The organism is bacterium, assembly GCA_016703265.1.
GTDB lineage: Bacteria > Krumholzibacteriota > Krumholzibacteriia > LZORAL124-64-63 > LZORAL124-64-63 > CAINDZ01.
This window is the reverse complement of the sequence record JADJCK010000006.1, coordinates 402,997-459,487: the sequence shown is the minus strand read 5'-3', so window position 1 is coordinate 459,487 and position 56,491 is coordinate 402,997. Positions and strand designations below refer to the sequence as shown.

At 68.7% G+C, this 56,491-nt stretch carries 55 protein-coding genes and 1 pseudogene (2 of these 56 running past the window's edge); 41 read left to right on the top strand and 15 right to left on the bottom strand.

All coding sequences use genetic code 11. The annotated features are described in order from the left end of the window. The 20 genes from rpsH to IPG61_13670 form a co-directional block, all read left to right on the top strand. Positions 1–64: the 3' portion of a 30S ribosomal protein S8 gene (gene rpsH, locus IPG61_13765; GenBank protein ID MBK6735124.1), read on the top strand. 344 nt of this gene lie to the left of the window's left edge; only the last 64 of its 408 coding nucleotides appear in the window; the start codon falls outside the window, past its left edge; it ends in the stop codon at positions 62–64. A 54-nt stretch (positions 65–118) separates the two neighbouring features. Next, the gene (gene rplF / locus IPG61_13760; GenBank protein ID MBK6735123.1) at positions 119–658 is read left to right on the top strand and encodes a 50S ribosomal protein L6; all 540 of its coding nucleotides are present in this window, start codon (positions 119–121) and stop codon (positions 656–658) included. 114 nt (positions 659–772) lie between these two features. Then, positions 773–1,150: a 50S ribosomal protein L18 gene (locus IPG61_13755; protein ID MBK6735122.1), complete on the top strand. Its 378-nt coding sequence runs from the start codon at positions 773–775 to the stop codon at positions 1,148–1,150. 42 nt (positions 1,151–1,192) lie between these two features. Further along, entirely contained in the window at positions 1,193–1,996 is an 804-nt protein-coding gene (gene rpsE, locus IPG61_13750) for a 30S ribosomal protein S5 (protein MBK6735121.1), read from the top strand. 3 nt (positions 1,997–1,999) lie between these two features. Continuing rightward, positions 2,000–2,188 (top strand): 50S ribosomal protein L30, encoded by a 189-nt coding sequence (gene rpmD, locus IPG61_13745; GenBank protein ID MBK6735120.1) that lies wholly within the window; start codon positions 2,000–2,002, stop codon positions 2,186–2,188. A gap of 2 nt (positions 2,189–2,190) precedes the next feature. Continuing rightward, positions 2,191–2,640 carry a 50S ribosomal protein L15 gene (gene rplO, locus IPG61_13740; protein MBK6735119.1) on the top strand — a complete coding sequence of 150 codons (450 nt, stop codon included), beginning with the start codon at positions 2,191–2,193 and terminating at the stop codon, positions 2,638–2,640. An 81-nt stretch (positions 2,641–2,721) separates the two neighbouring features. Then, positions 2,722–3,993: a preprotein translocase subunit SecY gene (gene secY / locus IPG61_13735; protein ID MBK6735118.1), complete on the top strand. Its 1,272-nt coding sequence runs from the start codon at positions 2,722–2,724 to the stop codon at positions 3,991–3,993. 4 nt (positions 3,994–3,997) lie between these two features. After that, positions 3,998–4,669 carry an adenylate kinase gene (locus IPG61_13730; protein ID MBK6735117.1) on the top strand — a complete coding sequence of 224 codons (672 nt, stop codon included), beginning with the start codon at positions 3,998–4,000 and terminating at the stop codon, positions 4,667–4,669. 4 nt (positions 4,670–4,673) lie between these two features. Continuing rightward, complete coding sequence (gene map / locus IPG61_13725; protein MBK6735116.1) at positions 4,674–5,462, top strand: type I methionyl aminopeptidase; 789 nt, start codon at positions 4,674–4,676, stop codon at positions 5,460–5,462. Positions 5,463–5,474: 12 nt separating this feature from the next. After that, on the top strand, positions 5,475–5,693 hold the full coding sequence (gene infA, locus IPG61_13720; GenBank protein MBK6735115.1) for a translation initiation factor IF-1: 219 nt from the start codon (positions 5,475–5,477) through the stop codon (positions 5,691–5,693). Between the two features lie 81 nt (positions 5,694–5,774). Then, positions 5,775–5,888, top strand: coding sequence for a 50S ribosomal protein L36 (rpmJ, locus tag IPG61_13715; GenBank protein ID MBK6735114.1), 114 nt, complete (start codon positions 5,775–5,777; stop codon positions 5,886–5,888). An 89-nt stretch (positions 5,889–5,977) separates the two neighbouring features. Further along, a complete protein-coding gene (gene rpsM, locus IPG61_13710) occupies positions 5,978–6,346 on the top strand; it encodes a 30S ribosomal protein S13 (GenBank protein MBK6735113.1) in 369 nt (122 codons plus the stop codon). A gap of 8 nt (positions 6,347–6,354) precedes the next feature. Then, positions 6,355–6,756, top strand: a complete 402-nt coding sequence (gene rpsK / locus IPG61_13705) for a 30S ribosomal protein S11 (protein ID MBK6735112.1) — start codon at positions 6,355–6,357, stop codon at positions 6,754–6,756. A 55-nt stretch (positions 6,757–6,811) separates the two neighbouring features. Continuing rightward, positions 6,812–7,441 carry a 30S ribosomal protein S4 gene (gene rpsD, locus IPG61_13700; GenBank protein ID MBK6735111.1) on the top strand — a complete coding sequence of 210 codons (630 nt, stop codon included), beginning with the start codon at positions 6,812–6,814 and terminating at the stop codon, positions 7,439–7,441. Positions 7,442–7,475: 34 nt separating this feature from the next. After that, positions 7,476–8,474, top strand: coding sequence for a DNA-directed RNA polymerase subunit alpha (locus IPG61_13695; GenBank protein MBK6735110.1), 999 nt, complete (start codon positions 7,476–7,478; stop codon positions 8,472–8,474). A gap of 78 nt (positions 8,475–8,552) precedes the next feature. Further along, complete coding sequence (gene rplQ / locus IPG61_13690) at positions 8,553–9,068, top strand: 50S ribosomal protein L17 (protein ID MBK6735109.1); 516 nt, start codon at positions 8,553–8,555, stop codon at positions 9,066–9,068. 323 nt (positions 9,069–9,391) lie between these two features. Next, a complete protein-coding gene (locus tag IPG61_13685; GenBank protein MBK6735108.1) occupies positions 9,392–10,414 on the top strand; it encodes a ketoacyl-ACP synthase III in 1,023 nt (340 codons plus the stop codon). An 11-nt stretch (positions 10,415–10,425) separates the two neighbouring features. After that, the gene (locus IPG61_13680; protein ID MBK6735107.1) at positions 10,426–11,436 is read left to right on the top strand and encodes an ABC transporter ATP-binding protein; all 1,011 of its coding nucleotides are present in this window, start codon (positions 10,426–10,428) and stop codon (positions 11,434–11,436) included. Next, positions 11,388–13,367, top strand: coding sequence for a Gldg family protein (locus IPG61_13675; protein MBK6735106.1), 1,980 nt, complete (start codon positions 11,388–11,390; stop codon positions 13,365–13,367). Before IPG61_13680 ends, IPG61_13675 begins: the two co-directional genes overlap by 49 nt. Continuing rightward, on the top strand, positions 13,364–14,908 hold the full coding sequence (locus IPG61_13670; protein MBK6735105.1) for a DUF4340 domain-containing protein: 1,545 nt from the start codon (positions 13,364–13,366) through the stop codon (positions 14,906–14,908). Before IPG61_13675 ends, IPG61_13670 begins: the two co-directional genes overlap by 4 nt. 43 nt (positions 14,909–14,951) lie before the next feature. On the opposite strand, the gene IPG61_13665 is transcribed toward IPG61_13670, so the two are convergent. Beyond that, a complete protein-coding gene (locus IPG61_13665) occupies positions 14,952–16,385 on the bottom strand; it encodes a peptidoglycan DD-metalloendopeptidase family protein (GenBank protein MBK6735104.1) in 1,434 nt (477 codons plus the stop codon). Between the two features lie 471 nt (positions 16,386–16,856). Between IPG61_13665 and IPG61_13660 the strand changes: the two genes are divergently transcribed. Beyond that, a complete protein-coding gene (locus IPG61_13660) occupies positions 16,857–18,782 on the top strand; it encodes an FG-GAP repeat protein (protein MBK6735103.1) in 1,926 nt (641 codons plus the stop codon). Further along, on the top strand, positions 18,779–19,789 hold the full coding sequence (gene add / locus IPG61_13655) for an adenosine deaminase (protein MBK6735102.1): 1,011 nt from the start codon (positions 18,779–18,781) through the stop codon (positions 19,787–19,789). The genes IPG61_13660 and add overlap by 4 nt, the downstream gene beginning before the upstream one ends. Positions 19,790–19,914: 125 nt before the next feature. On the opposite strand, the gene dcp is transcribed toward add, so the two are convergent. The 3 genes from dcp to IPG61_13640 all read right to left on the bottom strand — a co-directional run bounded on the left by dcp (position 19,915) and on the right by IPG61_13640 (position 25,555). Next, positions 19,915–22,035 carry a peptidyl-dipeptidase Dcp gene (gene dcp / locus IPG61_13650; GenBank protein ID MBK6735101.1) on the bottom strand — a complete coding sequence of 707 codons (2,121 nt, stop codon included), beginning with the start codon at positions 22,033–22,035 and terminating at the stop codon, positions 19,915–19,917. A gap of 54 nt (positions 22,036–22,089) precedes the next feature. After that, positions 22,090–23,802 (bottom strand): methionine--tRNA ligase, encoded by a 1,713-nt coding sequence (metG, locus tag IPG61_13645; protein ID MBK6735100.1) that lies wholly within the window; start codon positions 23,800–23,802, stop codon positions 22,090–22,092. A gap of 121 nt (positions 23,803–23,923) precedes the next feature. Further along, positions 23,924–25,555: a hypothetical protein gene (locus IPG61_13640; protein ID MBK6735099.1), complete on the bottom strand. Its 1,632-nt coding sequence runs from the start codon at positions 25,553–25,555 to the stop codon at positions 23,924–23,926. Positions 25,556–25,814: 259 nt separating this feature from the next. Between IPG61_13640 and IPG61_13635 the strand changes: the two genes are divergently transcribed. From IPG61_13635 to IPG61_13625, 3 genes are all read left to right on the top strand, one after another. Further along, positions 25,815–26,627: an SDR family oxidoreductase gene (locus tag IPG61_13635; GenBank protein ID MBK6735098.1), complete on the top strand. Its 813-nt coding sequence runs from the start codon at positions 25,815–25,817 to the stop codon at positions 26,625–26,627. A gap of 356 nt (positions 26,628–26,983) precedes the next feature. Beyond that, the gene (locus IPG61_13630) at positions 26,984–27,190 is read left to right on the top strand and encodes a zinc ribbon domain-containing protein (protein MBK6735097.1); all 207 of its coding nucleotides are present in this window, start codon (positions 26,984–26,986) and stop codon (positions 27,188–27,190) included. Positions 27,191–27,410: 220 nt separating this feature from the next. Beyond that, positions 27,411–27,983, top strand: coding sequence for a hypothetical protein (locus IPG61_13625; GenBank protein ID MBK6735096.1), 573 nt, complete (start codon positions 27,411–27,413; stop codon positions 27,981–27,983). A gap of 61 nt (positions 27,984–28,044) precedes the next feature. Here IPG61_13625 and IPG61_13620 read toward each other — a convergent pair whose 3' ends face one another. From IPG61_13620 to amrB, 6 genes are all read right to left on the bottom strand, one after another. Then, complete coding sequence (locus IPG61_13620) at positions 28,045–29,016, bottom strand: phosphatase PAP2 family protein (protein ID MBK6735095.1); 972 nt, start codon at positions 29,014–29,016, stop codon at positions 28,045–28,047. Then, a complete protein-coding gene (locus IPG61_13615) occupies positions 29,007–30,005 on the bottom strand; it encodes an NAD-dependent epimerase/dehydratase family protein (protein MBK6735094.1) in 999 nt (332 codons plus the stop codon). The genes IPG61_13620 and IPG61_13615 overlap by 10 nt, the downstream gene beginning before the upstream one ends. Then, positions 30,002–31,126 (bottom strand): GNAT family N-acetyltransferase, encoded by a 1,125-nt coding sequence (locus tag IPG61_13610; GenBank protein MBK6735093.1) that lies wholly within the window; start codon positions 31,124–31,126, stop codon positions 30,002–30,004. The genes IPG61_13615 and IPG61_13610 overlap by 4 nt, the downstream gene beginning before the upstream one ends. Positions 31,127–31,157: 31 nt before the next feature. Beyond that, entirely contained in the window at positions 31,158–32,345 is a 1,188-nt protein-coding gene (locus IPG61_13605) for an aminotransferase class I/II-fold pyridoxal phosphate-dependent enzyme (GenBank protein ID MBK6735092.1), read from the bottom strand. Positions 32,346–32,477: 132 nt separating this feature from the next. Further along, complete coding sequence (amrA, locus tag IPG61_13600; protein MBK6735091.1) at positions 32,478–33,074, bottom strand: AmmeMemoRadiSam system protein A; 597 nt, start codon at positions 33,072–33,074, stop codon at positions 32,478–32,480. Then, positions 33,071–33,784 (bottom strand): AmmeMemoRadiSam system protein B, encoded by a 714-nt coding sequence (gene amrB, locus IPG61_13595; protein MBK6735090.1) that lies wholly within the window; start codon positions 33,782–33,784, stop codon positions 33,071–33,073. Before amrB ends, amrA begins: the two co-directional genes overlap by 4 nt. Before the next feature lie 290 nt (positions 33,785–34,074). On the opposite strand from amrB, the gene IPG61_13590 reads away from it, so the two are divergent. Together IPG61_13590 and IPG61_13585 are read left to right on the top strand one after the other, a co-directional pair. Next, complete coding sequence (locus tag IPG61_13590) at positions 34,075–34,416, top strand: STAS domain-containing protein (protein ID MBK6735089.1); 342 nt, start codon at positions 34,075–34,077, stop codon at positions 34,414–34,416. Between the two features lie 140 nt (positions 34,417–34,556). Next, complete coding sequence (locus IPG61_13585; protein MBK6735088.1) at positions 34,557–35,636, top strand: Mrp/NBP35 family ATP-binding protein; 1,080 nt, start codon at positions 34,557–34,559, stop codon at positions 35,634–35,636. A 5-nt stretch (positions 35,637–35,641) separates the two neighbouring features. Here IPG61_13585 and IPG61_13580 read toward each other — a convergent pair whose 3' ends face one another. Both IPG61_13580 and IPG61_13575 read right to left on the bottom strand, forming a co-directional pair. Then, positions 35,642–35,965 (bottom strand): hypothetical protein, encoded by a 324-nt coding sequence (locus tag IPG61_13580; GenBank protein MBK6735087.1) that lies wholly within the window; start codon positions 35,963–35,965, stop codon positions 35,642–35,644. 109 nt (positions 35,966–36,074) lie between these two features. Continuing rightward, a pseudogene (locus IPG61_13575) lies at positions 36,075–37,196 on the bottom strand (sulfatase). 16 nt (positions 37,197–37,212) lie between these two features. Here IPG61_13575 and IPG61_13570 point away from each other — a divergent pair. From IPG61_13570 to IPG61_13520, 11 genes are all read left to right on the top strand, one after another. After that, on the top strand, positions 37,213–37,707 hold the full coding sequence (locus IPG61_13570) for a PTS sugar transporter subunit IIA (GenBank protein ID MBK6735086.1): 495 nt from the start codon (positions 37,213–37,215) through the stop codon (positions 37,705–37,707). A gap of 225 nt (positions 37,708–37,932) precedes the next feature. After that, complete coding sequence (locus IPG61_13565; GenBank protein MBK6735085.1) at positions 37,933–40,584, top strand: lamin tail domain-containing protein; 2,652 nt, start codon at positions 37,933–37,935, stop codon at positions 40,582–40,584. Between the two features lie 12 nt (positions 40,585–40,596). Further along, entirely contained in the window at positions 40,597–41,484 is an 888-nt protein-coding gene (locus tag IPG61_13560; protein MBK6735084.1) for a hypothetical protein, read from the top strand. 2 nt (positions 41,485–41,486) lie between these two features. Further along, positions 41,487–43,163, top strand: a complete 1,677-nt coding sequence (locus IPG61_13555; protein MBK6735083.1) for a helix-hairpin-helix domain-containing protein — start codon at positions 41,487–41,489, stop codon at positions 43,161–43,163. Positions 43,164–43,891: 728 nt separating this feature from the next. Continuing rightward, positions 43,892–44,911 (top strand): hypothetical protein, encoded by a 1,020-nt coding sequence (locus IPG61_13550; protein MBK6735082.1) that lies wholly within the window; start codon positions 43,892–43,894, stop codon positions 44,909–44,911. After that, on the top strand, positions 44,853–45,245 hold the full coding sequence (locus tag IPG61_13545; protein ID MBK6735081.1) for a hypothetical protein: 393 nt from the start codon (positions 44,853–44,855) through the stop codon (positions 45,243–45,245). The genes IPG61_13550 and IPG61_13545 overlap by 59 nt, the downstream gene beginning before the upstream one ends. Beyond that, on the top strand, positions 45,245–46,987 hold the full coding sequence (locus IPG61_13540) for a bifunctional metallophosphatase/5'-nucleotidase (protein MBK6735080.1): 1,743 nt from the start codon (positions 45,245–45,247) through the stop codon (positions 46,985–46,987). Before IPG61_13545 ends, IPG61_13540 begins: the two co-directional genes overlap by 1 nt. A gap of 211 nt (positions 46,988–47,198) precedes the next feature. Continuing rightward, positions 47,199–48,440 (top strand): ATP-dependent Clp protease ATP-binding subunit, encoded by a 1,242-nt coding sequence (locus IPG61_13535; GenBank protein ID MBK6735079.1) that lies wholly within the window; start codon positions 47,199–47,201, stop codon positions 48,438–48,440. Between the two features lie 280 nt (positions 48,441–48,720). Further along, complete coding sequence (locus tag IPG61_13530; protein MBK6735078.1) at positions 48,721–49,698, top strand: hypothetical protein; 978 nt, start codon at positions 48,721–48,723, stop codon at positions 49,696–49,698. A gap of 12 nt (positions 49,699–49,710) precedes the next feature. Further along, complete coding sequence (locus IPG61_13525) at positions 49,711–51,303, top strand: hypothetical protein (GenBank protein ID MBK6735077.1); 1,593 nt, start codon at positions 49,711–49,713, stop codon at positions 51,301–51,303. A gap of 37 nt (positions 51,304–51,340) precedes the next feature. After that, entirely contained in the window at positions 51,341–52,360 is a 1,020-nt protein-coding gene (locus IPG61_13520) for a hypothetical protein (protein MBK6735076.1), read from the top strand. Between the two features lie 134 nt (positions 52,361–52,494). On the opposite strand, the gene IPG61_13515 is transcribed toward IPG61_13520, so the two are convergent. Together IPG61_13515 and IPG61_13510 are read right to left on the bottom strand one after the other, a co-directional pair. Next, positions 52,495–52,833, bottom strand: a complete 339-nt coding sequence (locus IPG61_13515; protein ID MBK6735075.1) for a hypothetical protein — start codon at positions 52,831–52,833, stop codon at positions 52,495–52,497. A gap of 2 nt (positions 52,834–52,835) precedes the next feature. Further along, positions 52,836–53,282 (bottom strand): PTS sugar transporter subunit IIA, encoded by a 447-nt coding sequence (locus tag IPG61_13510; protein MBK6735074.1) that lies wholly within the window; start codon positions 53,280–53,282, stop codon positions 52,836–52,838. 147 nt (positions 53,283–53,429) lie between these two features. Between IPG61_13510 and rsgA the strand changes: the two genes are divergently transcribed. Next, positions 53,430–54,419 (top strand): ribosome small subunit-dependent GTPase A, encoded by a 990-nt coding sequence (gene rsgA / locus IPG61_13505; protein ID MBK6735073.1) that lies wholly within the window; start codon positions 53,430–53,432, stop codon positions 54,417–54,419. On the opposite strand, the gene IPG61_13500 is transcribed toward rsgA, so the two are convergent. After that, positions 54,407–54,679 (bottom strand): hypothetical protein, encoded by a 273-nt coding sequence (locus IPG61_13500; GenBank protein ID MBK6735072.1) that lies wholly within the window; start codon positions 54,677–54,679, stop codon positions 54,407–54,409. The two genes, rsgA and IPG61_13500, sit on opposite strands and share 13 nt — an antisense overlap. A 169-nt stretch (positions 54,680–54,848) precedes the next feature. Here IPG61_13500 and IPG61_13495 point away from each other — a divergent pair, with 169 nt between their 5' ends. Both IPG61_13495 and IPG61_13490 read left to right on the top strand, forming a co-directional pair. Continuing rightward, positions 54,849–56,069 carry a glycosyltransferase family 9 protein gene (locus IPG61_13495; GenBank protein ID MBK6735071.1) on the top strand — a complete coding sequence of 407 codons (1,221 nt, stop codon included), beginning with the start codon at positions 54,849–54,851 and terminating at the stop codon, positions 56,067–56,069. After that, positions 55,988–56,491, top strand: the 5' portion of a protein-coding gene (locus IPG61_13490) for a site-2 protease family protein (GenBank protein MBK6735070.1). Its footprint extends 177 nt past the window's final position; only the first 504 of its 681 coding nucleotides appear in the window; its start codon is at positions 55,988–55,990; its stop codon lies off the right edge, out of view. Before IPG61_13495 ends, IPG61_13490 begins: the two co-directional genes overlap by 82 nt.

The following is a 56,491-nucleotide window of genomic DNA, read 5'->3' as shown; positions in this document are numbered from 1 at the left end:
CCTGACGGGGCACCAGTGCCGGATGCGTGGCATCGGCGGCGAAGTGCTCTGCGAGATCTGGTAGCAACGGCATCGCTTCAGCCGGCTTGGCTGCAGCAGTTTGCGGAGGAAGTGGAACATGTCGCGCATTGGCAAGAACCCGATCACGCTGCCGGCGGGTGTGACGGTGAGCATCGAGGGCACGACCTCGGTGGTCAAGGGACCGAAGGGCGAGCATCGGCAGCACATTCCTGCCGGCCTCGGCTTCGAGCATAAGGACGGCAAGCTGATCATCACGCGGCCGGACGACTCGAAGACCATGCGGGCCCGCCACGGCCTGGTGCGCGCCCTGATCGCGAACCAGGTGACGGGTGTCACCGACGGCTTCAAGAAGTCGCTCGAGATCGTGGGTGTCGGCTATCGCGCCGCGGTCAAGGGGCAGGCGCTGGATCTGCAGTTGCAGTTCAGCCACCCGTTGGAGTACCCGATTCCGGCCGACATCAAGATCACCTGCCCTGACCAGACGCACATCGAAGTGTCGGGCATGGACAAGCAGAGGGTCGGCCAGGTTGCCTCCGAGATCCGCGCGTTCCGTAAGCCTGAGCCCTACAAGGGCAAGGGTATCCGGTACGCCGGCGAGGACATCATCCGCAAGGCCGGCAAGGCTGCGGGCAAGTAGCAGCGCGAAGAATAGCTGCGGGCAAGGTGCTGCAGGCAATCGGCTGCAGGCATGAAGCGGCAAAGCCAGGAAGCGGCCCCGGACATCACGAACCGGGCGCAGAGGTGAAGGACGATGAGCAGCACGAGCAAGAAGCGGCGTGACATCCGGGCGAAGCGGAAGATCAGTATCCGCAAGAAGCTGTCCGGCAGCGCCGAGCGGCCGCGGGTGTCGATCCTCCGCAGCCACAAGAACATCTATGCCCAGGTGATCGACGACACGGTCGGCCACACGCTGGTGGCTTGCGACGGCAAGAAGGCCGCCGTGGCGACCGTGCCCGAGGACGTCAAGGGTAACAAGTGCGCGATTGCGTACAGCGTGGGCCGCGCGCTGGCCGAGATGGCCAAGGCCAAGGGCATCGACCGCGTGGTCTTCGACCGCAGCGGATATCTGTACCACGGTCGGGTGGCCGCCCTGGCCCGCGGGCTCAGGGACGGCGGCCTCGAGGTCTAGGCCTTGTCGGCTGCGGCCGACGAGCATGACAGGAGCAGTCAGATGGCGGGATTCGACAATCAGAGCAGCGGTGAGGCCCCGCGCAGCGGACGCGGTGGTCCGAGCGGACCCGGTGGCGGCGGTCGTGGTGGCCCCGGTGGCCCCGGTGGTCCCGGTCGTGGTGGCCCCGGCGGCGGTGGCCGTGGCGGCTTCGGCGGTCCTGGCGGCCCCGGCGGTCGTGGTGGCCCCGGTGGTCCCGGTGGCCCCGGCGGTCGCGGTCGTGACGGCGGTCCGGGTGACGGCCGCGGGCCGCGCCCGGGCGGCGGTCGCGAAGGCGACTCCGGTTCGGACATGCATGAGAACGTGATCAGCATCAACCGCGTGGCCAAGGTGGTCAAGGGCGGCCGTCGGTTCAGCTTTGCCGCGATCGTCGCCGTGGGCGACGGCAAGGGCAAGGTCGGCGTCGCCATGGGCAAGGCCAACGAAATCGCCGACGCCATCCGCAAGGGTGGCGAGGGTGCCCGCGCCAACCAGATCACGGTGTCGATCCAGAAGGAGACGATCGCCTACGAGGTGATCGGTCGCTTCGGCGCCAGCCGCGTGCTCCTGAAGCCCGCCTCGCCGGGTACCGGCGTCATCGCCGCCGGCGGCGTGCGCGCCATCCTGGAAGCCGCGGGCGTCAAGAACATCCTGACGAAGCAGCTCGGATCGCGGAATCCGAACAACGTGGTCAAGGCCACGATGGACGGCCTCAAGCAGCTGCGCACGGTCGAGGAATTCGCCGCCAAGCGCGGGCTGACCGTGCCCGAGGTGCTCGGCTTCGAGCGCCGGACCGCAGCGTCCGGCAACGGCCCGAAGGAGGGCTAAGCCATGACCCAGGCCAGGATCAAGATTACCCAGGTGCGCAGCATCATCGGGCGCCCCGAGAAGCACCGGCGGATCATCGAGGCGCTCGGCATCAGGCGCAACCAGTCGTCGGTGGTCCATAACGATACTCCGCAGATCCGGGGCATGGCGTTCAAGGTGCGCCACCTCGTGACCGTGGAAGAGGTGAAGTAGCGATGCTCAAGCTGAACACCCTCGGCGCGCCGAAAGGTGCGAACCGCGACCGGAAGCGGCGCGGGCGCGGCCCCGGCTCCGGCCAGGGCAAGACCGGCGGGCGCGGCCACAAGGGCCAGAAGGCCCGTTCGGGCGGCGGACACGCGGCCTGGTTCGAAGGCGGCCAGATGCCCCTGAACCGTCGGCTGCCGAAGCGCGGTTTCACGAATATTTTCAAGAAGAGCTTCCAGCTCGTGAACCTGGACGACTTGAACGAGCTCTTCGAGTCGGGTGCGAAGATCGACGCCGAGGCCCTGGCCCTGGCGGGATTGGTCAAGTACGTCGATCGCCCGATCAAGCTGCTCGCGCGCGGCAAGGTCGAGAAGTCGCTGCAGATCGAGGTCTCGAAGGCCAGCGAAGCCGCGGTAGCGGCTGTGCAGGCCGCCGGCGGCTCGGTCACCGTGAAGGCGTAAGTTCGCGGGCTGGCCTGCGGGCGCGGTAACGTCCAAACCGAAGGAAGCGTTCTCTTGAACATCAGCGGCAGTTACCAGAGCATGTTCAGGATCCCGGAGCTGAAGCGCCGGATCCTGTTCACGGCCATGATTCTGCTCGTGTACCGGCTGGGCGGTCACGTCCCGACGCCGGGCATCAATCGTGCGACCCTCAAGCAGTTCTTCGCCGACCAGGCCGGCCTGCTGGGTCTCTATGACATGTTCTCGGGCGGCGGCCTCAGCAACGCGACGATCTTCGCCCTGGGCATCATGCCCTACATCAGCGCCTCGATCATTTTCCAGCTTCTCCAGGCGGTCGTACCGTACTTCGAGAAGCTGGCCAAGGAAGGCGAACAGGGCCGCAAGAAGATCAATGAGATGACCCGCTATGCCACGGTCGTGCTGGCGTTGATCCAGTCGTTCGGCATGGCGGCCGGCCTCGAGCAGATGTCCGGCGTCGTGACCAACCCGGGCTTCGCCTTCAAGATCATGACGGCGATCACGCTGACTGCAGGTACCGTCTTCGTGATGTGGCTCGGCGAGCAGATCACCGAGCGCGGCATCGGCAACGGCATCTCGCTGATCATCTTCATCGGCATCGTGGCTCGCTACCCGACCGACCTGCTGAACACGTTCCAGCAGTTGCGCAGCGGCGAGATGCACATCATCAAGGGGCTGTTCGTCGCGATCTTCATGCTCTTCGTGATCGCCGGCATCATCGCGATCACCCAGGGACAACGAAAGATCCCGGTGCAGTACGCCAAGAAGATCGTCGGACGCCGGGTCTACGGCGGGGCCAACACCCACATCCCGCTGAAGGTCAACACCGCCGGCGTGATCCCGATCATCTTCGCCCAGTCGATCATCATGTTCCCCGCCACGCTGGGCAACATGTTCCCGAACAGCGAGTTCCTGATGGGGTTGAGCCGGGCTTTCAGCCCGCCGCACCCGATCTACGTGGTCGTCTATTCGGCCCTGATCATCCTGTTCGCCTACTTCTACACCGCTGTGATCCTCAACCCCGTCGACCTCGCGGACAACATGAAGAAGAACAGCGGCTTCATCCCCGGCGTGCGACCGGGTAAGAAGACTGCCGAGTACATCGACCGTGTCCTGACCCGCGTGACGCTGCCGGGCGCCGTGTTCCTGGCGCTCATCGCGGTACTGCCCGACCTGATGATCAAGCTGCTGAACGTGCCGTTCTACTTCGGCGGCACCGGCCTTTTGATCGTGGTCGGCGTGGCCCTGGACACGTTGCAGCAGATCGAGTCGCATCTGGTCATGCGCCACTACGACGGCTTCATGACGAAGGGCCGCCTGCGGGCGCGGAGGTAGCGGCGTGAACGTCGTCATCATGGGGCCGCCGGGAGTCGGCAAGGGCACACAGTCGCACGCGATCGTGATCAGCAAGGGAACCGTCCACATCTCGACGGGCGACATCCTGCGCATGGCCATCCGCAGCGGCAGCGAACTCGGTCTCAAGGTGCACGCGATCATGAACGCCGGAGACCTGGTTTCCGACGAGTTGATGATGGAACTGGTGCGCGAACGCCTGTCCCAGCCGGACGCCGCCAAGGGCTGGCTGCTGGACGGCTTCCCGCGCACGGCGATCCAGGCGATCGGGTTCATGGACCAGCTGGACAGCCTTGGCCAGAAGGTCGACGCGGTCCTGGTCCTGAACGCTCCGGCAGAGGAGATCGTCCGCCGGCTCGAGGGACGGGTCACGTGCCGGGCCTGCAACGAGGTCATGAACCTCAAGGGCTTCGGGCCGGTGGTGCCGCGGTTCTGTCCGTTCTGCGGACAGGCCGAGGACCCCCAGCGGCCCGGCAAGGCGGCCCTGTACCAGAGGGCCGACGACAAGGAAGAGACGATCCGGCACCGACTTGAGGTTTTCCGCAAGAAGACCCTGCCGGCCGCCTGGGCGCTCGAGGAGCGATACCCGCTCCACGAGATCGACGGCCTGGGCACCCCGGAACAGGTCAGCGAGCGCATCGCGGCCGCTCTGGGCTAAGCCGATGTCGCGGGGTGCGTTGCGCATGGAGTTGAAGTCAGCCGATCAGGTTGACAAGATGCAGGCCAGCGCCGAGATTTTGGCTTCTGTCTTTCTCGGGATCCGCCAGCTGGTGACGCCGGGTGTCACCACCGCAGAACTCGACGAGGCCATCGAAGCCAGGATCCGGGAAGCCGGCTGTATCCCGAGTTTCAAGGGATACCACGGGTTCCCTGCCTCTGCCTGCATCTCGGTAAACGAGGAAGTGGTGCACGGCATCCCTTCGTCGCGGGCCCTGGTCGAAGGCGACATCGTCGGCATCGACATCGGGTTGATCCACGACGGCTGGCACGCCGACTCCGCCGAGACGATCCCGGTCGGCCGGGTGAGTGACGAGGCGGCACGGCTGATCGACGTGACCCGTGAGTGCCTGGCGCGCGGCATCGCCGCGATCGCCCCGGGCCGACGGATCTCGGCGATCGGCATCGAAGTCGAGAAACATGCCCGCGCCAACGGCTTCTCCGTCGTGGAGTCGCTGGTCGGGCACGGAATCGGGAAGAACCTGCACGAAGACCCGCAGGTGCCCAACTTCCGGTGCTTTACGATGCCCGACCCGGTGATGGAGGTCGGGCTGGTCCTGGCGATCGAGCCGATGATCAACGCCGGGACCAAGCGGGTCGTTACGGCCCGCGACGAGTGGACCATCGTGACAGCGGACCGCCGTCTGTCGGCCCACTTCGAGCACACGGTGGCCGTCACGGCGGACGGCCCGCGGATACTGACGCGGCGGGGCGATGGCCCGGCAGCGTTCTGAAGGCGAGGACGGATGGCCAAGGAAGAAGGCATCAGCGTCGAGGGGACGGTCGTCGAGGCCCTGCCCAACGCCATGTTCCGCGTCGAGCTGGAGAACCAGCACGTGGTCCTGGCCCATGTCTCGGGCAAGATGCGGATGCACTTCATCCGTATCCTGCCGGGCGACAAGGTGACGGTGGAGTTGTCGCCTTACGATCTGACACGTGGCCGCATCACGTATCGGTACAAGTAGGCAACGGGAATTGGTCCCCGGGCCCAGCGGGACCGGAGCCAAGCGGGATCCGCACGCGGATCCGTTCGAAAGGCAAGAGCCATGAAGGTGCGCAGTTCGGTCAAGAAGATCTGCCCGAAGTGCAAGGTGATCCGGCGCAAGGGCGTCGTGCGCGTGATCTGCATCACGCGCCGGCACAACCAGCGCCAGGGTTAAGACCGGTTTTTTGATTCGATTGGCTTCGTGGTCCGGAGCGTCGAGGGCGCCTCGGAGACAGAAGCCTGGACAGAGCGAAAGGAGCCGTGGTGGCACGCATCGCCGGTGTTGATATTCCTGCGAACAAGAGGATCCGGACGTCGCTGACGTACATCTACGGTGTCGGTGACCACCGCGCCGTGGAGATCTGTCAGAAGGCGAAGATCGACCCTGAGGTCAAGACGCGTGATCTGACGGAAGAACAGACCCGTTCGATCATCGGTATCCTGGACAAGGAATATCAGGTGGAAGGTACCCTGCGTACCGAGCACGCGATGAACATCCAGCGTCTGATGGACATCGGCAGCTATCGTGGTCTGCGGCACCGGCGCAAGCTGCCTTGCCGGGGCCAGAACACGAAGAACAATGCCCGGACCCGCAAGGGACCCAAGTCCCGTCCCGGCGCCAAGAAGAAGTGAGGTAACCCGTGTCGACTGCCAAGGACAAGCGGGGCAAGGCGCGCAAGGCCAAGAAGAAGCTGGACTCCGTCGGCGTGGCCCACGTGAAGTCTAGCTTCAACAACACCATCATCACCATGACCGACCTGCAGGGCAACGTCATTACGTGGTCCAGCGGCGGGCACCAGGGCCGGTACAAGGGAAGTCGCAAGTCGACCGCCTTTGCCGCCCAGCTGGCCGCGCGCTTCTGCGCCCAGGAGGTCATCGGCCAGGGCATGCGCAAGGTCGAGGTGTGGGTGAAGGGACCGGGTTCCGGCCGCGAGGCCGCGGTCCGCAGCCTGAAGGCCGAAGGCCTCGAAGTGACCCGGATCAAGGACTGCACCGCGATCCCGCATAACGGCTGCCGGCCCAAGAAGCGCCGTCGGCTGTAGGTTTGAACGAGGGCGGCCCGCCTGAGAAACGCGGTCGTCCAGGAGGTTTCAAGGAATGGCCAGGTATACCGACGCAAAGTGCAAACTTTGCCGCCGTGAGGGGATGAAGCTCTTTCTCAAAGGCGAGCGCTGTTTCAGCGCCTCGTGCGCCATCGAGCGCCGGCCGTATGCGCCGGGCGAGCATGGCCGTCGCCGTGGGCGTAAACCCTCGGACTACAAGCTTCAGCTCCGTGAGAAGCAGAAGGTCCGTTCGATTTATGGCGTCCTGGAACGGCAGTTCCGCCTGTACTTCGCGGAAGCGAACCGGCGGCAAGGCGCGACGGGTGAGAACCTGTTCAATCTCCTCGAGAAGCGCCTCGACAGTGTCGTTTACCGGATGGGCTTCGCGCCCAGCCGTGGGGCCGCGCGCCAGTTGATCCGGCACAAGCACGTGCTGGTCGGCGGCGCCGTTTGCGACATCCCCAGCCGCCAGGTGCGGGTGGGCGAGACGATCGCGATCCGCCCCAAGAGCCAGAACATCCCGCAGATCGTCGACTCCATCAAGGACAACGCCAAGCGTGACCGGCTGCCCTTCGTCGAGGCGGACGTGAAGAAGCTGGAGGGTCGGCTGCTGTCCGAGCCCCAGCTCAGCGACCTGCCCATCCCGATCCAGGAGAACCTGATCGTGGAGCTCTACTCGAAGTAAGCCCCGGCCTGAGCCGTAGGCATGGAGGAGACACATGAAGTGGGTCAACATGATGATGCCTGAGGGTGTGCGCGTGAACAAGGCGACCCAGTCGCACGCGTTCGCCGAGGTCGAGATCGCGCCCCTCGAGCGCGGATTCGGCCACACCCTGGGCAACGCCCTGCGGAGAACCCTGTTGTCGTCGATGCACGGCCACGGGATCACCGCGGTGCATCTCGATGGCGTCAAGCACGAGTTGAGCACCATGCCGGGCGTGCTGGAGGATGTCACGGACATCGTCCTGAACCTGAAGAACGTGGTTTTCGGCCTGTCGGATGCGCCCTCGCACTGGGCGCACATCGAGGTCATGGGCCCCGGGCCGGTCACCGCCGGCGCCATCACCGGTAACCCCGACCTGGTGATCGACAACCCGGACTACGTGATCTGCACGCTGACCGAGGCGGAGAAGTTCTCGGCGCGGATGTTCATCGACATCGGCCGCGGCTACGTCGATCGCGAACAGCACAACGTGCCCGACGAGCGTATCGGCGTGATCCGCATGGACACGAACTACTCGCCGGTGCGCAAGGTCAGCTTCCGCGTCGAGGATACGCGCGTGGGACAGCGGACCGACTATGACAAGCTGATCCTGGGCATCACCACCAATGGTGCGGTGCGCCCCGAGGATGCCGTCGCCTTCGCGGCGAAGCTCCTGAAGGACCAGTTGCAGCTGTTCATCAACTTCGACGAGGCACCGATCGACGCCCAGGAGACCGAGGTCAACGAGGAGCAGGAGCGCCTGGTGGAGCTGCTGTCCCGCAATGTGGAAGAGCTGGAGCTGTCGGTCCGTTCGGCCAACTGCCTCAAGTCCGGCCACATCAAGACCCTGTTCGACCTGGTGACGAAGCCTGAGCAGGAGATGCTCAAGTTCCGCAACTTCGGACGCAAGAGCCTGAACGAGATCGGCGAGATCCTCGAAGGCATGGAACTCGGCTTCGGCATGACGTTCCCGCCCGAGATCAACGACCGTGTGCGCGAGATTTCCGGCTCCTAGCCGGTAACGCCGACAGCCTACGACCCCTGCGCGGCCAGCGGGCCGCCGGTTCGTTCGACAGAAGGATGGATTCGAGTCATGCGTCACAATCGCACCCTGCGGAAGTTGGGCCGGACCCAGGCGCACCGCAACATGATGTACCGGAATCTGGTGACCTCGCTGTTCAAGCACGAGCGCATCCAGACGACGGCACCGAAAGCCAAGGAGGCCCGCGCGGTAGCCGAGCGGCTGATCACCTTCGCCAAGAAGGGTGATCTGCACTCGCGGCGCATCGCAGCGCGCAAGGTGAACGAGCCGGTGGTGCTCGCGAAGCTGTTCGCCGAGATCGGCCCGCGGTATGCCGAGCGCGCCGGCGGCTACACGCGCATCATGCGCATCGGGCCCCGGCACGGCGACAACGCCGAACTGGTGATCCTCGAGCTGGTCGACGGCACCGCCCGTCCCAAGGTCAAGGACACGCGCAAGCGCGCCCGCGCCCGCAAGGTGCTGGCCGCCGAGCAGAAGAAGGAAGCGATCGCGTCATTCACCGAGCAGGCGCAGGATGCCGCCTACAAGGAGAAGGACGAGCGCGATGCGGACGAGGATAAGAAGTAGGACCCGCGTCCCGCTTCGCCGCCGGTCGCCTCCGGGGTGGCTGCGCTCACGCGCGGGCGCCCGACCGAAACCGACCTCGGCTCTCGTCCACTCATCGGGCCCCCGCTGCCGTCAGGCAGCGGGGGCTCTGCTTTGCTTCGCGGCCTTGCTGCAGGCCACAATCCCGGTTGCCCGCCTGCGGGAAATGGCCTAACTTCACCCGATCGGAGCGCCATCGCCGCGCCGCCAGCTTTCTGTGCCGGCCTTCAGCGCCGGCCATCGCCGCTTCCCGCCGCACGCGTGCGGCGCTGCTTTCGAGCCACGGGTCACCCAGGGAGGAACGCATGACCCCCAGACTTCCGCGCGACCGGACGCTGCACACCGCCGGCATCACCGGCGTCGGCATGAGCTTTCCCGAGCGCCGCCTGACCAACGCCGACCTCGAGAAGATGGTCGAGACCGATGACGCCTGGATCGTCGAACGCACCGGCATCCGCGAGCGCCGCCTGGCCCCGCGCGGCACCGGGGCCTCGTTCCACGGCGCGCTGGCTGCCCGCCAGGCCATGGAGCACGCCGGCATCACGGCCGCCGAGGTCGATCAGATCATCGTCCCCACCGTGACGCCCGACATGGTCTTCCCGGCCACCGCCTGCCTCATCGCGCACGAACTGGGGGCGGTCAACGCCTGGGGCTACGACCTGGAGGGCGCCTGCAGCGGCTTCATCTTCGCGCTGCAGAACGCGCGCGCGCAGATCGAGGCCGGCCACGCCCGCCGCGTCCTGGTCGTCGGCACCGAGATCATGTCGTCGATCACCAACTACCAGGACCGCAACAGCTGCATCCTCTTCGGCGACGGCGCCGGCGCCGTGGTCGTCGAGCGCGTGGAGCCCGATCGCCTGGGCATCATCGACGCGATCCATCATGTCGACGGCGTGGGCATCCGCTTCCTGCACCAGAAGGCCGGCGGCAGCGCCATGCCGGCCTCGGCGGCGACCGTGGCGGGCAAGCTGCACACCGTCTACCAGGAGGGCCGCGACGTCTACAAGTTCGCGGTCAAGGGCATGGCCGGCGTCACCGCCGAAGTGGTCGAGCGCAACGGGCTGACCGGAGCCGATGTCGACCTGTTCGTGCCGCACCAGGCCAACATCCGCATCATCGAGGCCGCGCAGCAGCGGCTGGGCCTGCCCGACAGCAAGGTGATGATCACGATCGACCGGTTCGGCAACACGACCTCGGCCAGCATCCCTTCGGCGCTGCGCGTGGCTTGTGACGAGGGTCGCCTGCACGAAGGGCACACGGTGGTGCTCTGCGCCTTCGGCGCCGGCTTCACGTGGGGCGCCTGCCTGCTGCGCTGGACAGCCCGCTAGAAAGCGCGCGCATGATCGAAGTGACCGGCCTGACGCGAATGTACGGCAAACTGCCTGCCCTGGCCGGTGTCTCGTTCCGCGTGGAAACGGGGCAGATAGCCGGCCTGCTGGGCCCCAACGGCGCCGGCAAGTCCACGGTGATGAAGATCCTCACCGGTTCGCTGGCGCCTTCGGGCGGCACGGCGGCGGTGGCCGGGCGCGACCTGGCCCGCGAGCCGCTGGCAGCGCGACGCGCCGTCGGCTTCATGCCCGAGCACGTGGCCCTGCCCGGCGACCAGTCCGTCTGGTCGACGCTCGAATTCGTGGCCGACATCAAGGGCGTGCCCCGCGCCGGACGCACCGCCCACCTGGGCACGCTGCTGGAGCAGACCGGCCTGCAGGAGGTGCGACACCGCCTCAGCGGCCGGCTCTCGCACGGCTACCGCAAGCGGCTGGGCCTGGCGCAGGCGCTGGTCGGCGACCCGCCCGTGATCGTGCTCGACGAGCCCACCAGCGGCCTGGATCCCAACCAGATCGTCGGCATCCGCGAACTCATCCGCAGCTTCCGCGGCACGCGTACCGTGCTCATGAGCAGCCACATCCTCAGCGAGGTGGCGGCGCTCTGCGAGCGCGTCGTCATCCTCGACCACGGCCGCGTCGTGGCCGAGCAGTCCGGCGAGGGCCTGGCCGCCGCCGACCCGCTGGCCGCCGGACTGGCTGCGCGCACGATCGTTCTTTCCTGGGACGGCGACCGGGACCGCGTGGCGGCGGCGCTCGCGCGCGTCGCCGGCGTCGACGATGTCACGATCACCGCCACGGGCGCCGAGGTGAACATCGCCGGCAACGCGGTGGAGATCCGCCCGCGCCTGGTCGAGTCCGTGCTGCAGGCGGGGGGCCTGCTGCAGAACATCCACGACAAGGGCCCGAGCCTCGAGGACCTGTTCATGCGCCTGACCGGGGCGGACGGCGGTGCCACCAGCCACTGGTCTCGAACGTGGTCTTCTTCCTGCTGTTCCTGCTGCCCGCCCTCTCGATGCGGCTGATGGCGCCGGACCTGCGCCCGGGGCGCCGCGAACTGGTGGCCAGCTGGCCCGTCAGCGACGGCACCTGGATCCTCGGCAAGTGGCTGGGCGGTTCGCTCGCGGCCATCGCCATGATCGGCGCCGGCGCCGCCTACATGCTGGCGGTGTGGACGTTCGGCCGGCCCGAGGCCGGCCCGGCGGTGACGGCGTTCCTGGGCCAGGTGCTGCTCGCCTCGTGTCTCGTGGCGTGGGGGCTGATGGCGTCGTGCCTCGTCTCGCACCAGGTCGTCGCGTACTTCCTGGCTTTCATGACCTCGCTGCTGCTGTTCATCATCGGCGTCTTCGAGCGCTTCGTGCCCGGTCCGGCCGGCACCCTGGCGCGCGAGTTGTCCATCCTGACGCACTTCGAGCGGTTCAGCCGCGGCGTCATCGACACGCTGGACCTTGTCTATTTCGCGGGCATGACGGCGATCGCCCTGGCCTTCGCCTGGGCCGTGCACGCGGGCCGGCGCCTGCCGCCGGGCCGGCGGCTGGGGCCGTGGGTGCCGGCGCTGTTGACGCTGGTGGTGGCCGTGCTGCTCTACCTGGTGGCAGGGCAGTTCCGGCAGAGCTGGGACCTGACGGGCAACCAGCGCTACAGCCTGGCCCCGCAAAGCGTACAGCTGCTCGAGAGGCTGGGCGACCTTCTCGACGGCAAGGACCCGGACGCGGCCAACGGCGACGGTGCCCTCAGCGAGGGCGCCGCGAAGGCCGAGTTCGTGCAGGTCTATGCGTTCTACCAGAAGCTGGACCCGGCCCGCGAGGTGACCGAAGCGCTGCTCAGCAGCTGCAGCCAGCGCACGCGCCGCTTCCGCTACTCGATCGTGGACCCGGAAGTCGACCTGGACCTGTTCCGCAAGTTCGAACTCGGTTCGAGCCGCAGCGTGGTCATCACCGTGGGCGACCGCCACACCACGCTGATGCAACCGGAGGAGAGCGCGCTGTTGAGTGCGGTCTACCGCCTGGCCTCGGGCCGTCTCAGTCGCGTGATGTTCCTGACCGGGCACGGGGAGCACATGCTCGACAGCAGCGAGCGCCCCGGCTATCTCAGTTCCTCCGTCGCGCTGTCCGACCAGGGCTACGACGTCAGGCCACTGACGCTGAGCGGCGGCGCACGCGTGCCCGAAAGCTGCGACGTGCTGGTCATCGCCGGCCCGCGCCTGGATCCCGAGCCGTCGGAAGTCGCCGCCATCGACGCGTTCCTGGCGCGCGGCGGCGCTGTGCTGGCGCTGACCGACCCGCCGACGCCGGCCGGGTGGGCCGCCTGGTTGCGCGGCTGGCGCCTGGTGCCCACAGGCGAGGTGCTGATCGACGCGGAACGGCTGGCCGTTGCGCAGGGGCTGGGGCCGCGCACGGTGGCCATCATCGACACCTACAGCCACCACGAGATCGTGCACAGCCTGCACGGCCTGGTGACGACGTTCCCGCTCTCGCAGCCCGTCATGCGCACCGAGGGCACCGACTCGACGCTCTTCGGCGGGCCGCTGCTCAGCACCGGCGATCGCACCTGGGGCGAGACCGACCCGGGCACGATGTTCACCGGCCGGCCCGAGTTCGACCCGGCCACCGATTCCCGTGGTCCCCTGCCGTTCGGCTGGGTGCTCGAGGCTCGGCGCGGACAGGAGCGACCCGGTCGCCTCGTCGTCATCGGCAATTCCGAGTTCCTCAACAACGCAACCGTGAACCAGGGCGCCAATCGCGACCTGCTGCTCAACATCATGGGCTGGCTGGCCCGTGAGCAGGCGTTGATCCAGGTCCGCGGCCGCGATCCGCTCAGCCAACCTGTCGTCCTCAGCGCCGCCCAGAAGGAAGTCTACGGCTGGGGCGCCATTCTCGGCTGGCCGCTGCTGGTGGGCAGCCTGGCGCTCGGCATCATGCTGCGCAGCCGCCGCGAGCCGAGGAAGCGTCCATGAAGAAGCGGGTGTCGGGACCACAGTTGGCGACCATGACACTGCTGGCGGTGGCTGTCGCTGCGAGCGCCTTCCTGTGGTCGACGCGCGTGGCCCCCCGCGCGGCCAACCACAGCCTCGGCGGGCCCTTGTTGACCCCGTCCGAAGCGGCCATCGATGCGCTGCTGCTGAACGTCCGCGGCGCCTCGTACCGCTTCGACCGGCTGGCGGCCGGGGGCTGGACGCTGGGCGGCGCCATGTCCGACGACCTCGACCCGCGCGCGATGGCGGCCCTCGTCGACTCCCTCGAATCGGCCGTGGCCGGGCCGCTGCTGCCGGGCACGGAGCCGGGCGACCGCCGCTACGAGTTCAACGGCCCCGAGGGCGTGCAGCTGACCGTGCACCGCACTGACGGCAGCCGCGAGGACATCGCGTTCGGTGTGGTCAATCCCGTGGCCGGGACACGCTACGCCACGGGCGCAGGCCGCCGCTTCTGTTTCACCGTGCCCTTGGCACTGCGCGATCGGGTGGCCGCACTTCCGGACGGGGTGCGGGCGCGCCAGCTGTTGCCCGGCGTCGCGCCGGCGGGCATCGAGCGCATCACGATCGAGGGCGATGGTGCCACCCGCATCGTCGAGCGCCGGGACGGACGCTGGTGGCTCGACGCCCCGGCAGGCGTCGCGGCCTTCGGTCCCCTGGCAGGGCAATACAACGCTCTCTATGACGATCGGCGGCTGAAGGACGACCATGGCATCTGGCTGGAGGCCTCGCCGGTGGCCATCCGACGCCTGGTCTACGAGGTCAGCGAACTGAACGTGCGCGAGTTCGCGCCACCCGAGCGCACGGACGAACTGGCCGCCGCCTGGGGACTGGCCCCGCCATGGCGTCGCGTGACGCTGACAGGGCCGGGCGTACGGCCGGCGCTGACCGGTGCCGGCGGGGAAGCCGGGACCGCGCCCGTGCTGGCGTTCGGCCCGCCGCTCGATGAACGGTTCGCGCCGGTGCTGCGCCGCGGCCATGTGATGGTGACCGATCGCGAGGCGATCAACACCTTGTCCATGCCGCTGGAGGCGCTGCTTGAGTTCAACGCCTTGCCCGTGCAGGCCATCGAGGCCGACGTCATCGAGGTGACCTACACCGGGCGGCCTCTGCTGCGCGGCTCGCGCCGTGGCACGCCCGACGACACCGACGGCCGCCAGGCCTGGCTGACCGACGTGCCCGCCGCTGCTGAGTGGAACAATGACGAGGCGAGCCGCCACGGCCTGGTGCGCGACCTCGTGGTCAACCTGAGCCGGCAGCCGATCCTCGCGGCCCTGCCGCCGCGCACCACCCCCGAACCGCTGCTGGACGACGGGCGCGTCGGCCTGGCACTCACGTTCGGCTCCGGGAACTCCGCCCGTGTGCTGCGTTGGGAACTGGGTTGGCTGCGCGGGCCCGTGGCCGGGCAGGCAGCCGCGCGGACCGCCGCCCTCTGGACGCCCGACACCGGCCGGCTCGTGGCCATTCCCGACGCGCTGCTGGTGAACATGAGAAACGCCGCGGAGCTGGTGGCTGCGCGGCGTTGATCCCACGGTGCGGCATACGGTGCCGCAGGCCTTCGGACGGACTTCAGTTCACCGCACGTACTACCGTCGGCAGGTCAGCCGCAGCATAGGTAGCGCCCAGCCATCCCGGCGGCGTACCCGCATACAGCGTCGGCACGAGCGTTGACTCCTGGGGCGGCAGGGCGGCGATCGTCGCTGCCAGCTGCTCGGCGTGGTCGCGGTAGCGGGCCTGCCGCACACCGCTCAGCGGCTCGGCAGCCGGCGCCTTGATCGTGCGCGGGTTGACGAACTTGCCGTTCATCTTGATGCGGTAGTCCAGGTGCGGGCCTGTCGCGTAGCCCGTGGCGCCCACATAGCCGATGACCTGGCCCTGCTGCACGCGCGCGCCCGACTTGATGCCCTTGCCGAACTTCGACAGGTGCAGGTAGTACGTCTCGAGATTCTTGTTCGCGTGGCGAATGTGGACGTAACGCCCGTTGCCGCCCTTCGATGCCGCGGCCAGCACCACGCCGTCACCGGCCGCCTTGACCGGCGTGCCCAGCGGCGCCGCGTAGTCGATGCCCAGATGGGGCATCATCTTGCCCAGCACCGGGTGGAAGCGGCGGTACGAGAAGTCGCTGCTGATGCGCGAGTACTGCAGCGGCGCCCGCATCAGCGACTTCTGCATGCTGCCGCCGGTCAGGTCGAAATAGCCCGGGTCACCGGTGCCGTCATCGAACAGGAACGCGTGCCGCGTCTTGCCGCGACTGGTGAACTCCACGGCCTGTATCGCGCCGGAGCGCACCAGCCGGTCGTCGCGCCAGACCTCTTCGTAGAGGATGCGGAACGTGTCGCCTTCGCGCAGGTCACGGCGGAAATCGATGTCCCAGCCGAGGATGTCCGCCAGCTTGGGCGCCAGCGCCGCCGGTGCATCGAGCCGATCGAGGCTCGCGATCAGCGAACCCTTGATGGAGCCGTTGAGCCCGCGGTAACGACGCTGCACGGGGTAGGTGCCGTCCTCGCGCACGTACGATTCGCCTTCGCGGACGAACGTGACGAAGCTCTCCTCGTCGAGGTCGAAGCCGAGCGACTGCAACCGGCCGCCGGCGCCGATCTGCACGCGGAACAGCTCGCCGGCGCTCACGGCGCGCAGGTTGCGGAACGGCTTGCAGACGCGGACCAGTTCGAGGATGTCGTCGTGGTCGGCGCCGTGCGCCGCCAGGGCATCGTAGAAGCTCTGGCCACGCGCAATGCGCAATTCGCCCTCGCCGCCACCGGCGTCAGCCGGTGCGGGCTCCGTAGCGCCTGCCTTGGTTTCGTACGACGCGTGGCGCACATAGGAGCCGGCCAGGTCGGCCGCTTCCGGGTGGCTGAGCTTCAGGTTGAGTTCCGGCAGGAGGGGGGGGATGTCGAGCGTGGATTCGACGGCCCGCGAGATATCATAGCCGGCCGTGACCACATCCTGGTGCGGCGCCTGCCCGCTGAGGGCCCAGACGGCTGCCGCCGCGCCACCGAGCACCGAGGAAGCCAGGAGGGGTTTCAGCCGCCGCCTCGGGGCCCCGGGGAGCCGTGGTATTTGAATACGTACTTTCAGGTTCCATCCTCCGCGCTGCCGGTCGGGCGTGACCGTGTCCAAGGTTGAAATCTGCATGCCCACCGGGGGGCCGGGCAAGGGGTTTCTCCCCTCAGGGACCGGTTTTTCCCCACTCATGAGCCTGTCACCCCACCCCGCACCCGTGTTATCATAGTGCCCGACTCGCGCCTGTGGCCGTCAAAACGCCAGCCGTACCGTCGGTTGGGCTGTCGCGCCGGGCAATTTGCCGCGAAATCAGGAGGTTCGGTCTTGTTTCGACCGTTGACAGGCAATCGCCGTGCCGGGCCCGGAAGTCGGGGATTTTTCCTCGCCTGCGTCCTGGCCGCAGCCTCCGCGCGGGCGGACGGCTATCTGAGCGATGCGTCGGGATCTGCTGGTGACCAGTTCGGCTCTGCGATGAGCGAACTTGAGGATATCAACGCCGATGGCCGCTGGGAGTTCCTGGTCGGTATTCCCAGCGCCGTGACAGCCGACGGCGAGGTGTTTTTCTGGCACGGCGGCACCGGCCTGCCGGTGGCCCCGGACCTGGCCTGGACCGGCGCGTCGAACGAGAATTTCGGCTGGTCGGTGGCCCGGATCGGCGATGTCAACAACGGCGGCAAGGCCGATTTCGCGGTCGGGGCGCCCCTGGCCGACAACAGCGGCGCCGACGCCGGCCGGGTCTACGTGTTCTACGGCGAGAGCCTCGCGTCCGGCACCGCCGTCGCCCAGGCCGACGTGATCATCAACGGGCAGGTGGGCGGCGACCGCTTCGGCTGGTCGGTCTCTGCGGCCGGCGATTTCGACGGTGACGGCCGCGACGACTTCATCGTCGGCGCACCGCTCCACGACAGCGCCGCCCAGAACGCCGGCGCGGCCTACGTCATCTACGGCGCCACCGGCGGCCCGAGCACCAACCTGGCCAACGCCACGCGCCTGCTCGGCGAGATCGCGAACGATAACTTCGGCTGGGCGGTCAGCGACGCAGGCAACTTCCTGGCCGGCAACGAGGACTGCGTGGCCGTCGGCGCTCCGCTCAACAACACGCACGGCGGGTCGCGAGCCGGCGCCGTCTACGTGTTCGAAGGCGCGCTGGGCGGCGCCACGCCGAACACCGTCGCCGACTTCGCGGCGGGCATCGGCTCGGCTTCGAAGGCCGACGCCCAGTACGGCTACGCCGTGCGCAACGCCGGTCGCTGGAATGCCGACAGCTTCGACGACCTCGCCATCGGGGCGCCCTATTGCAACCAGGGCGCTGCCGAGGCCGGCCGCGTCGAGATCATCTTCGGCGCTGCCATTCCGTCCACCACCGGAGACCGTTCGGTGGGCGGGGAAGCGGCGGGCGACTTCCTCGGCTGGTCGCTGGCGCGCGCACGCGACTATGACGGCACCAGCGCCGATGACCTGCTGATCGGCGCGCCCGGTTCCAACCAGGGCGCCACGGACGCCGGCCGCGCCTACGTGTACCGCGGCGGACAGGCCAGCCAGGCGACGGCAGCCGGCCTCGATGACCTGCCGAACCTGCCCCTGATGGCCGGCACCGCCGCCGACGACCGCTACGGCGAAGCCGTGTCTTCCCTGGGCGATTTCGACGGCGACAGCCTGTGGGACATCGCCGTGGCCGCACCGGGGGGCAACAGCCACCCGACCAACGCGACGGCAGGCTTCGTGCACCTGCGGCACAGCAGCATCGGGCCCGTGGCCGCCGAGATGCAGTCCTGGCGCGCCGTCTGGGCCCCCGACGGCAGCGGCGGCCAGGTGGACCTGGCCTTCGCGCTGGCCGAGCCCGCCGGCAACATCGCCGGCCTGGACCTGACCCGGCGCACGCTTGACGGGCACGGGCGCCAGGTGGCGACGGCCACCCTCTGGTCCGGCGCCGCGGTGGCCGGTGGAGCGCAGCCCGGCCGGCTGACCTGCGACGGCCGCAGCTACGCTTTCACCGATCCCGGCCCGGCGACACCGCCGCCGGGCGGCGGCCTCTCCTATGCCGTCGAGGCGGTCACGCTCGACGGCCGCACGCTGGTGCTGGCGGACCTGGCTGGACCCGCAGGCGCCGCGCCGGTCTTCGGCCTGGCCGTGGGCGCCTACCCGAACCCCAGCAGCAGCGCCCAAGTGGCGCTGCGCTTCCGCGCGCTGGCCGGCGACGACCTCCAGGTCAACGTCTTCGACCTGCGCGGCCGCCTGGTGCGGCACCTGTACGCCGGCAGCGGCACCGGCGCCTGGATGGAGGCGGGCTGGGACGGCCGCGATGAATCGGGCCGGAACGTGGCCGAGGGTGTGTACTTCCTGACGGCGCATTCGCCCGAAGGCACGCGCAGCCGACGCCTGACGCTGGTGCGATGAACGACGGGACGGCCGCCCGCGAACCCCTGAAGGGCGGCCGTGCCCCGGTTTCCGGTCGTATCGAGCTGCACACGCACCTCGAGGGTTCGGTCACGCCCGCGCGCCTGCGGACCCTGGCCGAACGCCACGCCCGGCCCGACCTCGCCGACGCCTGCCTGGACCCGTCCGGGCAGGCGGTCATCTTCGACGGCTTCCACGGCTTCCTCGACCTCTACAAGCGCGTGACGAGCGTCATGCGCACGCCACGCGACTTCCACGAACTGGCCGAGGACCTGGCAATCCAGTTGCGCGACGACGGCGTGGCCTACGCCGAGGTGTCGGTCGCCTACGGCGTGCTGCTGGTGCGCGGCATCGATCCCGGCCCGGTGCAGGCGGCCCTCTGGGAAGCCTCGCAGTCCGCGCAGGAGGCGCATGGAGTCACGCTGCGCTGGCTGCCCGACGCGGTGCGCCAGTTCGGCACGGATGCCGCCTGGCGCGCCTGGGAGGCCGCAGCCAGGGCCGGTCGCGCCCAGGGCGTTGTCGGCTTCGGGCTGGGCGGCGACGAGGTGAACGGTCCGGCGGCCGCGTTCGCGCCGCTGTTCGCCGCCGTGCGGGCCGAGGGACTCGGCGTGAGCATCCATGCAGGCGAGGTGACGTCGATGGGCGAGGCCGCGCGCGACTCGATCCGCCAGGCTGTCGACGACTGCGGCGCCATGCGGATCGGACACGGCCTGGCCGCCGCCGACGACCCGGCGCTGCTGCGCGATCTGGCGGCCAGCGGCGTGTTCGTCGAACTCTGTCCCCGCAGCAACGTGGCCACCGGGGCGCTGCCCTCGCTGGCCGCACACCCGTTGCGCGCGTTCCTCGACGCGGGCGTGCCGTGCTGCCTGAACACCGACGACCGCACGCTGTTCGGGCTGGACCTGCGGGGCGAGTACGCGGCGGCGCGTCGCGAACTCGGGCTCACCGACAGCGATGAGCAGTGGATGGCCCGGTCGGCGGCGGGTGCGATGTTCGCGCCGCGCTGAGCGCGCTTGCTGTTCCGCCTTTCGCCTGACTGAGTCCGATTTCACGCATGAGGGCCCGGGGAGTCCCGGGCCCTCTTCATCGCTTTCGCACAGACGCCGACGTCAGCGCCGCCTTCGAACCATGACTACGGCGTCGCGATGCCCCGGTGCGCCAGCATCGGCCCGATCTCCGGGTCGCGGCCGCGGAACTCGCGGAACATCGTCGCATAGTCCTCCGTGTTGCCGCGGGCGAGGATCAGCGCACGGAAACGGTCGCCGTTCGCGCGCGTCAGGCCGCCGTTCTCCTTGAACCAGGCGAAGGCGTCGTTGTCGAGCATCTCGGCCCAGAGGTAGGCGTAGTAGCCGGCCGCGTACTCGCCGCCGAAGATGTGGCGGAAGTAGCTCGACCGGTAGCGCGTCGGCACCTGCGGCAGGTCCACGCCGGCCTGTGCGAGCGCCGCCGTCTCGAAGGCATCGACATCGGGGCCGGTTGCACCGGCCGGCAGCGAGTGCCAACTCATGTCCAGTTGTGCGGCAGCCAGCAGTTCCGTCAGCGCATAGCCCTGGTTGAAGGTGGTCGAGGTGCGGATGCGCTCCGCCAGCTCGGCAGGCATCGGCGCGCCCGTCCTGTAGTGCACGGCGTAGCGCGAGAACACCTCGGGTTCCAGCGCCCAGTGCTCGTTGATCTGCGACGGCAGTTCGACGAAATCGCGCGCCACGTAGGTCCCCGACAGGCTGGGATACTGCTGGCTGGCGAACATCCCGTGCAGGGCGTGCCCGAATTCGTGGAACATCGTCATCACGTCGTCCAGGCTGACGAGGGCCGGCTGGCCGGCTGCCGGCTTGCGGAAGTTGCAGACGTTGTAGATGACGGGCTTCGTCCCGAACAGGCCGGCCTGCAGGACGAGGTTGTCCATCCAGGCGCCGCCGTTCTTGTTGTCGCGCGCGAAGAAGTCGCCGTAGAACAGCGCCAGCTGCGAGCCGTCGCGGTCGATCACGTCGAAGGCGCGCACGTCCGGGTGGTACACGGGCAGGTCGTGGCGTTCGCGGAACGTCAGGCCGTACAGCTGCGTCGCGGCGAAGAAGACGCCGTCCTGCAGCACGCGTCCCAGCTCGAAGTACGGCTCCAGCGCGGCCGCATCGAGGTCGTACTTCGCCTTGCGCACCTGCTCGGCATGGAAATCCCAGTCCCACGGCGCCACCGTGAAGCCGCCGCCCTGCCCGTCAACCAGCTGCTGGATGACGGCCGCCTCGCGCTTCGCGTTCGCGGTGGCCGGCGGGGCCAGGCGCTTCAGGAATGCGCTGACGGCCTCCGGCTTGCCCGCCATCTGGTCCTCGAGCACCCAGGCCGCGTAGCTGGGAAAGCCGAGCAGGCCCGCCTTGCGCGCGCGCAGGGCGGCGATTTCGGCCACCAGCGGGCGGGTGTCGGTGCTGTCGCCGCGGCAGGCCCGGTTCCACGAGGCTGCAAACAGCTTCTCGCGCGTGCCGCGGTCGGTCAGCACCGACAGCAGCGGCTGTTGCGTCGTGTTGCGGAGCGGCACCAGCCACTTGCCCGCCAGGCCGCGCGCCTCGGCGTCGACCGCCGCGGCCGTGATCTCCGCGGCGGGCAGGCCGGCCAGGGCCTCCGCGCCGTCGACCACCAGTGCCGACTGCTTCGTGGCCTCCAGCAGGCGGATCGCAAACTGCGTGCTGAGGGCGGCTTCCTGCTCGTTCAGGGCCTTGAGGGCTGCCTTGTCGGCCTCGCCCAGGCGCGCGCCGGCGTGGACGAACGCGCGATGGTAGTACTCCAGCAGGTGCGCCGACTCGGGGTCGAGCCCGAGCGCGTCCCGGCGCGCGTGGACGGCCTCGACGCGCGCGAACAGCTTCCCGTCGAGGAACAGGGCGTCGCGATGGGCCGCCAGTTTCGCGGCGATGTCCTGCTGCACCGCCTGCAGGACGGGGTTCGTGTTGGCCGACGTCAGCGCGTTGAACACGAGGTTCACGTGGCGCAGCTGCCAGCCGGCCTTCTCCAGTGCGACCAGGGTGTTCTCGAAGTCGGGCGCCGCCGGATCGTTGGCGATGGCGGCCAGTTCGTCGCGATGGGCCTGCATGGCCGCGGCAAAGGCGGGCGCGAAGTCCCCGTCGGCGATGCGGTCGAAAGCCGGCGCCCCCAACGGCAGGCCGCTGGGCTCGAGCAGGGGATTCGGGGCGGTGGCGCCGGCGCCGGTGTCGGCGAAGGCGCAGCAGAAGGCCAGGCCCAGCAGGCCGGGCACGAGGTGGCGGACCATGGATGGCACTCCTTGGCGGTCGGGGGCAGGGTTCGGAAGCGGCCGTGTCGGCGGCTACTCCCCGGTCAGCTTCTTCAGGCGTTCGACTTCGCGCGCGATCACGTCGTCCTCGACGCGCGGGAACAGGATCTCCGGCGTGCCCAGTTGCCGGCCCGCGGGGATGGGGCGGGTCGTCTCGGCCCAGCCGCCCTGCCAGAGCGGGGTCTCGAGGCCCAGCCAGGCCCAGACCTTCTCCATGGCGAACGGCACCACCGGCGCCAGCATCACGGCCAGCAGGCGCAGGATCTGGATCGCCACTCCCAGGCTCTGCTCGCAGCGGACGAGGTCGTCCTTGCGCGAGCGGAACGGGGCCGACTCGTCGAAGTACCGGTTGCCTACCTGGCCGGCGTGGAAGGCCGCCTCCATCGCGTTCTTGATCTCGAACTTCTCGAGCGCGGCAGCCCAGTTCGCCAGGTCGGCTTCAACCTCGGCCAGCGCCTGGCGGTCGAGGTCGGTCATCGCCGCTTCCGACCATTGCGGCACGCGGCCCTCGAAGTACTTGTGGATGAAGGTGAGCACGCGGTTGATCAGGTTGCCGAAATTGTTGCCCAGTTCGTTGTTGTTGCGCGCCTGGAAGCCCTCCCAGGTGAAGTTCATGTCGCGCGTCTCGGGCAGGTTGCGCGCCAGCGTGTAGCGCAGCGGGTCGGTCTTGAACGCGGCCAGGTACTCGGGCAGCCACACGGCGAAGCCGCGGCTGGTCGACAGCTTGCGGCCCTCGAGGTTGAGGAACTCGTTGGCCGGCACGTTGTCGGGCAGCACCCAGTCGGCGCTGTGGACCATCAGCATGGCCGGGAACATCAGCGCATGGAAGAAGATGTTGTCCTTGCCGATGAAGTGCACCAGCCGCGACGAGGGGTCCTGCCACCACGTGCGCCATGCCTCGGGATCGCCGCTAGCCGCCGCCCACTCGCGCGTGGCCGAGATGTAGCCGATCGGCGCCTCGAACCAGACATAGAACACCTTGCCGTCGTGGTCGGGCAGCGGCACCGGCACGCCCCAGTTCAGGTCGCGCGTGACGGCGCGGTCGTCGAGCTTGTCCTGGAACCAGCCGCGGCAGTAGAGCCGCACGTTGTCCTTCCACTCGGGATGGCTCTCCAGCCAGGTTTCCAGCTTCGACTGCCAGCGGCCCAGCGGCAGGAACCAGTGCGTGGTGTCGCGCAGCTCCAGCGGCGAGTTGTCGAGCACGTTGCGCGGCTCGATGAGCTCGGTGGGATCGAGGCTCGTTCCGCAGGCTTCGCACTGGTCGCCGCGCGCGCCGGCCGACTTGCACTTGGGGCACGTGCCCTCGATGTAGCGGTCGGCCAGGAAACGCTGCTGGGTCGGGCTGTAGAACTGCTTCGTCGACTTCTGCACCAGCAGTCCCTGCGCATGCAGGTCGAGGAAGAATTCCTGGCTCGTCTGCGTGTGCACCGCGCGGCTGGTCTGGCTGAAGTTGTCGAACGAGATGCCGAACTCGGCGAAGCTCCCGCTGATCGACTTGTAGTTGCGGTCGACCAGTTCCTTGGGCGAGATGCCCAGCTTCTCTGCCGCCAGCGTGATGGGCACGCCGTACTCGTCGGTTCCGCAGATGTAGAGCACCGGCTCGCCGCGCAGGCGCAGGTAGCGCACGAAGATGTCGGCGGGCAGGTAGGCGCCCGCCAGGTGGCCCAGGTGGATGTCGCCGTTCGCGTAGGGGAGCGCGCTGGTGACGATGGTCCGCTCGAACGTCTTGCCGCTGGGCGTCTGCACTGGATTCTCCCGCTGGCTGGTTCACCGGTGGCCCCCGGTCGCGGCCGGGGCGCCATGCGCGAAAAAAGACGCGACAGGACGCCGACTGGGGCATCCTGTCGCGTCGCCGTCCTCCCGGAATCTATAGCATGCTCTTGACCGGCGGCAAGGTGGTTTTGCCGTATACGTAGGTGTCCAGCCAGGGGCCGCAGCGCACGCCGGTCACCGCGGCGATCGTCTCCTCGAGTCCCAGGCGGGTCAACGGCTGCCCGCGCCGGTCCTTGTAGAGGCGGCGCACGACCTCGTCCAGGGGCCGGGTGCGGCCGCTGGCCTGCGCCAGCATCTCGTCCAGGGCCATGCAGGCCGAGACGCCGCCTGCGTACCCGTAGCGCACCTGCTCGCCGGAGGCCATCACTTCCGCGGCGGCCTCCGACACCGACATGCGGCCCAGCAGCCCGTTGTTGGCGTAGTCGCGATCCAGCCTGGCGCCGAGCACGCCGCGCGCGTGGTCGGTGGGCCAGATGCCCGCTGCGGTCAGCATGCGGGCCGCGTACCAGGTCGTGGCACCCTCGGTGAACCACAACATCGTGGGATCCGTCTGGCGCACGGCCTCGCCGAGCCAGCCGTGGAACATCTCGTGGGCGATCACGCTGGCAGCCTGCTCCTCGAGCATGCCCCACGTGGTGTCGTGATCGAGCATCACCAGCACCGAACTGCCGGTGTGCACGCCGTAGACGTCGAAGCGCTCGTCGCCGGTGATGCCGTTCGCCGACAGCAGCACCGTGATCTGGTCGGAGGGCGCCGAGCCGAAGAAGCCCATCTCGGTGCGCGCGATGCGCCGCACGAGGTCCATCGCCGCTTCGTCGGCAAACAGCCATTCGCGGTCGGTGGCCAGCTGGATCACGCAGTCACCGGCCTGCGCCGTCAGCGTGCGGATGTCGCCGCAGACCAGCAGCGCGTTGTTCAGGTCGGCCAGGTCGCGCGGGTGGAACATCAGGTTTGCCGGCACCGGGGCCGCGCTTTCCGGCACCTCGCGCGGTGACGGCGTCCGGACATCCTCGGCCGGGTTGTAGCCCTGACCGTAGCCGAGGCTGGCATCGCCCACGGCACCCGGCTGCAGGTTCCCGCGGCCCCGCACGAGCGCCGGCCAGGGCACCAGCAGGGGCAGGTTCTCCGGGTTGTGCACCAGCACGGTCAGGTCGCCGACGGGCACACCGAGCGGTTCCAGGAAGATCTCGAAGCCCGCCGCCCTCACGCCGCCGGAAACGGGCGTGGAGATGTGGCGACGGATGTCCTGCTCGCTGCCGGGTGTCGCGCTCAGGTCCAGGCTGTAGATGAAGCCGGTGCGCCGGCTGCCGGCCGTGTCCAGGCGCCAGCCGTCGGGCGTCGTCGCCACGCGCAGGGGGCGCAACTGGCGGCCATCCGGACCGAGTTCGTGCGCCTGCGGGTCGCGCGCATGCACACCGCCGTTCGGGTCGCCGAAGATGCCCGGAGGCAGTACCAGGTCCAGCTGACGGGGCAGGTCGCCGTCGCAGATCATGGTGATGACGAGGCGGCCGTCGGCGGCCCCTGCCAGGTCCAGTTCGTAGGTCAGGTTGACGGGCACCTCTTCACGCGGGCGGCCGACCAGCGCCCAGGTGGCGGCGGTGGCCAGGGCCAGCACCGACAGCCGGACCCAGCGCCAGTGCGCGAATCGGGGTCTGGCGGCGACGACCGGCGCTGCGCCGCGCCGCGCCATGTAGCGCGCCAGTGCGGATTGCGAATTCCTGCGCATGGGATGTCCACCTTCGCACGCTGCCGCTTGTTCCCGGGGCTTCGTGTCGTTGCCGGTTGCTTCCGTTCGTGCCTCGTGGTGCCGCAGCGTGCCGGCGCTTCGCGGTCGTCGGGCTCGTGTTCGGACTCGACCAGCAACCGCCGTGCCGCGCGAGGGTGCGCGCGGTCCCATGCGGGCGCGACCTTCCCGCCGGAGTGGGCGGAAGACAGGTGATGCCCTATGATGGCGCCGCCGGCCGGGCCGGCGGAAGGAGACGGCGATGGACCTCGGACTGACGGGCCGTACGGCCCTGGTGACGGGCGGATCACGGGGTTTCGGCAAGGCGGTCGCGTTGCGCCTGGCGGCCGAGGGTGTCCAGGTGGCACTGCTGGCCCGGGGAGCCGATGCCCTGGCGGAGGCCGCCGAGGACGTGGCGAGGGAGGGGGCACGCCTGCACGGGGCGGGCGCCGCGCGCGTCCTGCCCCTGGTCGCCGATGTGACCGACGACGAGGCCGTGCGCCGGGCGGTGGCCCGCGTGGAGGCCGAACTGGGGCCGCCCGATCTGCTGCTGGTGAACGCGGGCGGGCCGCCGGCGGGCAATTTCGGCGACCTGGACCTGGCAGCCTGGGAATCCGCCTACCGTCTGACGGTCGAGAGCGCCGTGCGCCTGTGCCGCCTGGTGGTGCCGGGCATGGTCGAACGTCGCTGGGGGCGCGTCGTCTGCATCACGTCGGTCAGCGTGTACCAGCCGGTCGAGAACCTCATGCTCTCGAGCGTACTGCGGCCGGCCGTCCAGGCCCTCACCAGGACCCTCGCGCTCGAGACCGCGGCGGCCGGGGTCACCGTCAACGCCGTGGCGCCGGGCTTCCACCTGACGAGCGCCGTCGAGCGCCTGATCACGCGGAAGCAGGAGCAGACCGGGGCCGACCGGGAAGAGGTCATCCGGGGCTGGACGCGTGAGATCCCCCTGGGTCGCCTGGGCGAGGCCGACGAACTGGCCGCGCTGGTCGCCTTCCTGATGTCGGCGCCGGCCGGGTACATCACCGGGCAGTGCGTGGTCAGCGATGGCGGCTGGGTGCGCGGCACCTTCTAGCGGGCCGGGGCCTTGACGATCAACGGGTCTCATATTATCATCTATGAAAGTTTGCAACTGTTGAGGGGAGCGTCGTGGAAGGCCTCATCATCTTCCTGATCGCCTGGTTCGTCGTGTCGCAGTTCGTGCTGCCGCGATTCGGCATTCGCCCCGGCTGAGCTCCCGACAACGTGTGCCCGATCGGTGATCGGGACCAGAAGACCGGGTCCGGGAAGACCAAGGCGACGCCCGCAGACGCACCTGAGGCCCAGGCCTTGCTGCACGAGCGGACGCCGGCTGCCACCGACTCGGATAAGCCCTAGCCCCAGCGGGCAGATGCATGGGCCCGGCCGTTGCCGGTGCCCGGAGGAGTTGCCATGCCTTTGTACGAGTTCACCTGCACGAAGTGCGGCAAGGTCTTCGAGGAACTGCTGAGCCTGGCGGAGCTGGAGGCCGGCGACCTGGAGTGCCCGACCTGTGGCGCCCGCGAGGTCACCCGCGACCTGTCCACGTTCGCCACCTCCGGGGGCGAGGGCGGGGGCGGCTGCCGCGGCGGCGGCTGCGGTACAGGTGGCTTTGCCTGAGGCTGAACCCGGGACCGGCCGTGCGCCGGGCTAATTTGGCATTCTGATCGAAAAAACAACCATATGGCCTCTTGTTGGATTATTACGGTTGAAAAATGATCTATGATCCTATATGATGGTCGGGTGATGTCGGTGCGGGGGCGGCTCGGTATGCCCGCACCGGACTGCCGACGGCCGGTGGGGGTACCGTGCCCGTCAAGGACCTGATCCAGGGGATATCATGCGCACCCATTGCTTCCTGCTGTTGATCGCGCTGCTGGTACCGACGCTGGCGGCCGCCGACCCGGTGCTGCCGGGCCCCGATGCCCTGGGTCTCTATTTCGACCCCGAAGCGGGTTCCATCGACCTGATGCTGCTCGCGCCGGGTTCCTACGAGGTCGACCTCATCCTGACGAACCCGACGATGGCCTTCATCACCGGCTGGCAGACGTCGTTCACGATCACGGGCGGCGCGCAGGTCAGCCTGGTGGAACTGCCCGTCGGCGCCACGGCTGTCGCGAACGGTCCGGTCGACTTTGCCGCCACGCTGGCCGAGCCGATGCCCGCGACGGTGCTCACGAAGCTGGCTGTCTTCACGGTGGAGTCGTCGACGCTCGGCAACGCGCAGTTCTACCTCGGCGCGGCCACGCTGCCGGCCGTTCCGGGCAACCTGCCCTGCGTCCAGTTGCCGGGCGGCGCCTGGCAGCAGGTCGGTGTCGCGTCGGGCGATCCCGCCGTGCCGGTCGCCTCGGTGACGGCGCTGACCGCGACGCAGCAGACGAGCTGGGGACAGGTGAAGGGATTGTTCCGCTAGAAGGCTGGTCCGAGATTCATCCGCGAGTTCGCCCGAGCCCCCGCTGCGGCGGGGGCTTTCATTATTGCGGGCGGGCAGGCCGGGTCCCGCGGGGGCGCCAGCGCAGGCGGTCGCGCGCCGTATCGCCGAGCCGCGCCCCGGCATACATCACCAGCGCGCCGAGCAGCAGGCCCGCGAACACGTCCACGACGTAGTGGTAGCGGTTGTACACCGTCGACATGCACAGCAGCACGAAGAGCGTCGTCATCCACCAGCGATGGCGCGGGAAGCGACGCCATGTGTGCCACCACGGGATCAGCGAAGCCGCCACGTGGCTCGAGGGGAACGCCGCGCCGAGGATGGCCCCGTTCTCGTGGATGTGGCGCATGATCGCCGTGAACGGGCCGCCGCCCACCTCGAGGAGCCCGAGGCGGAAGTACTTCGGTCCCCAAGCGGGGAACAGCGTGTAGAACGTGTAGCAGATGAGCATGGTCACGCTCAGGTCGCGCACGAAATCGCGCAGCGCATCCCAGCGGCGCTCGGGATCGGCGTTGAAGTCGGCATCGGCGCTGCGGGCGCGCATGACGAGCCCGACGTAGGCCACGGCCAGGAAATAGTAGGTGAAGTAGGCGAACTCCATCAGCTCGTGGAACCACGGCCAGGGCCAGGCCTGCGACCAGGCCACGCTCGGCTGGCAACCGAAGATCCATTCCTCCAGCCGGATCAGCGCCGGGTCGAGGCTGTTCTCGAACGGGAAGTAGATCACGCCCAGGTATTCCATCTCGGCGTAGAACAGCGGGAAGATCAGCGGCAGGTAGATCTCGCCCAGCAGGCGCCAGACGGTGCGGCCGCTGGCGCGCATGAGCGGCGGCACGAACCAGACGAACAGGGCCAGGCCGGCGTGCAGCGCCGCGTTGGCCCAGGGCGCGGGAAAGACCGACGGCTTCAGGGCGGGATAGAAGGCGCTGAGCAGCAGGTAGACCACGGTCAGGCGGTCGTAGTTCATGCGCCGCAGCGACAGGTTGACCAGGTGCCGCCGCAGGGTCACAGCCAACCGGCCTTGCGGTAGAACAGCACGGCATCGCTGAAGCTCATCGCCGCATCGCGAACGGCGCGGAAGCCGGTGGCCGCGACCAGGCGGCTGCCGTCGCAGACCCAGCCATCGGTATCCAGGTCGGCCAGCCGGTCCGGCCCGAGCACGGACAGGCGGCCGGGCTTCCAGCCCCCGGTCAGGCGGCCGGCCAGGCGCAGCGCACCCAGCGGCACGGTCACCGTGCGCACCGGACGGTCGACGGCACGGGCCAGCGCCTCGTTCAGCGCGACCCAGTCGTAGCCGCAGCGGCCATCGTCGACGAAGTAGGCGCCGCGCGCTGCCGGTGTACGGGCCACGGCGACTACGGCCGCTGCCGCGTCGCGCCCGTCGACCAGCGAAATGCCGCCCAGCCTGCGCCCGAGGCGCGCGGTCCAGCCGCGGTAGGCGTAGTGCAGCAGCGGCAGGAAGCCGCGGTCGCGCGGGCCGCTCAGCGCGGGGGGACGCACCGCCGCCGTGCGGAAGGGCCAGGCCTGGCCGATGACCAGTTCCTCGGCCGCGAGCTTGCTGCGGCCGTAGGCGGTGATGGGGCGGCAGGGGTCACTCTCGACGGCGGGGTGGTCCAGCCCGGCCGGCCCGTGCGCAGCCAGGCTCGAGACCAGGATGAAGGCGCCGTCGCCGGGCAGCGTGAAGGCCGCGGCCTTCAGGAGCGCGGCGGTGGTCTCCACGTTCCCGCGGCGATAGGCCGCCTCGCCGGCGGCCGAGACCACGCCCGCGCAGTGGATGACCGTGTGGGCGCCGTGCAGGAGGGTGCGGCAATCGTCGGCGTTGCCGAGGTCGCTCTCGCGCCATTCGACCCGGCGCCCGTCCAGCCAGCTGCGGTCGCTCCCGGCGCGGAACGAGGCGCGCACCAGCCAGCCGTCGTCGAGCAGCGCCTCGGCCAGGTGGCTGCCGAGGAATCCGGTGGCGCCCGTGAGGACCGCCAGCTTGCCCGCGCCGCTTCCGCTGCTCATCCCAGCTTCTTCTCGTAGACGCGGTACGTCTTGTAGCAGTCGGCGCCGTAGCCTTCGAGGATGCGGTTCATGGCCCGGTTGTCGGCCAGGATCCACGAGCATTCGCCGCGCGTGATGCCCTTGGCGAAAGCAGCCCGCATGGTCCTGTAGACCAGGGCCATGTCGATGCCCATTTTGCGGTACTCCGGCAGCACCCCCATCAGGATGCAGCGCGCGGCATCGATCTTCCGCTTGCCGAGCAGGAACTTCAGCCAGCCGAAAGGCAGCAGGTGCCCGCGCAACGGCTGCGTGGCCTGGTTGAAGTCGGGGATGGTCAGCGAGAACCCCACCGGCTTGCCTTCCATCTCGGCCACGAGCAGGAAATCGGCGTCGACCATCGATTTCATGTCTTTCGCCATGTACGCGAATTCGGCGTCGCTCAGGGGGATGAAGCCCCAGTTCGCGCTCCAGCAGGCGTTGTACAGCTCACGCACGAGCGACGCCTCGCCCAGGAAGTTCTTCATGTCGAAAGGCCGGATGACCAGGCCGGGCCGCGCCAGCACGCGGTCGATCAGTTCCTGCATCTTCCCCGGCAGCACGCCGGCGGTCTCCATCCACCACGCATACAGGTCCTGCGCCCCGGCCAGCCCGAAGTCGGTGAAGTGCTTCTCGTAGTAGGTGGGGTTGTAGGGCATGCCGATCATGGGGCGGTCGAAGCGACCGGCCACCTGCAGGCCGTACCAGTCGTGGTTCGAGGTGAAGCAACCGGGGCCGCGCATCGTGTCCATGCCGCGGGCCCGGATCCACTCCGCAGCCACGGACAGCAGCGCGCCCGCGGCCTCGGCGTCATCGAAGACCTCGTAGAAGCGGAAGAAGCCGACCTTCTCCTGGTGATGGGCGTTGCTGGTGGCATCGATGCAGGCGGCGATGCGGCCGACGGTGCGGCCGTCGCGCACGGCGAGCCAGAGTTCGGTCTCGGCGTGCTCGAAGAACGGATTGACCGAATGGTCGAAGAACTTCTTCTGCTCGCCCAGCAGGGGAAAGACCACGTGCGGGTCGTCGCCGTAGACGTCGTAGGGGAGCTTCAGGAAACGATCGAGGAGCTTCCGGTCGCTGCCGACCGGGACGATGTTCACGGCCATGCCGCCCTCCTTGGCCGCGCCGCGCCGGGCGTCAGCGGGCGGGGATGATGCCGAGTTCGCGTGCCACCTTTTCCATCTTGTCCATGGCCAGGTTGATCTCGTCCTCGGTGTGCGTGGCCATGAGGCTCAGGCGAATGAGGGCGTTGCCCTGTTCGACGGCCGGGGAGACGACGGGGTTGACGAACACACCTTCGTCGATCAGGCGCCGGCAGAGCACGAACGCGGTCATGTCCTCGCCGACGATGGCCGGGATGATCGGCGTCTCGCTGGGGCCGGTATTGAACCCCGCCGCCTGCAGGCGTTCGCGCATGATGTCGTTGTTGCGCCAGAGCGCCTCGTGGCGCCAGGTCTCCTCGAGCATCACGTCGACCGCGGCCGAAACCGAGGCCACCGACGCGGGCGGCATGCTGGCCGAGAAGATCAGCGAACGCGCCTGGTGCTGGATGAAGTGGATCGTTTCCTCGTCGGCGGCGATGAAGCCGCCCACCGAGGCCAGCGACTTCGAGAACGTCCCCATGATCAGGTGCGCGCGGTCGGTCAGGCCGAAGTGGTTGCAGGTGCCGCGGCCGTGGTCGCCCAGCACGCCGATGCCGTGGGCGTCATCCACCATCACCACGGCGTCGTACTTCTCGGCCAGCGTGACGATCTCGGGCAGGCGCGCGATGTCGCCCTCCATCGAGAAGACGCCGTCGATGACGATGAGCTTGTTGCGCTCGCGCTCGTTCTGCAGGACGAGCTCGAGGTTGTCCATGTCGTTGTGCCGGTACTTGCGGACGTCGGCGAACGACAGGCGCGCCCCGTCGATGATGGAGGCGTGGTCGGTACGGTCGACGATGATCGACTCGTTGCGCTGCACCAGCGAACTCAGCACGCCCTGGTTGACCATGAAGCCGGTCGAGAAAACGAGCGCCTTGGGCTTGCCCACCAGCGCCGCCAGCTTCTCTTCCAGTTCGATGTGGATGTCCAGGGTGCCGTTCAGGAAGCGCGAGCCGGCGCAGCCGGTGCCGTACTTGGCGATGGCCGCGCGCGCGGCTTCCTTCACCCGTGGATGGTTGGTCAGCCCCAGGTAGTTGTTGGAGCCGAGCATGATGATCTCTTTGCCCTTGTACCGGACGGTATTCTCCTGGGCGGACTCGATCACGCGGAAGTAGTTGTACAGGTCAGCGGCCATCAGCTGTCTGGCCACCTGGAACTTCCCGACCTTGTCGAGCAGGCCCATCGGAACCGCCTTCCTCAAGACGCACCATCCCTGGCGCCGTCTCAGGCAAACAGAATCGAGCGAAGGTAAGGGGTTACCCCGCCATCACGACACGCGGAGGCTGAAAATAGCCGTCAGCACCGCCCCCCACAACTAGAAAACGTCCGCCTCGAAGACGCGCAGCGTGGCGCCCTCCCGCCAGGCGTCGGGCGGCAGCCCTGCCTTGCGGCAGAGTTGGCTGAGCGTCGTCGGCAGGTCCCAGCCCTGCTCGGTGGCCACCTGGGGCAGGAACACGGCCTGCCGGCCCTGCCGGCCCAACAGGATGCCGTGCCGCCCGATGATGATCCCCGCCGGGCCGTCCACGGGACGCAACGGTGTCAGCGCCGAAACCTCAAGCGTGAGATTTGATAATTCATCAGGCGTGACCGGCTCGAACCGCGGATCGCCGACCGCGGCGGCGGCGGCGTTGTCGGCGACCGCGCGCAGCAGCGGCAGCCGGCCCTCGATGACGCCGATGCAGCCGCGCAGGTGTCCCAGCGCATGCAGCGTGACGAAGGCGCCGCGCGGTTCGTTCAGGCGCGGGCTGCCGGCGAGGCCGCGCTCGCCCGCCAGGGCCTCCGTGGCCGGTGCGCGCTCACCGCGGGCAGCGGCGCCCACCGCCAGCCAGGCCACCTCGCGCAGGAACTCGCGCTCGCCGGCCGTCAGCCCGGTGCCTGGTCCTTCGCCGCCCATCGCGCCACCACCCGTCACGGTTCACCGACACCTGCCGTCGCGCGGCCGTCGGCGATCAGAGCGGCGGCATAGCTCACCGACCGCGAATAGTCGCCGTCGCGGTCGCCGCTGCGCGCGTAGCCGAGCAGCGCACTCTCGAATCCCGGCGGCAACCCGCAGGCCAGTGCCAGGGCGGCGGCCTCGAGGCCGCACATCGTGATGCCGGTCTGGCGGCCGTAATCCAGCAGGCTGGGGCCGTCGCCGGCCAGGACGCGCAGCAGTGCGCCCGCATCCAGGCGCTCGACCTCGGCGGCGATGTCGCCGGCGAACGGCGCGAAGCCGAAGGCTGCGCCGTAATGCGTCAGGTCGGTGGAGACGAGCAGCATCGTCCCAGCGTCCAGTTCGGCGGCGAGTGCCGTTGCCGCCGCGGCCCGCGTCGCCTCGTCGAGCTGCGGCACCAGCACCGGCACGATCGCCGGGCAGGCGCCCGGCCAGCAGCGCTGCGCCAGCGGCAGCTGGATCTCGATCGCGTGCTCGTCGCGGTGGGCGCGGTCATCGATGACCAGGGCGCCGCCGGCCGCCAGCCGGGCCACGGCGGCCGTATCGACAGCGACCGCACCGAGCGGTGTCGCATACGCCGCCGCGCCGCTGAGGGCGGGCCGCGTCAGCCGTGTACGATGGTTGGGGGCCAGGATCACCAGGCGGCGCGGGGGCGCATCCTGCAGCAGGCCGAACAGGCACCCGGCCACAGGCCCGCTGTAAGTGTAGCCGGCATGGGGGTCAGCCCGATCAGGGGCCGGCCGGCCGGGCGCAGGGACGCGTCGGCGCCGGCCAGGAAGCCGTCGACCATACGAGTCAGTTGCCCCAGATCCGCGGGGTACCAGGTTCCGGCCAGCGTGGCGGGGCGGGTGGCATTCAAGGCGGCCTCCGGCGGGCGCGGCTGCGGCTGGGAGCGATTCCGGTTTGGAGATGCGCCCGCCGGCACTTTATCATACTGTGAAACCGCAGTCGATGGACCGGAATCCCCCAGGAGGATGACTTGAACATCAAGCAGAATGCCGAAGGCGAGGTCGTGGTGCTGGCGCTGTCCGGCAAGATCATGGGCGGCCCCGACCACGAACGGTTCATGGGCGAGATCAAGACGCTGGTCGCCGACGGCCACGTCGACGTGCTCCTGGACATGAGCAAGGTCACCTGGGTGAATTCCACGGGCCTGGGCATTCTCGTCTCCGGTTTCCACACGCTGAAGAAGAACGGCGGCCGGTTGAAGATCTGCAGCGTGAGTGACCGCATCGACAACATCCTGAACGTGACCCAGCTGAAGCTGGTCTTCGATACCTACGTCACTTGTGAAGAGGCGCTCGCCTCCTTCACCGACTAGCGGTCGCGGCGCGGACGGTTCGCGAGGCCGGCCGGGGACGAACCCGGCCGGTCTTTCGCGCCCTCCCGCAACTGGTCCGCTTCCAGTGACCTGACCCCTCTTGCCGGCGGTGCCGTTGCGCGCTGCCCGAGGTGATGAGCATGAACGCTCCCCTGACTCCCGAATCCGTGATGGCGGCGCTGCGCGAGGTGAAGGTGCCCGGCACGCGGGTCGACGTGGTGGCGATCAACCTGATCGGCGAGATCGTCGTGACCGGCGGCAAGGTCACCGTGACCGTGGTGCGCACGAGCGAGAAGGAAGAGACCATCGCGCAGGTGCGGCAGGACGTGGCCAAGGCCGTCTCGGCCATGCCGGGCGTGCTGTCGGTGGAGGTGCCGGTCGATGATCGCACGCCGCCGAAGCAGGCCCCGCGCGGGCCGCACGGCCAGTCGCCCGATCCGTTCGCCGACCGCGCCAAGCTGCCCGGCGTGCGCAAGGTCATCGCCGTCGCGAGCGCCAAGGGCGGCGTCGGCAAGTCGTCGGTGGCGGTGAACCTGGCGCTGGCGCTGGCCGATGCCGGCCATCGCGTCGGCCTGCTCGACGCCGACGTCTACGGCCCCAGCGTGCCGACCATGCTCGGGCTTCACGAGCAGCCGGAAGTGACGCAGGACCGCAAGATCTTCCCCGTGATGTCGCACGGCCTGCAGGTCATCAGCATGGGGCTCCTGCTGCCGCCCGACCAGCCGGTGATCTGGCGCGGCCCGCTGGTGTTCTCGGCCATCAAGCAGTTCCTGAAGGATGTGCAGTGGAAGGACCTCGACATCCTCGTGGTGGACATGCCGCCCGGCACCGGTGATGCGCAGTTGACGCTGATCCAGCAGGTGCCGCTGTCGGGCGTGGTCATGGTCACGACGCCGCAGGAAGTGGCGCTGGCCGACGTGCGCCGCGGCATCCGCATGTTCCGCGAGACGCAGGTGCCGGTGCTCGGCATCGTCGAGAACATGAGCTGGTTCGAGTGCTCGGGCTGCGGGATGCGCCACGACATCTTCGGCACCGGCGGCGGCGGCCGCGTCGCTTCGCAGTACGGGCTGCCGCTGCTGGGCGAGATCCCGCTCGACGGAGCCATCCGCACCGGCGGTGACGCGGGCGTGCCGGCGGCGCGCGTGCAGGGCAGCGCGGCGCAGGCGGCGTTCGCGAAGCTGGCGCGGACGGTGGCTGAGCTGGCGGTCGAGATCGCCTGATTGAACTAGTCGGAATAGCCGAGGTCGCGCAGGCGCTCGCGCACGGTATCGTCGACGGCGTCCCAGGCGGCGCCGGGGCCGCCCCCATTCGCGCCGCAGCCGCTGGCGCTCCAGGCGTTCACCAGCGCCCGCAAAGTGGCCAGCACGGCCGGCTCGGCGGCGGCCAGGTCGTTCTGCTCGCCGGGGTCGGCCTCCACGTTGAACAGCGCCAGCGGGCGGCCGTCCCGGGCCGCGATGAGCTTCCAGCGACCCTGCCGCAGGGCAACCAGGTCGGGTCCGTAGGCGATGGACTCGGCCAGGCGCAGGCGCGACGGGGGCGGTGGTGCCATCACCGGCCGCAGCCTGGGCAGCCAGTGGCGCTAGCGAACGGCCCACCAGCGCGGCCGCCAGCTCGGGGTCTGTTGTTGCGGGCAGTTTCGGGGTCGGCAGCGGCGGCAATCCCAGCCATTCGAGCAGCGTCGGCGACAGGTCGAGCAGCGTCACCGGGGCCGTCACGCGCACTTCGGCCGGCACGCCCGGACCCCAGGCCAGCCAGGGCACATGCAGCAACTCCTGGAAATGGCTCTGGCCATGGCCGATGCCGCGGAGCCCGCGCGGGTCGTGGTCCCAGCGTGCGGCCCAGCCGGCATGATCGAGGAATTCCTCTCCGTGGTCCGAGAACACCGAGACCAGCGTCCGGTCCGCCAGGCCTTCGGCATGCAGGCGGTCGTGCAGGCGGCCGAGGGCGCTGTCCACCTGCCTGATCGTCGCATCATAGATCGCCAGCTTCAGGTCGAGCGCCGCCTGCACTGCGGGCGCGCGCGGATCCGGCGCCCGGCCCAGGTGCGGCACGGTGCTGCCGCCCCAGCGCGCCAGCTCGGCCAGCGTTGTGTCGGCAGGCGTCGGTTCGGGCAGGAACGGGGCGAGCTCGGACCATGGCGGCGTCGTCGGCTCGTGCGGGTCGTTCAGGAGAACGAAGCAGAAGCAGGGATGGTCGGCGTGCCGCAACAGCCAGTCGCCGGCCATCTGTGTCAGGTCGTCGGCCGGGAGATTGGCGTACGTGTGCTCGCCGAAGCTCTCGGCAAGGCCGAAGGCGAAGAACTGGTTCGAATAGAACGCGGCGGTGCGGTAGCCCTGCGCCCGCAGGTGCGTCGCCAGGGTGGTCACGTCCGGCCGCAGCCGCTGTGGCACCTGCCGGTCCATGTTGCGTTCGGCGCCGCCGAGGAACGCCCCGTGCAGCCCGGGCATCAGTCCTGTCAGCGCACCCGCGAACGAGGGCAGCGTCCAGGGCGCGGGGGCCATGACATCGCGGAACTGCGTGCCGCCGGCGGCCAGGGCATCGAGTCGCGGTGACGTGTCCCGCGCGCAGCCGCCGCAGCCGAGGTGGTCGGCCCGCAGGGTGTCGACGCCGACCAGCAGCAGGTGCGCGGGGCCGCCGTCGGCCCTCGCCGCCGCCCGTCGACCGCCTGTCAAGGCTCCACGCAGGCGCCGGGCGCGTGAATGCCAGCGTTGCCTGCGCGTCAACTTTGCAAAGGGATCACGCACAGTTGTTCCGCCCGCTCGCGGCCGTGTCGCCGCCATCGTGTTGCTGGACTCCGTGGAGGCGCAACGTTACCATGGCACCATGAACCTGAGCGACTATACAACACCGGACGGCTTCCTGCCGCACCTGAGCTGCACCACGCTGGAGCAGGCGGTCACGCGCCTGGTCGACGGACTCAACCCCGGGTTCACGGCCGATTCGCGCGCCGAGCTGATCCGCGACGTGATGCGGCGCGAAACCGAGGGCAGCACCGCCATCGGCGGCGGGCTCATCATTCCCCACGCCCGATCGCGCGGCACGCGGCGCCTGGGCGTGGCCGTTGCCACGTTGCAGCAACCTCTGTCGTTGCTCTCCGACGACGGCCGGCCTGTCGACGTCATCATTCTCCTGGTGGGGCCGCCAGGCGACCCTGTCGCCATGCTCCGCCTGCTTGCGCGGCTGGCGCGGCTCGTCCGGCGCGAGTCGTTCCTGGACACGCTGCGTGCCGCCCCGGATGCGGCCCATCTGCGTGAAGCGTTCCACGGGGCCACTGTCCAGGCTACCGACTAGAATTGCAGCCATCCTTGCTGCCATATGTGCCCGAGGCAAGGGCGCTCCTGCTGCCCAACCTGCTGTGCCGATTATCGATACTCGATTCGCAGCACGCCTGTTCTCGTCGCGCATCGCACTGATACGTCTTGAATCGCTACCCGTCGGGCGTTATTGTCCCCATCCCCTCGCGACCTGTTCGTTCGGGAAACCCCGTCCCGTACCCTCGAAAGGGAGAGTGGTCCGATGCCGAGTCATTGCAGGAATTCGTCGCGGCTGTGGCGGTGGCTTCCGGTGGCGCTGCTGCTGGTGCTGCCCGTGGTCGCCGATCAGGCGTCCGCGGCGCCCGCCGCCGTGGCGGACCATGTGGTCATCTCCGAGATCATGGCGCTGGCCAACACCGCCACGAACCGTCCGCTGTGCAGCGAGTACGTGGAGATCCACAATCCGACTGCCTCCGCGGTCGATCTCGGCCAGTACTACCTGACCGACGCCATGTTCACGACGAACAACCAGGCCTACTGGCACATCGCCGAGGCCGATCCTTCGGCCACGACGGCCGGCGGCGGGACATTCAGCGATTTCCACGCTAAGTTCCCGGTCGGCTACTCGATCGCCGCCGGCGACACGGTCGTGATCTCCATCGAGGGCAGCAACAAGTACCAGGCGGCCTACGGTCGCCTGCCCGACTTCGAACTCTACGAGGACAACGCGGCACCCGATGGCGTGCCCGAACTCGTGGAAGTGTTCCCCGGCTCGGTTTCCGCCGGTGTCCTGGCGGGCGGCAGCAACACGCCGACGCTGACCGACACGTCGGAGAGCCTGGTCCTGTACCGCTGGGACGGCAGCTCGGACCTGGTTCAGGACGTGGACTACGCGCGTTGGGGCACCTCGACCTCGGTCATCGTCAACAAGACGGGCGTCACGGTGGGGGCCTCGACCTACCTGCCCGATTCGGCGACGCAGCAGACCATGACCGCCACCTCGGCCTTCGGTACGGCCTACATGCGGGCCAGCGCGGACGAGGGGACCGAGGCCACTACGGGCGGCAACGGCCTGACCGGCCACAACGAGACCAGCGAGAACTTCACGGCGACCTTTGCCGCGCTCGCCCAGGACCCGGCGCTCGCGCCGGGCGTCCCGCACGCGGCGGCGCCGATCATCACCGCGCACGCGCAGACGCCGGCGACACCGGTGGATGGCGAGGCGGTCACGGTGTCGGTCACGGCGCTGTCGCCGACGGCCGTCACCACGGTGACGTTCCGCTACACCGTCGACGGCGGTGCGCCCAGTACGCTCAATGGCAATGCCGCCGGAGCCGACACCTGGTCGGCCGTCATCCCGGCCCAGGCCCTGGGCGCGGTGGTCCGCTGGTATGCGGAAGTGGTCAACAGCGCCGGCGCCATGGCCACGTACCCGACGGCCGCCCCGCGCTTCACGACCTCCTGGACGGTGATTGCGCCGCCGCCGCCGACCATCACCGGCTTCGCGGTGGCCCCCGCCGCTCCCTATGCCGACCTGCCGGCCACGATCTCTGTGACCGCGACCTCGATCAGCGCGCTGACCGGCGCCGTGTTCCACTACAGCGTGGACGGCGGCGCCTTTGCGCAACTGGCCGGCACGGCGCAGGGTGGCGGCGTCTATTCCGCCACGGTGCCGGGCCAGGACGCCGATGCCGTCGTGACCTGGTACGCCGTCGTCACCAACGCGGCGGCCCTCAGTGCCGCGAGTCCCGCCGACGCGCCCGCGTCGACGCACACCTGGACGGTGGGCGCCGCGCCGGATCCGAAGCTGCTGCTGACCGAGGTCTGCACGATCGGTTCCGACCAGGAGTTCGTCGAGATCTGGAACCCGAGCACGCAGAACGTCGATCTCAGCGACTACTATCTGTCGGATGCGATCTACTTCCCGAACAACACAGGCTACTGGAACCTGGGCGGCGCTGCGCTCAACGCCGACACCATCGGCGGCGGGGCCTTCACCGATTTCACGGCGCGGTTCCCCGAAGGCTTCACCATCGCGGCCGGCGACACCATTGTCGTCTCGATGGCCGGGAGCACGAAGTTCACCAACTCGTTCGCGTTTGCGCCGGACATCGAGTTGTACGAGGACGACGCCTTCCCGGACGCCGTCCCCGACATGCGTTCGGTCTTCCCGACCGGCAACAGCATCATCAATTCGGACTCGGTACCGAGCCTCACCAACACCGGTGAGCCGGTGATCCTCTTCAAGTGGACCGAGGGCACTGCCCTCGTCGTCGACGTTGACATCTTCGTCTACGGCGCCGGCGGCAGCTATCAGTTCACCAAGACGGGCAAGACCGTGGCAGGATCCACGTATGCCCCGGACACGGCCGTGGGCAGCCAGCAGTTGTACGTGGCGGCGGCGGCGTTCGGCGATTCCTACACGCGTATCGATGCCTCGGAAGGTTCCCAGGTCCTGACCGGCAGCAACGGTGTCGGCGGGCGCGACGAGTTGAGCGAGCCCTGGAGCACGACCTGGGCCCTGCAGCCGGCCAGCCCCGCACGGCCGGGTTCGGGCGGTGGCGGCGGCGAGATCGGCATGATCGCGCTGGTCGTGCCGGCACAGACTTTCCTGCCTTCGCAGGGCGAGACGTTCCCGGTAAAGATCACCAGTCGCCCGCGCAGCGAAACGCGCGTGCGCCTGTTCGACCGCGAAGGACGCCTGGTGCGTACGCTGTTTGACAGCCGCGCCAACGGGACGCCGTCAACGGTGGCGGGTGCCTACACCACGATCGCCTGGAACGGGCTCGACGAGACGCTCCAGCGGGTCCCCAGCGGCCTGTACATGGTGCACCTGTCGGTGGTCGACAAGGTCACGGGCGTCGAGGAAACCCGCACCGCGCCGGTGGTCGTCACCACGCGGCTCAGCAGATAGGAAGGGCGAGCGATGATCCGCAAAGCAACGATCCTGCTGATCCTGGCCGGGCTCGTCCTGGCAGCGCCGGCGGGAGCCTTCTTCGAATCGACGCCCGTCAGCGCCCGTTCGCGGGCGATGGGCGAGGCCGTGACCGCCGTGCCCGACCCGGCCTATGCCGCGTTCAACAACGCCGCCTGGCTGGCCGACGTCCCGCACGGCGAAGCCGGTATCTCGTACGTGCGGCCGTTCGGTCTGTCCTTCCAGGACTTCTACACGGCCGGCGCCGCGTTCCCGCTGGAGGGCACCTTCGGCAACCTCGGTATCGGGATCAGCCACTTCAAGGTGGCCTCGGGCGATACCTCTCTGCTGAAGGAAACCCAGGTCAGCCTGGCCCACGGCTTCGAGCTGTTCTCGGACTTCCACTCGCGCGTCTGCTTCGGGTGGGCGCTTAACCTCTACAGCGTCAGCGCCGGCCAGAGCGTCAGTGGTGTGGACCCGGGTTCCGACACCTCGGTCGGCCTGGACCTGGGCCTGTCCATGCTGTTGCACAAGCGCACGCGCGCGGGTTTCCAGGTGCGCAACCTGAACAACCCGACCATCGGTATCGACGGCGAGGAACTGCCCCAGTCGGTCACGGCGGGCATCGCCTACGAGCCGTACGACGGCGTCATCACGACGTTCGAGTTCGACAACCAGCTCGGTTACCGCACGCAGTACCACGGCGGGCTCGAGATGACGATCGTCCCCGACTTCGTCCTGCGCGCCGGCGTCATCACCGACCCGAGCCGCTTGACCGGCGGGTTCGGCTACGCGGCCGGGCCGGTCTCGCTCGACTATGGATTCTCGACCGGCGGCGGAACCCTCGACACGACGCACCAGTTCGGCCTGCGCCTGTCCTGGGGCGGGGAGGCGCCGTGACCATGACCACCCAGCTGAACCGCGCGGCTCCGCGCAGGCGCGCCGTGTCGGCCCTGGCGCTGGCCCTCGTGCTGGCCGGTGCGCTGACTGCCGCCGGTGGCCTGGGCTCAGCCCGGGCGGCACCCGCGTCGGTGGACCTGAACAGCGCCTCCCTCGAGGAAATCATGGCGCTGCCGGTGCCCGCCGAGATTGCCCGTCGGATCCATGACCGCCGCGTCTACGAGCGATTCTACGCCAACGTCTTCGAGCTGATGGAAATCGACGGGATGACTGCCGAGCTGCTCGAGCAGCTCAAGCCGCTGGTGTCGACGATGCCGCCGCCGGTCCTTGATGCGTCCATCGCCCGCCTGTCCGCCTCCTTCATGCAGGTCCAGAATTTCCTGGGCGAGGAAGGCGCAAGCGAAGGCCTGGCCGACGAGTACCTGGATCGCCTGCGGAATCCCGAGGACATCAACGACCTCGACCTGTACGACCTCATGTCGTACCAGAACATCTCGCCGGTCGATGCGGCGGCCATCGTGCGCGCGCGCGCCCAGCTGGGGCGCATCGAGGACGAGCGGCAGCTGCGGGGCGTCGACGGCCTGCGCTACTTCTCGTTCCGCGGGCTGCGCGATTTCGTCGTCTACGACCCGGCGCAGGCTTCACCCACGGAACTGACCGGTTTCTACCAGACCCGGTTCTGGGAGACGCCGTTCTCGGATACCGACGACGAGCTGGGCAACTTCGCCACGGGCCGGCCGCGCGGCCGCTACACCGTGGACAAGGTCCCGGTCGGGCGACTTCCGCCTGAAGTCGCTCGTCATGGGCAATTTCCGGGTGGCGTACGGCCTGGGCCTGGTCATGGACAACACCGACTACCTGAAGTACCGCAAGACGGGCTTCGCCTTCGATACGCGGCCGCTCGGCGTCTTCGGCGACCTCTCGCGCAGCTACGAGTATTCGCTGAACGGCGTGGCGGCCGAGGGCTCCTGGGGCCCGGTGCAGCTGTCCCTCTTCGCCGCCGGCGGCGAGAAGGACGGCATCCTGAACGCCGACGGCACCATCAACCGCTATGTGGTGATGCAACCGCGGCCCGACTCCGACTGGCTGGAGGACCGCACGGTGGCCGGCGTGCCCACCGGACTGAGGAGGGGCGCCTTCCAGGAGGACATGCTGGGCGGCAACCTCAAGGTGATGCTCGCCCCGGGGACCTTCGTGGGCCTGAGCGGCTACGAGGCCCGCTACGACCGCGGCTTCCGCGCCGACGAGACGACGCTGGTGACCGATACCAGCCTGCTCGAGGCCCGCGACTCCGAGATCTGGAACGGCTACACCAGCGTCTACACCGACGAGAACGGCGAGGTGCAGACCTCCAAGTTCCGCCGCGTCCTGGGCGCCGAGGCGCAGGCGACCTACGCCAACGTGGCGCTGCAGGGCGAATACGCCTTCCTGCAGGACCCGCGCAACGACCTGTTCCACCACGACAATCCGGACGCCTGGATCGTGAACGCGTACAGCCAGTGGGACAACCTGCACCTGCTGGCCATCTGGCGCGACTACGACATCGGCTTCGACAATCCCTACGCCCGCGCGTTCAGCAACGACAGCCGCTACGAGATGACGCTGCTGGACTCGCCGTTCCGCCTGAACGACGACCTCTACACCTGGCTGGAGACGGGCACGCCGCAGCCCAAGGCTGAGCGTGGACTGTTCCTGGACATGCGCTACCGCATCAGCCGCAACCTGGTCCTGAGCGGCCTGCAGTACGACCAGTGGACCCGCAAGGCCGACGGCGCCGACCTCATGCGCTACACCATCAAGGGCGAGTACCAGCCGATCTTCAACCTGCGGCTGCGGGTGCGTCACCGCTTCAGCAGCCGCTCGGAGATGGATCCCGCGGACGTGCGCAAGTTCCGCAACTGGGAAACGCGGTGGAACGCGACGTTCCTGCTCAGCGACTACAACCGGTTGGGCTTCACGTACATGACGAGCAATGTCATGTTCCCGCCGCGGGCGCGCCTCAGCGGCACTGCGGGCTCGGGCGTCGGCGACCCGTCGGTCGGGACGGCGGGCATGCCTGCGTACGCGTTCGAGGTGCGCTACGAGCACAACCTGTCGCCGGGCCTGCAGATCGCGTTCGCCTCGTCGGTGTACGACGGCTTCATCTGGAATTTCGAGGGTAACGAGTTCGTGCTCCTGGACGGCAACGGCTTCCGCAACTGGGTCCAGATCGAGAGCCGTGTTTCCGATCGCCTCCTGTGCCAGTTGAAGGTCACCCGCGACCACGACCTGCCGCGGGATATCGACGTGCGCAACTTCGGCGACCCGTTCGGCAACGATCCTGACGCGACCCGGGTACCGGGCGACGACACCACCGTCCGTCTGCAGATGGACTACACGTTCTGACAGAGCCGAGGAGACTCGCGTGATGAAGACGAGCAAGTACGGTTTCCCAGTCGGCGCAACGACGGTGGTCACAACGACGGTGGTCACGGTGGCGCTGGCCCTGTTCGCAGTGGTCGGACAGGCGCAGGCCGGTCCGCAGGTGTCCTCGAGCTACGGCGACCAGTTCACCTGGGTCGGCGCCGAGTCGGCGGCCATGGGCGGTACGGGCACCGCGGTCTACCGCGGGGGCTTCTCCACCGCGTTCAACCCGGCGTTCCTGGTCGTCGAGGACGGCAAGCGCCTCGACGCCGGGATCATGCTGGATCAGGAGCACGAAGACCGCTTCCAGCCCCTGTTCGACAGCTTCGACAGCTGGGTGGTCGATGCTGCGATCGCCAGCAACCGGCAGCACTACTGGCAGGGCGGCTTCGGCCTGGCGGCGCGGGTGGGCCACGGCCCGCGGGCCGTCTCGCTGGGCTTGTCGCTGACCGACCGCTTCCCGTTCGGCTATTCGTTCAGTGAGGAACTGCGCAATCCCAGCCCGTTCCCGCCCGGCTCGGGCGAACCGGCGCGCGACATGCTGATCGCCGTGCGTGAGCGCGAAGTCACCGGTGCCCTGCGGGCCCTGTCCTTCGGCGCCGCGGCCGAGGTCAGCCGGAACGTTTCGCTGGGCACGTCGTTCAACTATCATTTCGGGACCAGGCGTGACGCCGCCAGCTCGATCGACCTGGACAACGCCGGGACCAACGAGAGCTACCGCACGAGTGACGAACTGAAGCTGCATGGCCTCAATGTCACGGCCGGCCTGCGGGCGCGGCTCAACGAGCGCGTCGACCTCGGCGTGGCGGTCGAGAAGCAGCCTCAGGGCCACGGGCGACTGGCGACGGCAGAATGTCGACCTTGCGCCGGCCGCGGCCACCGATACGACGGTCGGCGCCTTCTACGACTACCCGTGGTGCGCGCGGGCCGGGCTGGCGTTCCGTCCCCGGAACGACCTGCGCACGGTGTTCACCTTCGAGGTCGAGTACCGGCCCTGGAGCGAGATGCGCGACGGCACGCTTGACGACGTGACGCCGATCCTGCACGACGCCGCCGACATCCGCCTGGGCGTCGAGCACGTGTTCTACAACGGCATGCCGCTGCGCTTCGGTTTCCGGCACCTGTCCAGCTACGCCGACCGCGATGCTGCGGTCTCCGCCTTCACGGCCGGCACCGCCGCCCGCGTGGGCCAGGGCCGGTTGAGCGCCTCGGTCGAGCTGGCCAAGACCACCAACGTCCTGGCGCACCAGTTCCCCTACCCGACGGCCTACTTCGGTGACGCCTTCGTCGCCGACCCGATGGCCCGGGTCGAGGACACCCGGTTCCGGGTGGGCGTCAGCTACGCGATGGAGTTCTGATGATGAGGAACCTGCGCCTCTTGCGGATCCCGGCTGCGGTTGCGGCGCTCGGTGCCGCTGCCTTTGCGGCCGCGGCTCTCGTGGCGACCCCGGCGGCGACCGGCGCCGACGACGGCCTGCTGCGGCTGAACCTGCTGTGGACCAACGACGTGCACGGCCACATCGCGCCGGAGCCCGCGAAGTTCATGAATCCCGACTTTCCGCCGCCGCTGGGCGGCGGCGCCTCGGCGGCGCGCTATATCCGCGAAGTGACGGCGAAGGCAAAGGCGGCGGGCGAGGAAGTGCTGCTGGTCGACGTCGGCGACATGTTCCAGGGAACGCCCATCGGCAACAAGACGAAGGGCGCGGCGGTCATCGAGTACATGAACGCCATCGGCTATGACTTCGCGGTGCCCGGTAACCACGACTTCGACCTGGGACGCGAGAACACCGAGCAGATGGCGAAGCAGTCGAAGTTCCCCTGTCTCGCGGTGAACCTGGTCGAGGAATCGACCGGTAAACTGGTGGACTGGGTGCAGCCAACGTTGATGATCGAGATGGGCGGCATCCGCATCGGCGTGATCGGCATCATCACGCCGGGAACCGCGCACATGTCGTTCCCCAAGAACATCGAGGGCCTGCAGTTCCTGGAGATGGCGCCCACGGTGGAGCGCTATCGCGACCAGTTGAAGGCCCAGGGCGCCGACCTGATCTTCCTGGCGATCCACGAAGGGCTGCCCTACGACCCGGTGCAGGGCTGGAACAACCTCGTTGCCGCCCAGGAAGAGGCCGACCACGAGCAGGAGGGCGCCTACGGCTCCAACTACTCGCGCGGCGGCATGAACCTCATGGAACTGGTGAACGTCGTCGAGGGTGTCGACTTCGCCGTGGGCGGCCACACGCACCGCGGCTATCGCGAGCCCTGGATCGATCCGCAGACCCACACGATGTGCTTCGAGAGCTTCGGCAACGGCAGCAGCATCGGGCATGTCGTCCTGCTGATCGACCGGGCCACGCGGAACCTGGTGGGCTACGAGGGTGCGCACGCCGACGGCACGCTCGTGACCCTTTTCGAGGACGAGATCTGGCCGGACCCCGAGATCGCCGAAGTCATCCGCCCCCATCACGAAGCGGCGGAAGCGGACATGGGCAAGGTCATCGGCGCGACTTCGGCCTCGCTCGGCCGCGGCGGCCCCGGTGCGAGCCTCGTCGCCAACCTGGTCACCGACGCCATGCGCGAGCGCTTCGACGGCGACCTGTCCGTACAGAACGCCGGCGGCCTTCGCGCCGACATCCAGGCGGGCGACCTGACCACGCGTGACATCTTCGCCGTGCTGCCCTTCGGCAACGAGCTGCAGATCGTGACGATGGACGGGCGCATGATCCGGCGCCTGATCGAGTCGCGCGTGGCGGGCCGCAGCGGCGGCATCCTGCTCTCGGGTGCCCGCGTCGCCATCGACCCCACGCGCCCCGACTGGGACCGCGTGGTCGAGCTCGAGATCGGCGGCCAGCCCTGGGACCCGGATGCCGAGTATGACGTGGTCATCACCGACTTCCTCATGGAAGGCAACAGCGGGCTCGACTTCCTGACGACGATCCCGGCCGACAAGATCACGCCGACGGGCGTGACGCAGGCCGAGGCCGTCGAGCAGTACATCGAGAGGCACAGCCCGGTCCGGCCGCGCATTGACGACCGCTGGGTCGAGAAGCCCGGGCAGGCCCAGGCGCCGTACCTGGCGAAGCCGTGGCTGCAGGATTCCTGACCAGAGGGGTGCCTGTAACCTGGCCTTGAAGTGAAAACGGACCTAATGGCATGGGGGCGCAGACTTTGCGCCCCCTTTTCATCGTGAATTGCGCTCAAGCCCGTCCGCCGGTGACCGATCATGGCGCCACGGACGGGTTTCCGCTGCCCATCCGAGGACAAGGATGTCCCGGCCCCGTGGCCGACCTGGCGTCAACAGACAGGACACGGACGTGAAGATCCTCCGCCACGAGAAGCGCAACGAGCAGCTTTCCCGCTTCACCGCGCACATGAACAAGATGGTCGTGGGGCAACCGCAGGCCATCGACAAGATGTCCGACAGCTTCAGCCGCCTGATTGCCGGTGAGCATGATCCGGAGCGGCCGCTGCTGACGATGATGTTCATGGGGCCCACGGGCGTCGGCAAGACCGAAACCGTGCGCGCGCTGTCGGAAACCGTCTTCGGCAATCGCCGGGCCTTCACCCGGATCAATTGCCAGGAATACTCGGCGCACTACAACATCTCCAAGCTGCTCGGTTCGCCTCCCGGCTACGTCGGCGGCGAGATCCGGCCGCTTCTCTCGCAGGAGAACATCGACCGGCACCACCGCAAGGCGCTGGAGGCCCAGACGGGCATGATCAGCGAGGCGGACGGCAAGCTCGGTCGCCTGTTCCCGCCCGAGAGCGAGCGCTACCTGTCGATCATCCTCTTCGACGAGATCGAGAAGGCCCATCCCAAGCTGTGGAACCTGCTGCTGGGGATCCTCGAGGACGGCACCGTGGTGCTGGGCAACAACGAGGAAGTGGATTTCCGGCAGTCGATCGTCGTGCTGACCTCGAACGTCGGCAGCGAGGCGATGGGGGCGCACCTGTCCCAGAACGGCATCGGCTTCTCGACCGGCGTCAGCGAAGCCAAGCTGGACCGCGACGTGGAGGAAGCCGCCATGCGGGCGGCAAAGAAGGTCTTCCCGTTCGAGTTCCTGAACCGCTTCGACGAGATCATCACCTACCACACGCTCAAGGAGCAGCACCTCTACGCGATCCTCGACATCCTGATCGCGCAGGTTCACCACCGCTCGCTGCTCTGCGCCGAGCCGTTCCTGCTCGAGATCACGCAGGAGGCCAAGCGCTGGCTGGTGGAGACCGGCACCGACGTCCAGTACGGCGCCCGGCCGCTCAAGCGCGTGGTCGAGAAGGAAATCGTCACGCCGATCAGCCATTTCATCTGCAGCGAGCAGATCCGGCGCGGCGACCTGATCACCGTCGACCGCAGCGAGGGCGGCGAACTCGTCTTCCGCAAGGAGACGGGGGTCACCAGCTGGGAGGAACTCGAGAGCCTCGGGCCCTTCCCGCAGTCGGCCTGGGCGCGCGAGGATCTGGGCGTCAAGGACGACGGCGGCGAGAAGAAGGAGATCGTCGAGAAGATCACGCGGGTGGTCGCCAATGCCGGAGCCATGTCCGGCCGGGAGGATTGATCGACGATTTTCTCTGCCGTCACCGGTTTGTCATGACACTTGCAAGCGGCTCCCCAAAGGAGCCGCTTTTCTTTGCCTGGAACGCTGGAAACGAAACTCGTTCTCGACGCGGAAGTCATTAAACTTGAAGCGTTTGGTCCTCAATTGTTAAAATTCCAACTAAAGATCTTGACACATAGGTCCGATAGCCTAACTCTGCGGTGGGAGTATTCCGCGAGGAAGCGTTGTCGAGGCGACGGGGTCGTGAATGGCGCTCAACCCGAACCGAGAGGTCTCCACATTGGACGCTGACTTCAGGAAATTGTCATGGTTCGCGGGCGGGGTGATCTGCTGTGCCCTGGCGGCCGCGTGGACGGCCACGCCGCTGGGGGCTGCGGAACCTGCCGCGGACGCCGGCGGACCGGGCCAGACCCTGGTCTGCCTGGATTGCCACGACGGACTGGCGGCGAGCCTTTCCGCAGGGCCACACCGCGTGCTCATGGGCGCCGCGAACGATGTGGCGACCCGCGTGAGCTGCACCAGCTGCCACGGGGGGCAGCCTGCCCACTGGCTGGACGACCCCTCGGCCAACCCGATGACCAACCCGGCCCGGCAGACGGCCAAGGAAGTGGCGGCCGCCTGCGCGACCTGCCACCAGGGGGCCCACCAGGTCAACCAGCAGACGCTGAGTGCCCATGCGGCGGCGGATGTGGCCTGCACGGCCTGCCATCGCGTGCACGGCGGCACGCAGCGCGGCCAGCTGCAGCAGGCCCAGTCCGAGCTGTGCTTCGGGTGCCACACCGGCGTCCGCGGCCAGTTCGCGCAGCCTTCGCACCATCCGCTGGAAAACGGCCTGGTCAGCTGCACCGATTGCCACCTGTCGGGTGACGACGGCATGGCCGGCGCCACGCGCCGCGACGTCAATGCCACCTGCGGCAAGTGCCACGCGGCGCTGCGCGGGCCGTTCCCTCACGAACACGCTGCGACCCTCGACTACTCGGTCGAGGACGGCGGCTGCCTCAATTGCCACGACCCGCACGGTTCGCCGCTGCCGCGGCTGCTCAAGCAGCCGTACACGGCGCCGCACTTCCAGCTCTGCTCGCAGTGCCACACCGTCCCGGGCCACCAGTTCAACAGCTTCCACGGCAACGAGTGGGCCGGCGTGGCCTGCAGCGAATGCCATGTGGACATCCACGGCTCGTACACCAACCGGGACCTCCTGACACCGGCCCTGCAGCCCCGTGGCTGCTTCGCCGCCGGTTGTCACGGCGGCCAGTAGAGGGGGTGCGGAATGCGTAGACACGCCACAAGGCAAGCGGGGCTTCTCGGACTCCTGTCGATCAGCCTGCTTCTGACGGGGGCGTTCCTCCTGGCGCAGCCGGCCCTGGCCGGCACGGTAGGGGGCACCCTGGAAGTGGGCACGGTGTCCGTCGAGAAGACCTGGGGCGATCCTTCGACGATGCCCGAGGCCTGGGACATCTATGACGGGTTCACGGTGTCGCGGTTGAATCTCGAGGGCACCGCGGGCAGCCGCAGCGCCTTCCACCTCGACCTGCGCGACGTGACCCGCAACAACGCCAACGGGCTGTTCAGCTACCGCCTGGCCGATCTCGGCGCGTTGACGGTACGGCACAACCGCGGCCGCCAGCTCTACGATGCCGACGGTCAGGTCAGCGCCGAGCGCCGTGACTGGCGCCTGGGCGCTCACCTCACGCCGACTCCCGCGCTCCGCCTGACGGCCGAGTACGGCCGCCAGGATCGCGCGGGCGATCGCTGGGCCGTTCCCTTCAACACCGTGTCGGCCCTGGGTTCGGCCTACGACTACGTGCTGCAGACGCACCTGGTCGAGGGCGAACTGCGCAAGGACGGCCGCATGTTCGCCGCCGGCTGGGAGGGCTCGCGCCTGACCGACAACGGCGATGCGACCATGGACCGCCGCGGCGACGTGGTTTCGGCCCGCGCCAGCGTCCCCTGCCTGCTGCTGCCCGGGCGCATCACGCACTTCGTGCGGGGCTCGTACGGCAAGCAGGAGCTGGAGAATGCCGCCCTGGAACTGACCAGTTCGGCCTTCCAGTACCTGGGCATGATCCGCGCCACCGACGCGGTCGAGCTCCGTTACAAGCTGGACCTCAGCCGCTTTGAGAACGACGCGACGGGACTCCAGACCGATCGCACGCGCAACGACGTGGACGTGACCTGGCGGCATGCGAAGGGCTCGCTCTTCGCCGGCTACGGTTTCGCGACCACCGATGACGACGTCACCCTGACCGACACGAACACGTGGCGGGCGGGCGGCGCCTATCGCGAGGGCGACCGCTGGCAGGTCCGCGCCAGCTACGCCACCAGCGAAAAGGACGACCAGGAGAGCCTGACGCTGCTGAAGGACATCGAGTCCAGTCGCTTGCGCCTCAACGCGCAGGTGAAGCTGGCCGAGCCGTTGACCATCGGTGGCGCCTACCTGCAACGCGACCGCGACTACCCGGCTCTGGATGTCACGGCGACCGGCAAGCGCACGAGCGGGTTCGCGCGCGTGGCGCTGGCGGCCTGGGGCACGGCCTCGGTCGAATACGCCTACAGCGATGACGAGTACGTGGACCAGGCGGGTGCCTTCCGCGCCGACAACAGCACGGTGACCGCGCGCGTCGACCTGACGGGCGTGGCCAATCTGCGGCTGGGCGGCGGCCTGACCTACCTGGACCTGGGCAAGGACCTGGATGTCGAGAAGTCGATCCTCACGTTCGACGGCCAGTACGACCTGAGCCGGGACTACTTCGTCAGTGTGCGCTACAACGTGTACAACTACGACGACTTCGTCCTGCTCGACCGTTACTTCACGTCCAACGTGGTCTGGTTGAACGTCGGTTACAAGTTGCCTGTGGACTGATCCGCGGTAAGAACGACTGGCACAAGGAGGAATGGTAATGTCGCTGACTCGCAAACACCTGATGATCTTGGCTGCCATCGTGGGCCTGATGGCCCTGACGGCCTGCACCAGGGAAATCACGACTATCGTGCAGGAAGAGCCGCAGCCTTCGAGCTGCTTCGAGTGCCACTCCGACACGGACCTGGCCGTGCTGCGCGCCCAGACCGAGTGGGCCGAGAGCGTGCACGGCGAGGGCGAGACCGTGTTCGAGGGCACGAACGCCTCTTGCGTGCGCTGCCACGCCAACGAGGGCTTCATCCAGTACGTCGAGGATCCCGCGCGGCTGACCTACACCGCCACGACGACCCCGACGAACATCAACTGCTTCACCTGCCACGCCCCGCACAGCAACGGCGACTTCGGTCTGCGGGTCACGACGGCGACGGCGCTGCTCAGTGGCGAAAGCTACGACCTGGGCCTGGGCAACACCTGCGTCGTGTGCCACCAGGCGCGTCGCGACGTGGCCGTCTACATCACCAGCGCCAACAACATCAACAGCCGCTACGGCCCGCACCATGGCCCGCAGGGCGACCTGCTGCTGGGCAGCAACGGCTACGAGTATGCCGGCTACACCTACACCGAGACCCCGTACCATCGCACGCTGAACGAAGACGGCTGCGTGAACTGCCACATGCGCAACGTTGCGCACCTGGTCGGCGGCCACACGTTCAATGTTTCGACCTACAACGTCGAGGAAGACGAGACCATCTACAACACCGGCGCCTGCGTGGGCTGCCATGAGGACATCGGCGACAACTTCGACTACAACGGCGTGCAGACCGAGATCGACGGCCTGCTGGTCGAGTTGCAGGCCCTGCTGCTGGCCGCCGGGTTCGTGAATGATGCCGGTACGCCGGTCACCGCCACCGGTCGCCCGGCCGATGACGCCGGCGCGATCTGGAACTTCATGTTCATAGGCACCGAGGACCGCAGCCACGGCGTGCACAACCCCGCGTATGCCCGTGACCTGCTCCAGTCGTCGATCGCCTACATGGAGTCGCGCGCCCCGGCCAACTAGGCCGCGAGCCGATTCCGCCGTGTGGAAAAAGGACCCGGCTTCGGCCGGGTTCTTCCTTTTCATCAGCAATGGTGCCGAACGAAAAAGGGCCCGGCGTGAGCCGGGCCCTTGAATCCATGGCCTGACGGCCTCCGCTACGGCCAATACAGCAACCGCCCGCAGCTCTCGCACTTCTGCACCTTGTCGACGTTGGTCTTGCTGACGAACGACGAAGGGATGCTGGCGAAGCAGCCGGTGCACAGGTTGCCCACGACCGGCACCACGGCATGGCCCCAGCGTGCGGTCAGGCGCTTGTACCAGCTGGCCAGGCTCGGATCGATCTTCCCGGCAAGCTCCTCGCGGGCGCGCTTGAGGTTCTCGAGGCCCTCGTGCTTGAAGCCGAGGTCCTCGAGCTGCTCGCGGCTCTCCACGGTCTCGCGGATCATCTGATCCATGTCCTGCAGGGCGACCAGCAACTGCAATTGCGCGTGCATCCTCAGACCCCCTTCAGGGCGTCGCAGAAGGACTCGTAGTCGGCAGCCTGGCGCAGGGCCGCGCGGAGGTCGCCGTCCTGCAGGCGGTCGATGAGGGTTGCCAGCGACTTGATGTACTGGTGCCCGGAGTCCTGCGGCGGGGCCACGAGCACGAAGAACAGGTGCGTGGGCTGACCGTCCTCCGAATCGAAGTCGACGCCCTTGGCCGAGCGCGCGATGAGGATGGTCAGGCGCTGCACCGCCAGCGTACGGCCGTGCGGGAAAGCGATCCCCGGTCCGACAGCAGTGGAACCGAGGTTCTCGCGGCTCTGCAGCATCTGCAGGATCGTGTCCGGATTGTGGATGCTGGTACCGGCGACGAGACCTTCGACCATTTCGGCAAGAGCGGAAGCTTTGTCGGTGGCTTGCAGATCGGGCAGGAAGAGCGCGGGTGAGGTATGCTTAAGCACCTCGACAATATCCATGACGGGCGCACCACCTTGAGAATGCGGAAGAATTGTGCTACCTGTTCGCCTGCTAACGTAACCCATCGCCGGGCGATAGACAAGTTGCAAAAGCGGCCCCGCGCGCCCGGCGGCGGGTCCCGAGAGGGCTCCATGAGCGACGATGAAACATCGCGCGAAGGTCTTGTAATCCGGTCCGGTTCCGGCCATTGCCAGGTGGCGGTGGGCGACGAGAACTGGCGCTGCCGCGTCCGCGGGCGCCTCAGGCAGGGCCCCAAGGAGGCCCAGACGATCGTCGTGGCCGGTGACCGTGTGCGCGTGTCGCTGGTCGCCGGCAACGTGGCGCCGGGTGTCGCCGGCGGCGAGGCCGTCGTCGAGGAAGTGCTGGACCGCCGCAACCGCATCTCGCGCCTGGCCGCGCGTCGCAACGGCGGTCGTGTCGAGCAGGTGCTCATGGCCAACCTCGACCAGCTGGTCGTGGTCCAGTCCGTGCGCGACCCGGAACCGCAGACGGGCTTCGTCGACCGGCTGCTGGCGGCAGCGCTGCGGTTCGGCGTGGACGGCGTCGTCGTGCTCAACAAGGTGGACCTGATGCACGATGAGGCCGAGCGTGCGCGCGAACTGGAGCACTGGGGCTGGTATCGACGCCTGGATCACGTCGTGATCGCCGCTTCGGTGGCGACGGGTGAGGGGATGCCCGAACTGGCGGCCCTGCTGGCAGGCAAGGTCACGCTGCTGCTCGGCGCCTCGGGCGTCGGCAAGAGCAGCCTGCTCAATGTGCTCTACCCGGGCCTCGGCCTCCGTGTGAACGACGTGACCGATCGCACCGGACTCGGCCGTCACACGACCACGCACACCGAATTGCACGCGGTGCCGGGCGGCGGCTACATCGCCGACTCGCCGGGCCTGCGCGGCTTCGATCCCTGGGACATTGCCCCGGTCGACATCCGCGCCTATTTTCCGGACCTGGAGCAGGAGGCGTTGTCGTGCCGTTTCCGCGGCTGCCTGCACCGCGATGAGCCGGGTTGCGGCGTGAAGGATGCGGTCGCGCGGGGAACCCTGCCGCCCTGGCGTCACGAAGCCTACCTGGCGCTGCTGCGCGACCTCGAGGAACGGGAGCGGTCGGCGGGCTATCGCAAATGACGCGCCCCGTGGCGCGGTCGATACCCGGCCAGGGTGGCATAGAAGCAGGCGGCTTCCTGGCCCTCGTGCAGGAGCTTGTCGAGAAGCAGCACGCCGGTGGGCGGCTGCCAGCGGACGACCTTCTCGGCCCGGGCCGTTGCCCACCAGCCGGGCATGGTGCTTCCGGTCAGAGCCGGCGATTTGGCCGTCAGTTCATAGAAGCCGAGCCCGGCGACCAGGCAGGTCGCCGCAACCAGGCCGGCGGTGCGCAAACGGATCACGTCGGTTCCCCTCGTCACGGTTGCGGGCGCCGCGGGGACCGACCCCGCGCGCAGGAGCGGGGCCAACGCAAGCGATGTGCCACGGCCGGTCCGGGGCGTTGACTCGGCGGTGCCGCGGCTCCGCGGCACCCTGCCGCACCGCCGACATGCCGCACGGCAGGAGCGTCGATTGACCGTCACCAGGCGTGCCAAGCAGTCCCTGATGCGCCCGCTCGCGCGGGCGCTGCGGCGTGAGCGTCTGGCGCCCGGCGCCCTGACGGCGTTGCGGCCCGCGCGCATCCTCGTCGTGCGCCAGCACAACCAGATGGGCGACATGGTCTGCGCCACGCCGGCGCTGCGCGCCATCGCCGAAACCTGGCCGGACGCTGCCGTGGCGCTCGTTACCTCGCCGGCCAATGCCGGCGTGGTGCGGCACAACCCGCACCTGTCGCGGGTCCTGGTGTTCGAGAAGCCGCTGCGCCGGCTGCCGTCGTTCGTGTGCGAATTGCGCCGGTGGGACGCCGACCTGGCCATCGTGCTGAGCAGCGTCTCGTTCTCGTTGACGAGCGCGCTCATCGGCCTTTTGAGCGGGGCGCGCCACGTCGTGGGGGCCGACAGCCGCGCGTTCGGGTGGGAGTTCGGCGAGCATTGCTTCTCGCTGGTGATGCCCGGCTCGCCGGTCGTCGATCGCCACGCGATCGTCCACGGGCTCGCGCCGCTGCGCGCCGTGGGCGTCACGACCGACGACGAGTCGACGGTGGTCGTGCCGTCGGCCGCCGAGCGTCAGGACGCCGCCGCGATCACGGCCGCCCTCGGCCTGGAGGCGGGCTACTGGGCCCTGCATCCGGGTGCGGGCAAGCGGCAGAATGTCTGGCCGGCATCTCGGTTCGCTGCCGTGGCCCGGCGTGCCGCCGGCGAGGGCCGGCAGGTCCTGGTGCTGCACGGCCCGGCCGACAGCGAGGCGCTGGCGGCGTTCGGACCGTTGCGCGTGCCCGGTGTGCGCCACGGCGCGCTTGTGGTGGCACCACCCTGCGGCGTCGGCGTGGCCGCGGCGCTGCTCGCGGGCGCCGACCGGTTCCTCTGCAACGACACGGGCATCATGCATGTGGCCGGGGCGATGCGCGTGCCCACCCTGGCCCTGTTCGGCCCGACCGACCCGGGGCTCTGGAAGCCGCCTGCGCCGGAGGTGCTGGCACTGCGGGCGGGTCATCGTGTGGAAGATCCGCGTGGCGACGAGTACGGCTGGATGGAAGCGATCGACGAAGACACCGTGTGGCGCGCCTGGTCCGGGCTGACCGGCCGCTCCGCTGCGAACAGGGGACGGTTGAGATGGAGATGGTGGCGATCCGCGTGCTGGTGCTGGTCTTCTCCGTGGTCGTCCACGAAGTGGCCCACGGCTGGATGGCCCTGAAGCTCGGCGATACGACCGCCCGGGATCAGGGCCGCCTGACGCTCAATCCCCTGCCGCACGTCGACCCGATGGGCAGCGTCATCGTGCCGCTGCTGCTTTCACTGACCGGCTCGATCATGATGGGCTGGGCCAAGCCCGTGCCGGTGCATCCGGGGCGGTTGCGGCATCCGTGGAACGACCATCCGAAGGTGGCGGCGGCCGGCCCGGCCAGCAACCTGCTGCTGGCCCTGATCGCGGCCGTGCTCCTGGGCGCGACCGCGGCGATCGCCTCCCGCCTGCCGGTCGGCCATGCGGCGGCGCCGGCGGCCGAGTTCCTGCTGCTCGTCTGGCAGACCGGCATCGTCATCAACGTCGTGCTCGCGGTCTTCAACCTGATCCCGCTGCCGCCGCTCGACGGCAGCTGGATCCTGACGCGCTTCCTG

What these genes read in the sequence shown, in the direction of transcription:
- rplF (MBK6735123.1), top strand. Translation starts at nt 119, where the DNA reads ATGTCGCGCATTGGCAAGAACCCGATCACGCTGCCGGCGGGTGTGACG.
- IPG61_13755 (MBK6735122.1), top strand. Translation starts at nt 773, where the DNA reads ATGAGCAGCACGAGCAAGAAGCGGCGTGACATCCGGGCGAAGCGGAAG.
- rpsE (MBK6735121.1), top strand. Translation starts at nt 1,193, where the DNA reads ATGGCGGGATTCGACAATCAGAGCAGCGGTGAGGCCCCGCGCAGCGGA.
- rpmD (MBK6735120.1), top strand. Translation starts at nt 2,000, where the DNA reads ATGACCCAGGCCAGGATCAAGATTACCCAGGTGCGCAGCATCATCGGG.
- rplO (MBK6735119.1), top strand. Translation starts at nt 2,191, where the DNA reads ATGCTCAAGCTGAACACCCTCGGCGCGCCGAAAGGTGCGAACCGCGAC.
- secY (MBK6735118.1), top strand. Translation starts at nt 2,722, where the DNA reads ATGTTCAGGATCCCGGAGCTGAAGCGCCGGATCCTGTTCACGGCCATG.
- map (MBK6735116.1), top strand. Translation starts at nt 4,674, where the DNA reads ATGTCGCGGGGTGCGTTGCGCATGGAGTTGAAGTCAGCCGATCAGGTT.
- infA (MBK6735115.1), top strand. Translation starts at nt 5,475, where the DNA reads ATGGCCAAGGAAGAAGGCATCAGCGTCGAGGGGACGGTCGTCGAGGCC.
- rpmJ (MBK6735114.1), top strand. Translation starts at nt 5,775, where the DNA reads ATGAAGGTGCGCAGTTCGGTCAAGAAGATCTGCCCGAAGTGCAAGGTG.
- rpsD (MBK6735111.1), top strand. Translation starts at nt 6,812, where the DNA reads ATGGCCAGGTATACCGACGCAAAGTGCAAACTTTGCCGCCGTGAGGGG.
- IPG61_13695 (MBK6735110.1), top strand. Translation starts at nt 7,476, where the DNA reads ATGAAGTGGGTCAACATGATGATGCCTGAGGGTGTGCGCGTGAACAAG.
- rplQ (MBK6735109.1), top strand. Translation starts at nt 8,553, where the DNA reads ATGCGTCACAATCGCACCCTGCGGAAGTTGGGCCGGACCCAGGCGCAC.
- IPG61_13685 (MBK6735108.1), top strand. Translation starts at nt 9,392, where the DNA reads ATGACCCCCAGACTTCCGCGCGACCGGACGCTGCACACCGCCGGCATC.
- IPG61_13680 (MBK6735107.1), top strand. Translation starts at nt 10,426, where the DNA reads ATGATCGAAGTGACCGGCCTGACGCGAATGTACGGCAAACTGCCTGCC.
- IPG61_13670 (MBK6735105.1), top strand. Translation starts at nt 13,364, where the DNA reads ATGAAGAAGCGGGTGTCGGGACCACAGTTGGCGACCATGACACTGCTG.
- IPG61_13660 (MBK6735103.1), top strand. Translation starts at nt 16,857, where the DNA reads ATGAGCGAACTTGAGGATATCAACGCCGATGGCCGCTGGGAGTTCCTG.
- add (MBK6735102.1), top strand. Translation starts at nt 18,779, where the DNA reads ATGAACGACGGGACGGCCGCCCGCGAACCCCTGAAGGGCGGCCGTGCC.
- dcp (MBK6735101.1), bottom strand. Translation starts at nt 22,035, where the DNA reads ATGGTCCGCCACCTCGTGCCCGGCCTGCTGGGCCTGGCCTTCTGCTGC.
- IPG61_13640 (MBK6735099.1), bottom strand. Translation starts at nt 25,555, where the DNA reads ATGCGCAGGAATTCGCAATCCGCACTGGCGCGCTACATGGCGCGGCGC.
- IPG61_13635 (MBK6735098.1), top strand. Translation starts at nt 25,815, where the DNA reads ATGGACCTCGGACTGACGGGCCGTACGGCCCTGGTGACGGGCGGATCA.
- IPG61_13630 (MBK6735097.1), top strand. Translation starts at nt 26,984, where the DNA reads ATGCCTTTGTACGAGTTCACCTGCACGAAGTGCGGCAAGGTCTTCGAG.
- IPG61_13625 (MBK6735096.1), top strand. Translation starts at nt 27,411, where the DNA reads ATGCGCACCCATTGCTTCCTGCTGTTGATCGCGCTGCTGGTACCGACG.
- IPG61_13615 (MBK6735094.1), bottom strand. Translation starts at nt 30,005, where the DNA reads ATGAGCAGCGGAAGCGGCGCGGGCAAGCTGGCGGTCCTCACGGGCGCC.
- IPG61_13610 (MBK6735093.1), bottom strand. Translation starts at nt 31,126, where the DNA reads ATGGCCGTGAACATCGTCCCGGTCGGCAGCGACCGGAAGCTCCTCGAT.
- IPG61_13605 (MBK6735092.1), bottom strand. Translation starts at nt 32,345, where the DNA reads ATGGGCCTGCTCGACAAGGTCGGGAAGTTCCAGGTGGCCAGACAGCTG.
- IPG61_13585 (MBK6735088.1), top strand. Translation starts at nt 34,557, where the DNA reads ATGAACGCTCCCCTGACTCCCGAATCCGTGATGGCGGCGCTGCGCGAG.
- IPG61_13580 (MBK6735087.1), bottom strand. Translation starts at nt 35,965, where the DNA reads ATGGCACCACCGCCCCCGTCGCGCCTGCGCCTGGCCGAGTCCATCGCC.
- IPG61_13565 (MBK6735085.1), top strand. Translation starts at nt 37,933, where the DNA reads ATGCCGAGTCATTGCAGGAATTCGTCGCGGCTGTGGCGGTGGCTTCCG.
- IPG61_13560 (MBK6735084.1), top strand. Translation starts at nt 40,597, where the DNA reads ATGATCCGCAAAGCAACGATCCTGCTGATCCTGGCCGGGCTCGTCCTG.
- IPG61_13555 (MBK6735083.1), top strand. Translation starts at nt 41,487, where the DNA reads ATGACCACCCAGCTGAACCGCGCGGCTCCGCGCAGGCGCGCCGTGTCG.
- IPG61_13550 (MBK6735082.1), top strand. Translation starts at nt 43,892, where the DNA reads ATGAAGACGAGCAAGTACGGTTTCCCAGTCGGCGCAACGACGGTGGTC.
- IPG61_13540 (MBK6735080.1), top strand. Translation starts at nt 45,245, where the DNA reads ATGATGAGGAACCTGCGCCTCTTGCGGATCCCGGCTGCGGTTGCGGCG.
- IPG61_13525 (MBK6735077.1), top strand. Translation starts at nt 49,711, where the DNA reads ATGCGTAGACACGCCACAAGGCAAGCGGGGCTTCTCGGACTCCTGTCG.
- IPG61_13520 (MBK6735076.1), top strand. Translation starts at nt 51,341, where the DNA reads ATGTCGCTGACTCGCAAACACCTGATGATCTTGGCTGCCATCGTGGGC.
- IPG61_13515 (MBK6735075.1), bottom strand. Translation starts at nt 52,833, where the DNA reads ATGCACGCGCAATTGCAGTTGCTGGTCGCCCTGCAGGACATGGATCAG.
- rsgA (MBK6735073.1), top strand. Translation starts at nt 53,430, where the DNA reads ATGAGCGACGATGAAACATCGCGCGAAGGTCTTGTAATCCGGTCCGGT.